This window comes from Bremerella alba (assembly GCF_013618625.1).
Lineage (GTDB): Bacteria > Planctomycetota > Planctomycetia > Pirellulales > Pirellulaceae > Bremerella > Bremerella alba.
The window spans coordinates 115,344-173,014 of sequence record NZ_JABRWO010000008.1 but is presented as its reverse complement, the minus strand read 5'-3'; the positions used below and the strand labels follow the sequence as shown (position 1 = coordinate 173,014).

Annotated in this window: 50 protein-coding genes and 1 tRNA gene (1 of these 51 only partly in view); 37 read left to right on the top strand and 14 right to left on the bottom strand. The window is 55.0% G+C overall.

Translation table 11 applies throughout. The features are described 5' to 3' along the window. Nucleotides 1–1,014, top strand: the 3' portion of a protein-coding gene (ruvB, locus tag HOV93_RS14950) for a Holliday junction branch migration DNA helicase RuvB (protein ID WP_449243567.1). The gene continues 33 nt to the left of window position 1, outside the view; only the last 1,014 of its 1,047 coding nucleotides appear in the window; its start codon lies beyond the left edge, outside the window; its stop codon occupies nt 1,012–1,014. Between the two features lie 10 nt (nt 1,015–1,024). Here ruvB and HOV93_RS14945 read toward each other — a convergent pair whose 3' ends face one another. Beyond that, the gene (locus tag HOV93_RS14945; protein WP_207397317.1) at nt 1,025–2,191 is read right to left on the bottom strand and encodes a baeRF7 domain-containing protein; all 1,167 of its coding nucleotides are present in this window, start codon (nt 2,189–2,191) and stop codon (nt 1,025–1,027) included. A gap of 207 nt (nt 2,192–2,398) precedes the next feature. On the opposite strand from HOV93_RS14945, the gene HOV93_RS14940 reads away from it, so the two are divergent. The 4 genes from HOV93_RS14940 to HOV93_RS14925 all read left to right on the top strand — a co-directional run bounded on the left by HOV93_RS14940 (nt 2,399) and on the right by HOV93_RS14925 (nt 7,654). Continuing rightward, nucleotides 2,399–3,112: a ZIP family metal transporter gene (locus HOV93_RS14940; RefSeq protein ID WP_207397316.1), complete on the top strand. Its 714-nt coding sequence runs from the start codon at nt 2,399–2,401 to the stop codon at nt 3,110–3,112. A gap of 289 nt (nt 3,113–3,401) precedes the next feature. Continuing rightward, nucleotides 3,402–3,477 (top strand) — tRNA-Gln (locus HOV93_RS14935). A 348-nt stretch (nt 3,478–3,825) separates the two neighbouring features. Beyond that, nucleotides 3,826–5,487, top strand: a complete 1,662-nt coding sequence (locus tag HOV93_RS14930; protein WP_207397315.1) for a TROVE domain-containing protein — start codon at nt 3,826–3,828, stop codon at nt 5,485–5,487. Between the two features lie 226 nt (nt 5,488–5,713). Then, on the top strand, nt 5,714–7,654 hold the full coding sequence (locus tag HOV93_RS14925) for a hypothetical protein (RefSeq protein ID WP_207397314.1): 1,941 nt from the start codon (nt 5,714–5,716) through the stop codon (nt 7,652–7,654). Nucleotides 7,655–7,708: 54 nt separating this feature from the next. Here the strand turns inward: HOV93_RS14925 and HOV93_RS14920 are convergent, their stop codons facing one another. The 6 genes from HOV93_RS14920 to HOV93_RS14895 all read right to left on the bottom strand — a co-directional run bounded on the left by HOV93_RS14920 (nt 7,709) and on the right by HOV93_RS14895 (nt 12,393). Then, nucleotides 7,709–9,046 (bottom strand): sulfatase-like hydrolase/transferase, encoded by a 1,338-nt coding sequence (locus tag HOV93_RS14920; protein WP_207397313.1) that lies wholly within the window; start codon nt 9,044–9,046, stop codon nt 7,709–7,711. Between the two features lie 184 nt (nt 9,047–9,230). Then, the gene (locus tag HOV93_RS14915; protein ID WP_207397312.1) at nt 9,231–9,827 is read right to left on the bottom strand and encodes a hypothetical protein; all 597 of its coding nucleotides are present in this window, start codon (nt 9,825–9,827) and stop codon (nt 9,231–9,233) included. A 220-nt stretch (nt 9,828–10,047) separates the two neighbouring features. Next, on the bottom strand, nt 10,048–10,638 hold the full coding sequence (locus HOV93_RS14910; RefSeq protein ID WP_207397311.1) for an HdeD family acid-resistance protein: 591 nt from the start codon (nt 10,636–10,638) through the stop codon (nt 10,048–10,050). Nucleotides 10,639–10,873: 235 nt separating this feature from the next. After that, nucleotides 10,874–11,059 carry a hypothetical protein gene (locus tag HOV93_RS14905; RefSeq protein ID WP_207397310.1) on the bottom strand — a complete coding sequence of 62 codons (186 nt, stop codon included), beginning with the start codon at nt 11,057–11,059 and terminating at the stop codon, nt 10,874–10,876. A gap of 19 nt (nt 11,060–11,078) precedes the next feature. Next, nucleotides 11,079–12,038 carry a hypothetical protein gene (locus HOV93_RS14900; protein ID WP_207397309.1) on the bottom strand — a complete coding sequence of 320 codons (960 nt, stop codon included), beginning with the start codon at nt 12,036–12,038 and terminating at the stop codon, nt 11,079–11,081. A 133-nt stretch (nt 12,039–12,171) separates the two neighbouring features. Beyond that, a complete protein-coding gene (locus tag HOV93_RS14895) occupies nt 12,172–12,393 on the bottom strand; it encodes a hypothetical protein (protein ID WP_207397308.1) in 222 nt (73 codons plus the stop codon). A gap of 863 nt (nt 12,394–13,256) precedes the next feature. On the opposite strand from HOV93_RS14895, the gene HOV93_RS14890 reads away from it, so the two are divergent. Continuing rightward, complete coding sequence (locus HOV93_RS14890; protein WP_207397307.1) at nt 13,257–13,715, top strand: ferritin-like domain-containing protein; 459 nt, start codon at nt 13,257–13,259, stop codon at nt 13,713–13,715. 151 nt (nt 13,716–13,866) lie between these two features. Here HOV93_RS14890 and HOV93_RS14885 read toward each other — a convergent pair whose 3' ends face one another. After that, nucleotides 13,867–14,223, bottom strand: coding sequence for a hypothetical protein (locus HOV93_RS14885; protein ID WP_207397306.1), 357 nt, complete (start codon nt 14,221–14,223; stop codon nt 13,867–13,869). Nucleotides 14,224–14,541: 318 nt separating this feature from the next. Here HOV93_RS14885 and rpmF point away from each other — a divergent pair, with 318 nt between their 5' ends. The 17 genes from rpmF (at nt 14,542) to HOV93_RS14800 (ending at nt 35,096) form a co-directional block, all read left to right on the top strand. Beyond that, a complete protein-coding gene (gene rpmF / locus HOV93_RS14880) occupies nt 14,542–14,748 on the top strand; it encodes a 50S ribosomal protein L32 (RefSeq protein ID WP_207397305.1) in 207 nt (68 codons plus the stop codon). A 131-nt stretch (nt 14,749–14,879) separates the two neighbouring features. Further along, a complete protein-coding gene (fabD, locus tag HOV93_RS14875) occupies nt 14,880–15,788 on the top strand; it encodes an ACP S-malonyltransferase (RefSeq protein ID WP_207397304.1) in 909 nt (302 codons plus the stop codon). Nucleotides 15,789–15,841: 53 nt separating this feature from the next. Continuing rightward, nucleotides 15,842–16,612 (top strand): 3-oxoacyl-[acyl-carrier-protein] reductase, encoded by a 771-nt coding sequence (fabG, locus tag HOV93_RS14870; protein ID WP_207397303.1) that lies wholly within the window; start codon nt 15,842–15,844, stop codon nt 16,610–16,612. A 214-nt stretch (nt 16,613–16,826) separates the two neighbouring features. Next, nucleotides 16,827–17,063: an acyl carrier protein gene (gene acpP, locus HOV93_RS14865; RefSeq protein ID WP_105350808.1), complete on the top strand. Its 237-nt coding sequence runs from the start codon at nt 16,827–16,829 to the stop codon at nt 17,061–17,063. 48 nt (nt 17,064–17,111) lie between these two features. Continuing rightward, nucleotides 17,112–18,353, top strand: a complete 1,242-nt coding sequence (gene fabF / locus HOV93_RS14860) for a beta-ketoacyl-ACP synthase II (RefSeq protein ID WP_207397302.1) — start codon at nt 17,112–17,114, stop codon at nt 18,351–18,353. A gap of 140 nt (nt 18,354–18,493) precedes the next feature. Continuing rightward, nucleotides 18,494–19,363, top strand: coding sequence for a hypothetical protein (locus HOV93_RS14855; RefSeq protein WP_207397301.1), 870 nt, complete (start codon nt 18,494–18,496; stop codon nt 19,361–19,363). A gap of 153 nt (nt 19,364–19,516) precedes the next feature. Further along, entirely contained in the window at nt 19,517–20,773 is a 1,257-nt protein-coding gene (locus HOV93_RS14850; RefSeq protein ID WP_207397300.1) for a hypothetical protein, read from the top strand. Nucleotides 20,774–21,093: 320 nt separating this feature from the next. Continuing rightward, entirely contained in the window at nt 21,094–22,068 is a 975-nt protein-coding gene (locus HOV93_RS14845; RefSeq protein ID WP_207397299.1) for a DUF1559 domain-containing protein, read from the top strand. Then, the gene (locus HOV93_RS14840) at nt 22,065–22,496 is read left to right on the top strand and encodes a hypothetical protein (RefSeq protein ID WP_207397298.1); all 432 of its coding nucleotides are present in this window, start codon (nt 22,065–22,067) and stop codon (nt 22,494–22,496) included. Before HOV93_RS14845 ends, HOV93_RS14840 begins: the two co-directional genes overlap by 4 nt. A 143-nt stretch (nt 22,497–22,639) precedes the next feature. Beyond that, nucleotides 22,640–23,692 (top strand): metallophosphoesterase, encoded by a 1,053-nt coding sequence (locus HOV93_RS14835; protein WP_390814343.1) that lies wholly within the window; start codon nt 22,640–22,642, stop codon nt 23,690–23,692. A gap of 263 nt (nt 23,693–23,955) precedes the next feature. Continuing rightward, a complete protein-coding gene (locus HOV93_RS14830) occupies nt 23,956–25,266 on the top strand; it encodes a beta-ketoacyl-[acyl-carrier-protein] synthase family protein (protein ID WP_207397296.1) in 1,311 nt (436 codons plus the stop codon). 183 nt (nt 25,267–25,449) lie between these two features. Next, entirely contained in the window at nt 25,450–26,661 is a 1,212-nt protein-coding gene (locus HOV93_RS14825; RefSeq protein WP_207397295.1) for an ABC transporter ATP-binding protein, read from the top strand. Between the two features lie 124 nt (nt 26,662–26,785). Continuing rightward, nucleotides 26,786–28,000, top strand: coding sequence for a transcription termination factor NusA (nusA, locus tag HOV93_RS14820; protein WP_207397294.1), 1,215 nt, complete (start codon nt 26,786–26,788; stop codon nt 27,998–28,000). Between the two features lie 260 nt (nt 28,001–28,260). Then, nucleotides 28,261–31,221: a translation initiation factor IF-2 gene (infB, locus tag HOV93_RS14815; protein ID WP_207397293.1), complete on the top strand. Its 2,961-nt coding sequence runs from the start codon at nt 28,261–28,263 to the stop codon at nt 31,219–31,221. A gap of 40 nt (nt 31,222–31,261) precedes the next feature. After that, the gene (rbfA, locus tag HOV93_RS14810) at nt 31,262–31,702 is read left to right on the top strand and encodes a 30S ribosome-binding factor RbfA (RefSeq protein ID WP_207397292.1); all 441 of its coding nucleotides are present in this window, start codon (nt 31,262–31,264) and stop codon (nt 31,700–31,702) included. A gap of 64 nt (nt 31,703–31,766) precedes the next feature. Next, the gene (locus tag HOV93_RS14805) at nt 31,767–32,708 is read left to right on the top strand and encodes a hypothetical protein (RefSeq protein WP_207397291.1); all 942 of its coding nucleotides are present in this window, start codon (nt 31,767–31,769) and stop codon (nt 32,706–32,708) included. A 225-nt stretch (nt 32,709–32,933) separates the two neighbouring features. Then, complete coding sequence (locus tag HOV93_RS14800) at nt 32,934–35,096, top strand: tetratricopeptide repeat protein (RefSeq protein ID WP_207397290.1); 2,163 nt, start codon at nt 32,934–32,936, stop codon at nt 35,094–35,096. 14 nt (nt 35,097–35,110) lie between these two features. Here HOV93_RS14800 and HOV93_RS14795 read toward each other — a convergent pair whose 3' ends face one another. Further along, nucleotides 35,111–35,431, bottom strand: coding sequence for a Rieske (2Fe-2S) protein (locus HOV93_RS14795; RefSeq protein WP_207397289.1), 321 nt, complete (start codon nt 35,429–35,431; stop codon nt 35,111–35,113). A gap of 132 nt (nt 35,432–35,563) precedes the next feature. Here HOV93_RS14795 and HOV93_RS14790 point away from each other — a divergent pair, with 132 nt between their 5' ends. The 4 genes from HOV93_RS14790 to HOV93_RS14775 all read left to right on the top strand — a co-directional run bounded on the left by HOV93_RS14790 (nt 35,564) and on the right by HOV93_RS14775 (nt 42,227). After that, nucleotides 35,564–38,392: a tetratricopeptide repeat protein gene (locus HOV93_RS14790; RefSeq protein ID WP_207397288.1), complete on the top strand. Its 2,829-nt coding sequence runs from the start codon at nt 35,564–35,566 to the stop codon at nt 38,390–38,392. Nucleotides 38,393–38,404: 12 nt separating this feature from the next. Beyond that, complete coding sequence (locus tag HOV93_RS14785; RefSeq protein WP_207397287.1) at nt 38,405–38,749, top strand: MazG nucleotide pyrophosphohydrolase domain-containing protein; 345 nt, start codon at nt 38,405–38,407, stop codon at nt 38,747–38,749. Nucleotides 38,750–38,979: 230 nt separating this feature from the next. Beyond that, nucleotides 38,980–41,256, top strand: a complete 2,277-nt coding sequence (locus HOV93_RS14780; RefSeq protein WP_207397286.1) for a hypothetical protein — start codon at nt 38,980–38,982, stop codon at nt 41,254–41,256. Next, a complete protein-coding gene (locus tag HOV93_RS14775) occupies nt 41,253–42,227 on the top strand; it encodes an ABC transporter ATP-binding protein (protein ID WP_207397285.1) in 975 nt (324 codons plus the stop codon). Before HOV93_RS14780 ends, HOV93_RS14775 begins: the two co-directional genes overlap by 4 nt. A gap of 4 nt (nt 42,228–42,231) precedes the next feature. Here HOV93_RS14775 and HOV93_RS14770 read toward each other — a convergent pair whose 3' ends face one another. Beyond that, nucleotides 42,232–43,029, bottom strand: a complete 798-nt coding sequence (locus tag HOV93_RS14770) for an HpcH/HpaI aldolase family protein (RefSeq protein ID WP_207397284.1) — start codon at nt 43,027–43,029, stop codon at nt 42,232–42,234. 201 nt (nt 43,030–43,230) lie between these two features. Here HOV93_RS14770 and HOV93_RS14765 point away from each other — a divergent pair, with 201 nt between their 5' ends. The 9 genes from HOV93_RS14765 to HOV93_RS14725 all read left to right on the top strand — a co-directional run bounded on the left by HOV93_RS14765 (nt 43,231) and on the right by HOV93_RS14725 (nt 53,011). After that, nucleotides 43,231–44,454 (top strand): protein-L-isoaspartate(D-aspartate) O-methyltransferase, encoded by a 1,224-nt coding sequence (locus tag HOV93_RS14765; protein WP_207397283.1) that lies wholly within the window; start codon nt 43,231–43,233, stop codon nt 44,452–44,454. Nucleotides 44,455–44,696: 242 nt separating this feature from the next. Continuing rightward, nucleotides 44,697–45,806 (top strand): TIGR03000 domain-containing protein, encoded by a 1,110-nt coding sequence (locus HOV93_RS14760; protein WP_207397282.1) that lies wholly within the window; start codon nt 44,697–44,699, stop codon nt 45,804–45,806. A 151-nt stretch (nt 45,807–45,957) separates the two neighbouring features. After that, nucleotides 45,958–46,623 carry a hypothetical protein gene (locus HOV93_RS14755; RefSeq protein WP_207397281.1) on the top strand — a complete coding sequence of 222 codons (666 nt, stop codon included), beginning with the start codon at nt 45,958–45,960 and terminating at the stop codon, nt 46,621–46,623. Continuing rightward, nucleotides 46,620–47,585: an HTTM domain-containing protein gene (locus HOV93_RS14750; RefSeq protein ID WP_207397280.1), complete on the top strand. Its 966-nt coding sequence runs from the start codon at nt 46,620–46,622 to the stop codon at nt 47,583–47,585. The genes HOV93_RS14755 and HOV93_RS14750 overlap by 4 nt, the downstream gene beginning before the upstream one ends. Before the next feature lie 274 nt (nt 47,586–47,859). After that, the gene (locus HOV93_RS14745) at nt 47,860–48,873 is read left to right on the top strand and encodes an aspartate-semialdehyde dehydrogenase (RefSeq protein WP_207397279.1); all 1,014 of its coding nucleotides are present in this window, start codon (nt 47,860–47,862) and stop codon (nt 48,871–48,873) included. A gap of 16 nt (nt 48,874–48,889) precedes the next feature. Beyond that, nucleotides 48,890–49,684, top strand: a complete 795-nt coding sequence (gene truA / locus HOV93_RS14740; RefSeq protein WP_207397278.1) for a tRNA pseudouridine(38-40) synthase TruA — start codon at nt 48,890–48,892, stop codon at nt 49,682–49,684. A gap of 7 nt (nt 49,685–49,691) precedes the next feature. Continuing rightward, a complete protein-coding gene (locus tag HOV93_RS14735) occupies nt 49,692–50,885 on the top strand; it encodes a glycosyltransferase family 4 protein (RefSeq protein ID WP_315853418.1) in 1,194 nt (397 codons plus the stop codon). Nucleotides 50,886–51,032: 147 nt separating this feature from the next. Beyond that, a complete protein-coding gene (locus HOV93_RS14730; protein WP_207397277.1) occupies nt 51,033–51,968 on the top strand; it encodes a serine/threonine protein kinase in 936 nt (311 codons plus the stop codon). Between the two features lie 50 nt (nt 51,969–52,018). After that, a complete protein-coding gene (locus HOV93_RS14725) occupies nt 52,019–53,011 on the top strand; it encodes an acetyl-CoA carboxylase carboxyltransferase subunit alpha (protein WP_207397276.1) in 993 nt (330 codons plus the stop codon). Nucleotides 53,012–53,108: 97 nt separating this feature from the next. On the opposite strand, the gene HOV93_RS14720 is transcribed toward HOV93_RS14725, so the two are convergent. Beyond that, complete coding sequence (locus tag HOV93_RS14720) at nt 53,109–53,813, bottom strand: phospholipase D family protein (RefSeq protein ID WP_207397275.1); 705 nt, start codon at nt 53,811–53,813, stop codon at nt 53,109–53,111. A gap of 467 nt (nt 53,814–54,280) precedes the next feature. Further along, nucleotides 54,281–55,204: a CvpA family protein gene (locus HOV93_RS14715; RefSeq protein WP_207397274.1), complete on the bottom strand. Its 924-nt coding sequence runs from the start codon at nt 55,202–55,204 to the stop codon at nt 54,281–54,283. Nucleotides 55,205–55,429: 225 nt separating this feature from the next. On the opposite strand from HOV93_RS14715, the gene HOV93_RS14710 reads away from it, so the two are divergent. Next, nucleotides 55,430–56,170 carry a metal-dependent hydrolase gene (locus HOV93_RS14710; RefSeq protein WP_207397273.1) on the top strand — a complete coding sequence of 247 codons (741 nt, stop codon included), beginning with the start codon at nt 55,430–55,432 and terminating at the stop codon, nt 56,168–56,170. A 30-nt stretch (nt 56,171–56,200) separates the two neighbouring features. On the opposite strand, the gene dtd is transcribed toward HOV93_RS14710, so the two are convergent. Both dtd and HOV93_RS14700 read right to left on the bottom strand, forming a co-directional pair. Beyond that, the gene (gene dtd, locus HOV93_RS14705) at nt 56,201–56,650 is read right to left on the bottom strand and encodes a D-aminoacyl-tRNA deacylase (protein ID WP_207397272.1); all 450 of its coding nucleotides are present in this window, start codon (nt 56,648–56,650) and stop codon (nt 56,201–56,203) included. Further along, nucleotides 56,650–57,510, bottom strand: a complete 861-nt coding sequence (locus HOV93_RS14700; RefSeq protein ID WP_207397271.1) for a hypothetical protein — start codon at nt 57,508–57,510, stop codon at nt 56,650–56,652. Before HOV93_RS14700 ends, dtd begins: the two co-directional genes overlap by 1 nt. Nucleotides 57,511–57,671: the final 161 nt, after the last annotated feature.

Here is a 57,671-nt window from a genome sequence, read left to right as displayed (position 1 = left end):
CGGGAAAAGGTTTTTCCAATGGGCCGGGAAGCGATACTGCAAGGCGAAGATAGCCCAAACGAAGAAGACAAGAGCCTCCGCCCGCAATCCATTTCCGAGATGGTTGGCCAACTTGAGGTACGCGAACGCCTGAAAGTGGTCGTCGATGCGGCTGTCAAACGGGATGAACCGCTAGGACATATCCTCTTCGATGGCCCGCCTGGGCTTGGTAAGACAACCTTTGCGACCTGTATCCCAAAAGATCTCGGTGTCAATTTTCAACTCACCTCGGGACCAGCATTGCAGGCTCCCAAAGATTTGATTCCCTACCTGACCAATGCGGACGAAAAGTCGATTCTCTTCATCGACGAAATCCATCGCCTCCCCAAATCGGTCGAGGAATACCTTTACACGGCGATGGAAGATTTCCGAATCGATATCGTCCTGGGCGAAGGAACCAATGCGCGTACGATCAATCTCCAAGTTAAACCGTTCACCTTGATCGGGGCGACGACCCGCAGCGGGATGCTGACTGCACCTCTGCGCGATCGCTTTCCGCTTCGCGAACATCTCGACTTTTACACGCACGAAGAACTCGCGGAAATTATTCGGCGAAACTCTCGCAAACTTGACGTCACCATCGAGGATGACGCTTCGCTCGAAATCTCAGAGCGTAGCCGAGGAACACCGCGCGTCGCGAATAACCGTTTGCGTTGGATCCGCGACTACGTCACCAGCAAGGCCGACGGACATATCAGCCTGCAATTGGCCCGAGACGCGATGGCCATGCAGGAAATCGATGCGCTCGGTCTCGACAACCAAGATCGCAAATACTTGACGACCATCATCCGTGTCTTTGGTGGTGGTCCGGCAGGCGTCGAGGCGATCGCCCATACCATGAACGCCGCCCCAGAAACCTTAGCAGACGAAGTCGAGCCCTTTTTGCTGCGGACTGAACTTCTCGTGCGAACCCCTCGTGGTCGTATGGTGACGACCAAAGCGGTCGAGCACATCCAAACGCATATCGGCCGTTAAAAGTTAGTCACTACTTGATGGAGGCCGCGATTTCAAATCGCAAGCGAGCCACTGCCGAGCAGTCTTGCTCAGGGAAATCGGCTTCACGAACGACGAAGACGTCGCCTCCATTCTTGAGTGTTTCGACCGCTGCGTCGTCTAACAGGTCGTGGCTCATCTCATTGGGGCCGCCGTCGCTTTGAACGTGACCTTCGCGATCGACGTGTCCCCAAATGGCCGTGTCCTCACGAATGAGCAGGGCCTCGATCGCTCCCATCTCCGAGGCCCGGAGAATCGTTTCAAGATCGTTGGTTGCCCGGTTTTGTCCATGGGCATCATGATAATTGGATATCGCTTGGTCACATTCCTGTTGGAAGTGCGGCTGAACGACTTGCCATGCTTTCTCATGAAGTTGTTCGGCCGAAGCGTCATCGAAGTTGCCATGCACGCTGTCCGGCAGCAGATGCGGGTAGCTAACCGCTTCCTTGAAGATCGGATAGAGATACTCGACCCCCGCAAACACGAGTGGATCGTTGCGTCCCTCCAGGAAGTTGTTAAGCGGATCCTCCATGCGATGGAAGAACTGCAGGATGTTCGCCTTGTGGTCGTCTTCCCCGGCACCTTGGCCGTGATACATCGTGTCGACGCCTCCTCCTTGCGAATAGCTGAAGTGCTGGATCGACGTGATGTAATCGTCGATATTCAGGGCATCCTTCAAATTCTCAGGTAGTTCGGCCGGTACGCGTTCTTCCAAGCCATCTGCATTGCCATCAAACAAGCGGACATGGTTCTGGCTAACGGCGATCAGCACAAAACGACCATCGCCATGCAAGGCCGGCAACAGAGGTCTTAGATAGAATCGTTCACCTACATGCACTTGCTCGGTGATCGTGCATCCCAGTTGATGCACTTCCAACGATTCGGGCGTGACAAAAATTGCCATTCCGGCAGAAGGATGACGCCAAGCATCATGCGTCTCATCCAATCGGAAGTCATCCAATTTCTGGAGAATCGCATCACGATGGTCCGATGTACAAACTTCATCGCTGTTGAGCAATGAAGCGGCGTCTTTCATTAGGTTCTTGTAGCGAATTTCGTTCTGCTGAACTTCTCGCCCCCAGCGAAATACAGGCATGTAAATCGAAACACAGATTTCGCTTGGATCTTCCAACAACGTTTGAATCAATTGCGGTTCCATGTCAAAGTATCTCCTATTCCAAGTCGAAGCGCCTCGGTGGTTCAGAAAACACCATGCTGGTTACAGAGCTCCCCACTCTGGCAGCTTACAGCACCTCAAGCCGGTTGTCAGTGGTTAATTGGATTGAACTTATGTACCATGCAAAGTCTGCGCCGCAGCTGCCAAATTGTTGCTCTCGATCATGCTCTGTAGAACTTAAAAATCCTTATGCCCACTTGGTTAACTGTCACATTACTCACTTTGATGGCTGGCATGTCGATGCCGCTAGGGGCTCTTATCGCTCGGTGGGAACGCATCCATCCTGACTGGCTCGAGCAAGAGTTCCGGCATGCCGTTATGGCCTTTGGTGGTGGTGCTTTGTTTTCCGCTGTAGCGTTGGTTTTAGTGCCGGAGGGAATAGAAGAACTCCCTGCTCACTTTTCGGTCATGTGGTTTGTCTTAGGTGGGATCATCTTTTGCGGGCTCGATATCCTCTTGGCTCGCTACCACAGTCCGACTACGCAACTCGTGGCTATGCTGTCCGACTTCATCCCCGAAGCGATGGCACTGGGGGCCGCTTTCAGTGCTGGTGGAAAGTCTGGTCCGCTGCTTGCCATATTGATTGCATTGCAAAATCTTCCCGAAGGATTCAATGCCTATCGCGAAATGAATCAGGGCTCCGGTATCTCTGGCTTCAAGATCGTTATGGTATTTGGCGTACTGGCGCTACTCGGACCAGTCGCGGGACTTGGCGGCTTTCTTCTTCTGGCTCAGTACCCCGCCGTTGTCGCCGCAATCAAGCTACTTGCTGGCGGTGGCATTCTGTTTTTGGTCTTTCAAGACATCGCCCCTCAGGCCAGGCTCGAAAAGGCTTGGGCACCGGCGTTGGGCGCTGTGCTCGGGTTTGCTTTAGGTTTGTTAGGTCACGAACTGCTTCCCTAACTTTCAACTTTTTCAGTACGCCGGCGTGAACCCCAACGCGCCCGGTACGTCTATCTCTTCAGAAGATTTAATCAGCCGCCTGAGCAACTGCCAGGCAAATCCAGGAGAGATCACGTGTCACCCCAGTTCAATCAAGAGCAACGACAATATCCCACCGGGTTCGGTCTCAGGTCAGAGCAACCATCGCTCAGACCTGATCGAAGTCGGCTACGCATCTGACGCGTTGACCTCTCTGTCTCTCCGATAGAAGGCTCCTCGTCCGATGCGACGAGGAGCCTTTTTTTGTTCATGCGGGATATTCGATGCTGGTACGCGATCCTCGATTTTGAATCGAGTCGTCGTTGGTTCAATTCCAACTCTCGCAGCCTCGTGCGATCGCTTTCGTGATCGCACGAATGAAATGATCGACTGCCGATTGGAGTACATGCCTTAAGAGCCGCGTGTCGCAGGTTCGAATCCTGCCATCCCTACTTTCAAACTTGGGGGTGTAGCTCAGTGGATAGAGCAGCGTAATTACCTCTGGTCAATTCCTCGTCGATCATTTCTTTTTTTGATCACTCAATTCGCACACTCTCGACTGCCGGTTGGTAGTCCATGGTTTAACAAGTTCGATTCTTGACGGCCCGCCTTATTCAGTATGCGGGCCGAGCTCTCGACACAAATTCGTCGAGTGTGCTTTATCCTTTTTATCCTCCGCCAAGGAGAACGTTTCCATGGCTAACAAGCAGTTATTCGGTTCTTCCAAGTCTCATCGTCCCCCCGCCAATGTGCGAAATGCTGCCGGTGGCATCGCCTACACGCTGTCTCCCAAGCATGCCTTAGCGCAGCTCGCGACCACGGGATGCCTAAGCAGAACGTTCTACGCAACCGGCCGGCAGCAGTTGGACCAGGTGGTGAAATTGGTGGATCAAGTCAACGACGATCAATTCTTGGCCAAGCTGGCTATCTACGCGCGGCAGCGGGGGATGATGAAGGATATGCCGGCCGCATTGCTGGTAATGTTGTCCGTTCGTGATACCGAACTGACGCATCAAGTGTTCGACCGGGTTGTCGACAACGGACGCATGCTGCGCAACGTGTTTCAGATGGTTCGTAGCCAGCGTTTCGGACGCAGTGGATTGTCGTCCAGCTTGAAGCGGGCCTTCCAGCGTTGGCTGAACGAAGCTTCTACGCTGAAGCTATTGTCTGCTTCGATCGGCAACGATCCCTCGCTGCGCGATGTGCTGCGGATGGCCCGGCCTAAGCCAGGCAACAACGAGCGTCGTGCGCTGTTTGGTTGGTTGACCGGAAAGCCAGTGGTGCAGTGGGCTCCGGCTACGCTGAATGACTTGCCGGACGAAGTGCGTAAGCTACAAGCGTTCCGTGAAGCAAAGAAGGGATCTGAGCAGGCCCGGATCGTACGCGACTTGTCGCTACGGTGGGATTTGCTGGCCGATACGGCGAAGGATGCCAATGCGTGGAAGGCCATCGCCAAGCAAATGGGTCCTCAGGCACTGCGTATGAACTTGAATACGCTGCTGCGTCAGGGCGTACTGCGTAGCGAATCAGGTAAGCTCGATAACGAAATGGTTACCCTGATCGTCAAGCGGTTGTCCGACGAGCGCGAGATCCAACGTTCGAAGCAGTTCCCGTACCAGTTCCTGGCTGCCTACAAGCATGCCTCGGAAGCCGTTCCCCAGGCAATCAAGTCGGCGCTGCACCGAGCAGCCGAGATTGCGTGTGGAAACATTCCGCAGCTGCCGGGTCCGGTACTGATCGGCTTGGACGTGTCAGGCTCGATGCATTTCCCGGTTACCGGCTATCGTGGATCAGGTGCCACTTCCGCGATGCGGTGTGTCGACGTGGCAGCATTGTTCGCGGCGGCGATCCTGCGTCGCAACCCGGAAAGCGTGGTCGTGCCGTTCGATACCGTCGCATACCAAGCGAAGTTCGATCCAAACGATTCGATCCTGAGCTTGTCCGATCGGCTGTCACGATATGGTGGCGGTGGAACCGATTGTTCCGTTCCACTGCAAACCGCCAACGGACGCTACGCCAAGCGATCCTTTGCCGGTATCGTGCTGCTGAGCGATAACGAAAGCTGGATCACCAAGAATCGTCCCTATGGATACGGGCGTTATGGCCAAACTGGCATGATGGATGAGTGGAAGAAGTTTATTGCTAACCAGATGAAGCGACGCGGTCACCAGATCGTATCGCCCAAGTTGGTATGCATTGACTTGCAGCCCAATACCACATCCCAGGCTCCGGAGCGGGCCGACATCCTGAATGTGGGTGGATTCAGCGACTCGGTCTTCCAAGTCGTGGCATCTTTCCTAGAGGATGACGGAAACCGTTTCGTGGCGGAAATTGACGCCATTAAATTGGCCGAATAATTGAATTTGATTGAGATAACGCCTCGGCTGCACACAGCTCTGGCGTTTTTTTATGCTAGCCACGTGATTCCACGTCAGATTCATCCATCAACCGGCTTAATATGGTTGTGATACTCGGCCTTTGGACCACAATAGAAGCGTTCTATCCGTTTTCATGATTTCTGGAAATTATGAGTGCGACCCATAAAACAATCCTGCCCGTTTCCTTTTCACCCCCCACATCATCATGAAGCTTTCTCGACGTATCTGGTTAAAGCTATCCTCAGCATTTGCTTGGAGCGGGCCGGCCGCAATTGCCTCGGCCGAAGAAACCGCGGCGGCTGCGAAGGAAATCAATCCGGCCATGCCGTTTGGTACCGACCACAAGCGGCTCGACTCGCTGGCCGTCGGTAACTGGTGGGACAAGAAAGCCAACGGCCGCAACGCGCCCCCCTCAATGATTGTCCCGCGCGATGAAGTGGTTGCGTTTGCTGTCTACACGCAAGCCAACGGCGTGCTGAAATTGACGGCGCAGCTCTTCCCGCTTAAGCCTGACGAGCAACGTGAGGCCCGACTGGAACTTCAAAAAGATGGCCAATGGGTTGAGATCGCCAAGGAAGAAGTCCTCTTCCCAGGCTGGAGTGCTCACTTCCGCGTGGAAGATTGGGACGGCTCGAAGACGGTGCCATATCGGGTGCGTCACGGCAACGAGGCCATGTTCGAGGGCACCATCCGCAAAGACCCGATCGACCAAGAAACGATCGTCGTCGCGAACATGTCCTGCAATTCGAGTCGTACCACCGGAGAGCGACACGAGATCGTTGAGAACCTCTTGCACCAAGATCCTGATCTGCTGTTCTTCGCAGGCGATCAAACCTATCGCCATACCGAACATACAGCTGGTTGGATCGAGTTCGGTCTGCAGTTTCGTGATGTCATCAAAGATCGACCCACGATCTGTACACCAGACGATCACGATGTCGGCCAGCCCAACCTATGGGGCGAGAACGGTAGGCTATCGACCTTGCCAGGCAATGCGGACGGCGGATTCATGTTTCCTGCCGAGTACGTCAACATGGTGCAGCGGCAACAGTCCTGGCACCTGCCAGACCCGCCGGATGCAGAACCTATCGAGCGCGGCATCACCGTCTACTTTACCACCATGAAAGTGGGTGGCATCGACTTCGTGATTCTTGAAGATCGAAAGTTCAAGAGTGGTCCCGCTGGCAAAATCCCAAAAATGGGTCCACGCCCCGACCATATCAACGATCCATCCTACGACCCGGCCACGATCGATTTGCCAGGGCTTGTCCTTTTGGGCGAGCGTCAGCTCAATCTCCTCAAAACCTGGGGGCAAGACTGGGAAGACGTGCAAATGAAATGCGTCCTCTCGCAAACCGCTTTCTGTGGTGCCGTTCATATGCACGGCAGCGAAACGGGCCGACTTCTCGCCGATCTCGACTGCAATGGGTGGCCTCAAACTGGTCGCCGCAAGGCATTGGAAGAAATTCGCCGAGCCAAAGCGATCCATCTGTGTGGCGACCAGCACCTCGGGGTCGTGGTAAAACATGGCATCGATCAGTATGGGGACGGACCTTACGGATTCACGAGCCCTGCGCTGGTGAACACGATTTATGGTCGTTGGTGGCATCCCGAAGATGAAAAGCCAGGCCCCAACCCAGTGCCGAACAGTCCGCTGCCGTGGACAGGCGACTTCAAGGATGGCCTGGGCAACAAGATCTCGATGATGGCCTACGCCAACCCACCCAACGTCAAAGACGAGAAGCAGCGAGCCGATGGCTATGGTGTGGTGCGTTTCAACAAGAAAACCCAAGAGGTCACCCTCGAATGCTGGCCCCGATTTTCGGATGCGAAAAAAGGGGATTCCGAGCAATTCCCGGGCTGGCCAATTCAAGTGGCCGTCGCCGATTACGACGGACGCAAACCGGTTGGCTTCTTGCCGGAACTGAAGTTCGACGCCGAGGCTAACCCGGTCGTTCAAGTCGTTAGCGACGATACCGGTGAAATCATTTACACGCAGCGTGTCGCCGGAGCCACGTTCCGCCCGCCGGTTTTCGCGGAAGGAACTTACACCGTTCACGTCGGCAAAAAGAAAGCAGGCGAAGCAAGTTTCGCTTCCCTGTCAATTGCCGATGCCGAAGCTGCAATCGACGTGGTGCTCGCTTAGCGTTGCTACGGTCTACCAACCCAAGGCCTGGCGATTTACTTCGTCGGGCCTTTTTTACTTCTTGCCGTACTTACCTTGCAACGTTTTCTGCCTCGCATCGGCATTCTTGGTGACTTGCATGTGCTTTTCTAAAGCTTGGCGGAGCATCGTGACACGTTCCGGGTCGTAGCTAGGCTGCATGGCCTGAGCAAGGTTGTTCTTTTCGAGTGGATCTTGAATCACGTCATAGACCTCGCCGCCTGCGTACACTTTGTACTGCGAATCGCGAGTGTGCTGCGAGGCCTTTCCCCGTCGTCCATCACGTTCGTACCAACAATAGATATACGGCTTGTCGCGTTGGTCGCCATGAAAGGCCGGTTCCAGGCTAACCCCGTCGACTTCTAGCTTCTTAGGAACTTCGACCCCAGCTACATCGAGAACCGTTGGCAGCACGTCGCTGAAGTCGACCAAGCCCGCAGCGACCTTTCCTTGCTCGATGGTACTTGGCCAACTCGCCAAGAAACCGACATGCGTTCCGCTGTCCTTCGTCTTTCCTTTTCCGCCGCGATAATCTCTTCCTTGAAATGGGGTGACCACCGACTGGTACGTCCCGTTATCGCCGGTCCAAAGAATCAACGTCTTCTCGCGCAGCTTCAGTTCGTCCAGTTTATCGACAACCTTACCTACCATTTTGTCCGTATATCGCACCATGGCGTCCCAATATTTCGGCCCCTTGTATCCGCCTGGTTCGTTTTCGGCGTCCCGCCACATGGTCGGGTCCCAGTCGGCATGATCGGGCGTCGGCAGAAACGGCCAGTGCGGAGCGATCATTGGGTAGTAAACCAGAAAAGGCTTATCTTGGTGAGTTTCCATGAAGTCGCAGATGTAATCACTGACGACATCGGGGCCGAACTCGCCGTTCTTAAAGTCGACCTCTTTGCCGTCGATCTCTAAGCCTGGGTTCGGGTACCGACTAGGACGCCGTGTCAATTGCCACAAGCAGTAGTGGTCGAAACCAAAACTGCCGGGTCTCTCGAACCCGCCGTCGAGTTGCCACTTTCCCGCAATGCACGTTTGGTAACCGGCATCGCGAAGGAGATTAGCAAAGGTGACTGCCTGGGGGTCGAGTAATCCAAAGCGAATGTAGTTCCGATTGTTGTAAATACCGGTCATGATCTGCACGCGCGACGGAGTACAGATCGGCTGCGAGTGGGCATTCTCGAAACGCATCCCTTCCGCAGCCAGGCGATCAATATTCGGCGTGGGATAGGCCTTGCTTCCATAGCATCCCAAGCACTCGTAACCAATATCGTCGGCCATGATCACGACAATATTCGGCCTCTGCGTTTTTGCTGCCAAGAGCGGAGACGAGAAAACCAAAAGAAGGGCGGTACCAACAGCGAATCTCAACATAGATAACTCTTGGGGGGAAGACGGCAGGGCGAGCTAGATCACCCATTGTACCGATTCCGAGCGACTACGCGAATTCTCGATGAAGATTCGACCAGGGCACTTTCCCTCGGTCTTACGCCCTAATTATGACCTAGCGACGACCTTGATCGCGGAAGTCAACGTTCCGTTTTAGCTCGCTATAGACTCAGTCGATACGAACCCCGTCGCCAACCATTTTGGCGACCTCTTCTTCGCCTCGATAAACCCATGCCTCGAGATTGTCTCCGTGCTGAGTTTCAATCTGTTCGCCGATTTCGTTGACCAGGGAGAGAGCCGCCTCGAAGGTCGCTTCCGTCTTCGCATCGGCCTGGGTAAACCCCTTTGCGTTACGATCGTCTTCATCGAACTGGGCCGTCCACGGCTCGAAGACCAAGTTCACCTGATGGTTGGGGGCATCGGCATCGTAGGCATCTTTATCCTCTTTCGTAGCGGTTCGGCCGCCAAAGTCTGGAACCGGACTACGCAGGGCCGTCCAGCTCATCTGGCCGCCTCGCGAGAAGCGAATCATGATCATGCCTGGCAACCACTCGACGCACCAATAGACGTCGTTGCCGTCCAGGACGTAACTGTAGCGTGCCAGCATATGCAAAATGGACGCCGGCCCATTCATGTACTCTTCCGCCGAGAGAGGTTTCAGCGTTTCCGCCGCACGGCGTAGGTAGTCGGCATCGTCCTGATCGACCGGTGCCGTATACATCGCTGGGGCCTGACGTTTTTGCTCGACAAGAATGACATACCGCATGACAACTAACTCTACAGACGCTTGAAACGAACGGGGGAATCCTGCATTTTACCGGGCGAAGTAAATCTTCGCGAGATCCCGCAGCAGGCCGACACGTGAGAGCGAAGAATTCGCCATCTGAGACGAAAGGGGAGTTGAATTTCAGATACTCCCTCCCCATCGCAACATCGCGGATAGCTACGCATTGAGGCTATCCGCGATAACAAACGACGTTACGCAATTAAGCGTGGGCCGTGTCGTCCGCCGGAGACTCGGAAGTCGTCGCGGTTTCTTCAATCTTGTCTACCAACTGACCGATGGTCATTGCCACGCAAATTAAAGCGATACCGGTAATCAACAGGTCGACACCCACCAGAATACCAATCGCCCACATGCCGGAAGCAGGCCATTGCGTCCAGATCATCGCACCCAACATCCAGGTAATTACACCACTGAAGAGCATCGCCAGCCAACCTTGGGCAGGACGATAGCTGAACGAAGAGATCACCTTCCAGACACCTTCGGCGACAAAGTAAGCGGCCAAGATCAGCGTCAAAACTTCCATCCCCAAAATCGGATGCGCCAGAACCGAAAGCCCCCCCAGGGTCGTCACGACACCGAGAATCAGCGGAAGCAATTTGTGCGACCAGCCGTCGGCTTGAAACCCGATGGCAATCTGCGTAATCCCTGCGATCAGCATGATCGCACCAACAATATAAACGACTGCAGCACCTGCCACGGCCGGCGCCCCCATCGCCACCACGCCCAACAGCGACGTCAAAATGCCTACGATTAAAAGCATTGTGACGCTTGGTTTCTTTACTTGAGCCATGATATTATCTCCCCGAAGATGATTTGCCCGCATTTTGACTTGTAATGCCGCAACTAAGGACATTCTATCAACATCTTATCTCAGAGAAATCAGCATGCGGTGCAATTCTCGGTGGCAATCGCACTGCGTCTCATAGCCGAATCTTCAAACCCCTCTTGGGTTTCATCGTCAACTGTGCTTCGGCATTTCCTTGGGCGTCATCTATTGGGTGATGGGTGTGCGAAGCCTCATCGAATTATCGTCGCGCGAAAAACAAACACGCTAAAGCATCGAGAATCCATTTCTCAGAAATCGGTGTCGGCTTGCCATAGAAGCTACAGAAAAAGCCCCCAATTTCAACCAGCAAGGCCGCAAAGCACATCATCGAGTAATCACCAGAAATCGGGCCATCCGCTTCGATATCGACCATGCCGTAACTCATTGTTTTCCTCTTTATCGAATTACAGACCAATTCGTCGATCAATAACAACACGGTCTTTTCTTCGCGCATTGATAACGGATGTTCCTAGTGGGGCATCTAAATCTTCTAAGGTAAACCTTTTTTTATTGATCGATCTATTTACTGTGCGCCAATGAAATTGAAGATCGTGCACGATTTCAAGTGATGCAAGCGTGGCCTTCCAATGAACGGGTACCCATGTGTCATTCACAGAAATCCAATCGGCAGTATTGGTTGAGATTGACTCGAAATCTCCGCTTGCGTTTTTAACAAACAATACATTTATTACAGGTACGAAATCCCGAGTTCGATCCAGTCGCAATAGAATTTTTGTTAGTCGCCCCTGACTCACTGGACCAATCCAAACTAGGTCTGTGAATATCGGATCCGGATCGGTCTCATCTATGTAGCTGAGCGTTGCCGGAAAGAGACTACTTTCTGCATCTCGATGTTCGCTAAATTCCTCTAAGGTCCAATGGTTCCTAAGATGTGCAAAGTTGCCCAATCCGGCAATTCGAACATCAATGGGAATAGTGCCGGGAACATCCACTTCGTCCTTTCTCACATCGACCGTAATGTATCCTGGCGATTTGTGTGTCCTACCTGCCGGTGTAAATGTGTTTCGCGGTAAATGAAAGATGACCTCGTCGGACACTCGAATACGCTGAGCCAATCGACCTGTTTGCTGATCGAACCGTTCAACGCGGCGGTCATAGTCAAACCAAAGCCGATTCTTTCGAGCGTAGCTATCGGTTCGCGGTGTAACTTCCTGAATGATCTGAACGTCACCGGAATGAATTTCCCCTAGTGTTGTCATCATGGCGTCAATGACAATATCCGCCCGCACCTGATCTTCGGTCTTGAGCGGTTGAGCTGAATGTGGCCACGTGTCTGAATGCTTGAAATTTAGATTCTCGCCAGAGACCGCTGCCGCAATACAGATCCATATCCAGACTTGCATCGTCGCTCCCCCACAAATAACGTAAATCGCCCTGAAATATACCTTGCCGCGGAACCTATCAAATTGAGTCGAGTGACAAATTTCAACGAATGCTAGATTTCAATCCTAAATCCCGGTCATCCGGCTCTTGATGCTACGAATAGGCGTCATCATAGACGCCCACCTTCGTCGCCGCGTCTTCGAAGTCCCGTAGACCTTCGGCGGTGAGTTGCATCGTAGTTGCCGCCAAGTTTTCTTCCGCCAACCGAAATGTGTTGTACCTGGTATCGGTGTGATCCGTAGCTTTTAAGCCAACATCCAGGCCAAACCAATCTGGACAAGCGTGGCGACCGACTGCTCGCTGTGGGCTGGTCAAATCGTTTCGACGCCGGCTTCCGACAGGCTGAAATGCTTGACCCTACCTTACTAGCTCAAGTCTGTGACCGCGCCGGCAACGTCTTCGATTGGTACACCTGAGGCTACACCGTGCTGGTAAAATAAATCGATCCGGTCGGTTCGCACACATGTTTAATAAGCTTTAGCTGGATGTTCCGATCGGCGGCCGATACTGGATGCATACCAAGCTGGTTTCCAGGTCGGCTAAGAAGAAGCTTTCCACTTCGACCAACCACCGATGCGTGATGTGAAACAGCTGCGAGCGACGACTGTGGCGGAATGAAGTGAAACTGCTTCTGCATCAATGTCGATGCGGCAGGTTTGACAGGTCGCGTCTACCTGAGGGTAGGGCAGGGGGGGAAAGAAGATCTCATCACAGAGGCGGCGGAAGCTTCCACAACTTGCAGGGAGAGCCCTTGCGTGCTGCATAGGCATTTCTCTGTCCTTCGTGGCCGATACCCTTCACACGCTGTCGCTTCACACGCTGTCCCTTCAAACTTGGGCATGCCAACTTCTTTCGCGGCAATCGACTGTCTTATTGAGACCGATTCACCACAAGGTCCGTCTCAACAAGGGCTCTTGTTGAGAGCGACTATCTTTTGGCTAAAAATGCAAGTTGAGACCACACAAAGGGTTACTTCCCTCTAGTTTTTGCCGATACGAGTGATACGATTCGGAGAGAAGTTGAGACTGCACACGATGAAATAGCCACCGCCAAACAATCGTTCAGGCTCGCGATTTGCACCGTATATGCTCAGCGAACCCGCTGCTTACCGCACGGTGATACCGCAACACCCACGAGCGAACTTGCTCGCTCTTTAGCCAGAATGAAAGGACACCACCATGGACCAGGCCGTAATTGACAAGTTGAATGAGATTCTGAAGCACGAATGGACCGGAGTCGCTCAGTACTCGCAAGCCGGTTTCGTTGTCAGCGGACTATGGCGCGAGGTTTACAGCGACATGTTCCTGGATGCCGCGAAGGAATCGTTCGGCCACGCGAAGATCGTCGGTCAGAAGATTTCTGCCCTGGGCGGAGTTCCCACCATCGAACGCAACCAGGTCAAGCAGACCGACGACCTATACGAAATGCTGACCAACGGCTTGGAATTTGAATCGAAGGCCGTTCAGCTGTACCAAGAAGTGCTGTCGATGGTCGACGGAAAGAATCGCCCTCTGGTCGTCCTCCTTGAAGAAATTCTGCTGGAAGAACAGGAAGGCGTCGATGAATTCACAATGATCCTGAAAGATCCAAGTGTCGCCGCACAAGCCAAAGGTGGCAGTGCGTCGAAGGCTGGCTAAGCTTTCAAGAAAATAAACTACCCTTTAAACCAAGGTTCAAAGGGTAGCTGATTACAAGAGTGTTGTTGTGGTAATACCCAGGAAGTACCCCAGGTAACACCCAGGCGAAACCAAGGCACTTACCCAACAATGCTTTTTTTAAACCGGGCTTCTAAGCCGATTCCGCGTGCCAGACTCGCAGCGACGGGGCCGACGACGAAGCGATTCGTCCTGAGACGATGGCTTCGTTATCAGAGCGATCAGCCTTCAAGGTGACACGCTCTCGCTTGGCCGAAACTATTTCAGGCAAAGCACTTGCGATCCCCAGGGCCGTTCTTAACGCCGCCACGGATTCAGGCGAAACCTGAACGCTGGACTGCGTGAACCAACCCACACGCTGACCGCCGAAGCTTTGCTGGCGGATTTCGACAAGGACGCAACCATCGCGATCGGTGCAATTGACGACGAGCGTGCGGTCACGGTCTCCGGTCGAAATCGTTTCGACCACGTTTTCTTTGAGGTAGGACATATAAGGTGAGAGTGCTATCGGCTTGGACAAAGTTGATATCAAGTCTCAGTTCGCTCTTATTCTGTGAAGATAACGTGGGTGCGTCAATAACAAAAATCCCAAACCCAGTAATTAGCTGGGCTTATTGACGATTCTGCGGAATACCAGTATCATTTCGCGTTTCCACCTACATATTGTGCCTCATCTTGTTTTGAGGCTTTCATCGGACGTTAGCCCCACCGGCCCCTGGATCGGCGTAATCCACAATGGCTCAAAGGGCACTAAATTGAGGCTGGCAAGCGACTTACGCATTGTCAAGCCCTCGCTGGAAACACGGTCATGGCAGTACCTAAGAGAAAACAGTCGAATTCCCGCACCGGCATGCGTCGAGCTCACGATGGCCTGAAGGCCCGTCAGTTGACCTTCTGCCCTAATTGCTTGCACCAACGTCGCGTTCGCGTGGCCGTTCCGACCCACGTAGTGTGCCCCGAATGTGGTTACTACCAGGGCCGCAACGTTATGCCGTCTAACGAAGTCGCCGAATAAGCACCCCCTGGGCTTCCAAGAGCACAAGACCGCTGGGACAATGCCCATTCGGATAATTTCATCCGCATGCGTAGACCTCTGCCAGCGGTCTGTTGACTTCGAAGCTTGATGGAGAGAAGGGACCCCCTGCGATGAGCAAGATCGCATTTCTATTCCCGGGACAAGGCGCGCAAACCGTCGGAATGGGGAAATCCCTTTACGATTCGCTGCCGGCCGCGAAAGCGTACTTCGACCAAGCCAACGAGATTCTGGGCTACGACCTGGCTTCGATTTGCTTCGAAGGCCCCAGCGAAAAGCTCGACTCGACGGTTCATAGCCAGCCGGCACTCTTTGTCACCAGCATTGCGGCATTGGCGCAACTACGCGATCAATCCCCGGACGTACTGCTTTCCGCAGAGGCCACCGCAGGGTTGAGCCTGGGCGAATACACGGCCATGGTCTTCGCTGGAGTCATGGAGTTTGAAGACGCCCTGAAGGTCGTCCAGATACGCGGAGAAGCGATGCAAGCTGCCTCCGACGCCACCCCCAGCGGCATGGTCAGCATTCTAGGTCTCGAGCAAGACGCCATCGAGAAAATCTGCGACGAGGCCCGCGGGGACGGAATTCTACAGATCGCCAATCTGCTTTGCCCCGGCAATATAGTCGTTTCTGGCACCAACGATGCCTGCGAACGAGCCGCCGAAGTGGCCGAGAAGAGCGGGGCGATGAAGGTTATTCCTTTGCCAGTGGCCGGTGCATTCCACACGGAAATCATGCGACCAGCGGTCGACAAGCTGACCGCCGCGCTGACAAATGTCACACTCAAAAGCCCAAAACTCCCGGTTATTTCCAACGTCGACGCTCAGCCGCACGACAACGTGGAAGAAATTCGCTCGCTTCTACAACAACAGGTCTGCTCCCAAGTTCGCTGGGAACAGTCGATGCGACACCTACTCGATCAAGGCTTCGACGAGTTTTACGAAATCGGTGCTGGCAAAGTGCTTCGCGGCCTGATGAAGCGGATCAATCGCAAAATTGCATTCACCAGCGTAGAAGCCTGAGCCTCTTAGCGACCACTAACTCTTTTGAATCAAACAGATTAGGCAATTCCCCCATGAGCGACGCTGATCGAAACGCACTTCCCGTTGACCTAACTGGCAAGATCGCCATCGTGACTGGCGCCTCGCAAGGGATTGGTCAGCAAATCGCCATTGGCCTGGGCAAACGCGGCGCTAAGGTCGCCTGTGTTGCCCGCAGTGCCGACAAGCTGGCCGAGACGGTCACAGCGATCAAGGAAGCCGGCGGCGAGGCCGAAGCGTTCCCGTGCGACGTGACGTCGCGAGAGAGCGTCGAGCAGATGATCGACAAGGTCGCCGAAGACTGGGAAAAGATTGATATTCTGGTAAATAACGCCGGCGTTACCCGCGACAACTTGCTTCCTCGCATGACCGACGAAGAATGGGATACCGTCATCAACACAAACCTGCGAGGCATGTTCCTATTTAGCCGAGCTGCGTCGAAGTTCATGATGCGAGCACGTTTCGGTCGCATTATCAACATCAGTAGCGTCTCCGGCATCATGGGTAACCCTGGCCAGACGAACTACTCGGCATCAAAAGCGGGTATGATTGGCTTTACTCGCAGCTTGAGCCGCGAATTGGCTGGTCGCAAGGTCACCATCAACGCCATCTGCCCAGGCTTTATCGAATCGGACATGACCAAAGCGTTAGGCCCTGCGGTCGAAGACGAAGTCAAAAAACGCATACCAGCCAAGCGGATGGGCAAGCCAGAAGAGATCGCCGATGCGGTTCTTTTCCTGGCCAGCGATCACGCAGCCTACGTTACCGGTCAGGTTCTGACGGTCGACGGCGGCATGACTGGCTAGCATGAATTGGAAACGCCTTAGTGACATTGACTTAGACCCTCGATTTTTTCTAAGAGCGTGTTTCCTGAAAATTAAGATGGATAAGGTGGTCTCCACCTTGACCCGTTTTACTTGGGTCATCTATCTTGTTGAGCTTGAAACTTCATAAAAAACCAACTTAAGTCACCATAGAAGACCGAGCTTTCGGTCTCTTGCCCAAAACGGAGGACACGTCGTGTCGGTAGAAGAGCGTGTAATAGAGATTGTTGCTAGCCAACTAGGTGTTGATAAAGAAAAAGTTTCCCGCGACAGTTCATTCGTGAACGATCTGGGAGCCGACTCGCTGGACATGGTCGAGTTGGTCATGGAACTGGAAGAAGAATTTGATATCGACATTCCAGAAGATTCCGCCGATAAGATCGAGACCGTCGGTCAAGCGATCGATTATCTGGAAGAAGCCAAGAACTCCTAGTCGGCCGAATTCTTCCTTCCTGCTTGTACTCCTAGCGTTCATAAAATCATGAAGCGTCGCGTTGTCGTTACCGGAATGGGGATTGTCTCCTCCCTTAGCTGCCAACTAGATCAGTTTTGGTCCAAGTTGATTGCAGGGGAGAGCGGCGTCCACGAAATTAAGATCCTGGATCATTCCCGATTCAAGGTAAAGTTTGCCGCCGACGTGCATGACTGGGCACCGGACGAGTACATCGACTCGAAGGAACAAAAACGTCTAGACCGTTTCTCTCAGTTTGGAATGGTCGCGGGAATCGACGCCGTCAATCAATCAGGCCTCGATTTCTCACAAGAGGATTCTTACCGCTGCGGCGTGATCCTCGGTTCTGGCGTGGGCGGCATTGCCACCATTGAAGAGCAAACCGAGAAGCTCCTGACCAAGGGCGCCGATCGCGTCTCGCCGATGACCATTCCGCGCCTGATGCTTAACGCTGCCGGCGGGAACATCTCGATCCGCTATGGAATGCGAGGCCCCAACTACACCGTCGCAACAGCATGTGCCAGTGCCACCAATGCCCTGGGCGATGCCCTCAAAGCGATTCAATACGATGAAGCGGACGTCATGATTTCTGGTGGTACCGAAGCTGGTATCACGCCTATGGGGATCAGCGCCTTCTCCAACATGAAGGCCCTTTCCTTCCGCAACGACGATCCCCAAAAGGCGAGCCGCCCGTTCGATCTCGATCGTGACGGTTTCGTCATGGCCGAAGGTGCCGGCGTTCTCGTCTTGGAAGAACTCGAGCACGCCAAGGCCCGCGGCGCGAACATCCTGGGCGAAATCGTTGGCTTTGGGTGCAGCGGCGACGGAGGCCATATCACCTCGCCTGACCCAGAAGGTCGCGGGGCGGCCCGAGCAATGCAAAACGCACTGAACGACGCCCAACTGTCGCCTGAGAAAATTGATTACATAAATGCTCACGGCACCAGCACGCCTCCAGGCGACAAAGCCGAGACGACTGCCATCAAGACCGTCTACGGCGACCATGCCTACAAACTGGCCGTCTCCAGCACCAAGAGTTCGCTGGGGCATTCGCTAGGTGCCAGTGGCGGCATCGAGGCGATTACTTGCTTGAAGGTCATCCAGGAAGGTATTATCCCGCCGACCATCAACCTGGAAAAGCCAGACCCGGCCTGCGATCTCGACTACACGCCTAACGAAGCTAAAAACCGCAAGGTTAGCTACGCGATGAGCAATAGCTTTGGCTTCGGCGGCCACAATGCCTGCGTCATTGTGAAAGAATACGCCGAGTAGTCTTCACTGCCTGTACCACAAACTCAGCCGATGGAAATCCTTGCGTTTTTCCTCTGCTTGGGGAATGATCGGTAATAGGAAACCTTGCTTCTGGCCAATCGCAGGGTTTGTTTCTTTCCATTACCGAGAAATTCGCGAGTATGATTCGCATTACCTGTCCTTGCTGCGGTGTCGGTATCAATGCCGAAGAGCGTCTGATCGGCCAGACGCTCCGCTGCCCGAAATGCTTGAGCACAACCCAAGTCGTTCGCCCCAAGAGCGACGACGACGATCTCGCTCCGGTGATTGAGCCCAACTATGAAACCAGGGCCTACGACGAAGATAAACCGCAGCCGACCGACTGCCCCAAGTGCGGCAAGGTAATTCCCGCTCAGCAATATCTGTGCAAGGGATGCGGCTGGCACGTCAAGCTGGAAGCCTACTTCGAGGACCTGACCGAAGAAGCCCTCGCGAAAGATGACGAGCCTAAAACCAAAATGGAAAAGTGGCTCGAAGAGCAACTTCACGACCTAGTCACCCCTAGAGACTTCTTAATCGCATCGGGACTGTGTGCGGTCTTTGTGGGTTTCATTTTCGTCGTGGCAGGAAGAATATTCTTAGGCGCTCTAGGTGGAACCATTGTGGGCCTTATCCTGGCAGCTGGCCTCGCGTTTGGTTGGATCATTCTGATGCGGCGGTTTGGTGCTTTGGCCGACCCTAAACGGGAAGAACGACTGCAGCGAGAACGCATGGACCAGCGTGCCAAGGTTGCCCGCAATCCAGGGCGGGGCAGGGGAGTCAGCGAGACGATCGCCACGCCTGTCGTTACGCCGCCCCGAGCGGCTTCCGCATCCTCCGAGCGTATCGCGTTTCCCGACGACGAGTACGATGACGACGATATTGACCTGTTCGCTAACGAGACCGACCAGCCGCCCAAGTCCGATTCGCCAGACTCACCGGACAGCTCCTCTCAGCCAGCTAGCAAGCCGTCCTCGAAAAGCAACGATGACTGGCTCAACGATCTCCTTTAGCGAGACGTTTCTTCTAGCTTTTACTTGGATTGATCGATTCGCCTTGCCGCAGGGCTACGCGGTTTCTATACTCCGGCAACTTTCGACCAGGCGTCTCGGCCACCAGTGGAATTGGCGAGACCAAATTGGCGTCGGATCATGGAGGATCGAATCATGTTGCGTGGCTCATTACTTAGCATTTTATTGGTTGCATTGACCACCCACGTGGCAACGGCTCAGTCGGAACCCCGCCCCATGCCCGTAAGCGGTTCGACAACGACTGGCTCCGATACCTCGCTGCAGTGGCGGAACCCGGGGGCCGCTGTTCCCAGCAGTACGGTTCGACCGGCAGCTTATGCCAGCGATCCACCGACCAGCCCACCAGCCGAAAACGTCTCGAAGTCAGGCAGCCTGTTGAAGGTAACCTCAGGCCTGAAAGAGCTACCCAACGGGGCCGGCCAGGTGTGGCGAGATTATGACCTCACACCGTACACCAGTCGCGTTACCACCACAGCGAAGCCCGAACAAGCAATCATCGACTGGATCCTTCGCGAAACGGGAACCGATGTTTGGTTCGGCGATCCCCTGGGCATGCTCTCCGCGAATAAAAGCACACTTCGTGTCTATCACACGCCTGAAATGCAGGAAGTGGTTACGGATGTCGTCACCAAGTTCGTCGATAGTCAGGCCGAAGTCAAAAAGCTGGGCGTTCGCCTAGTCACTGTCAAAAGCCCCAACTGGCGCCGCTTGGCTTATCGCATGATGCAGCCTGTCTCTGTTAAAACACCAGGTATCGAAGCCTGGCTGATGAGCAAGGAAAACGCAGCTGTCCTGTTGAGTGAACTACGCCAACGAAGCGATTTCCAAGAACACCATGCGGCCGATCTCCTGATTCACAATGGCCAGTCGAGCACGATCTCGATGCTTCAGCCCCGTTCGTTCGTCCGTGGTGTTCGCGCAACGCAAACTTCCCCCGGCTACGAACTACAGACCGACCAGATCGAGGAAGGCTTCTCCATGGAAGTCAGCCCACTTCTGACGCCGGACGATCGCATGATCGATTCCGTCTTGAAGTGCAGTGTCGACCAGATCGAGAAGTTCGTCACCGTCGACGTCGATGTTCCCACGGCAGGGACCCAGCGACAGGCCGTCGATATCCAGATTCCGCAAATGGTTAGCTGGCGGTTACACGAACGATTCCGCTGGCCCTCCGACCAAGTCTTGCTCATTAGCTGCGGTGTCGTGGCCCGGCCTCAATCCGGCATCTCTTCAGCTGCCCAAATCCCAAGTCTTTCCAGCTTTATCCCAACAGGGCCTCCTCGGGCAGACGGCCTGATGTTTGTAGAATTCAAGGGAGCCGCCAAGACCGGTGCCGGTGCCCCAGTACCAACGGCTCAACCGAATGCCGTCGATAGTCGCGGCCGGTACTAACTAGCAATCTCTCACATCGAACAACAGCCAGCCCAAGAGCGATAATTGAAGGCCGCACTGCCAAGCAGTGCGGCCTTCTTTATTCTTACTTCTTGAAAAGCGCAAGAACGAAATATATCTAAGTGGTTCTTTTATATATTGCGCTAATTGTTACAACGCACACTTTATCTTAATCGCGCCTTCATCGTTCCCAGCAATTCTTACTTACTGTCAATTTACACGCCATTGACAGCATAAAAACCCCCATCAAGGGTACCTATTACGGGGGTATCGGTTTTGGAAATTGGGCGTAGTTGAGGCATCAAACATTGTTTATGAAAATGAATCGAAGAACAAAGGGTTTTACCCTGGTTGAGCTACTAGTCGTAATTGCGATTATCGGCGTCCTGATTGCCCTATTGCTGCCCGCTGTACAGCAAGCCCGCGAGGCTGCTCGCCGCATGTCGTGCACCAACAAGATGAAGCAAATTGGCTTGGCAATCCACAACTACCACGACACCTTCCTGCGTTTCCCCGCCGGCGGTATCGTCGACGAGAAGGTGACCAAAGGCTACGGTGACACATGGTGTAACACTGGGGATTCCACCCAGCGAACTCCTTGGACCGTCATGATCCTTCCGTTCATGGAAGACAGGGCTCTCTCAGATCAGTTCGACATTACACGAAGGTTCTCGGCCTCTTTCACCAGCCAGGTTGACAGTGGTAACCCCAATTACAACCTTTGGTACCTGCCCAACCCTAACTACCAATGTCCTTCCGATCCTGCCGCAGGTTCCGATGTGAACAACCTGAACTACTTTGGCGTTCAAGGGGGCGGCTCGGCCAGCGAAGTGAACTGCAGCGGCGGTAACTCGAACGTCTTCTTTACCAATGGGATCATCTACGCCAATTCCGATACCCGGATGCGTGACGTGACCGACGGTACCACAAAGACCTTCCTGGTAGGTGAAAGCAAGTACCACTTGACCGAAGCAGGCACGACCTCGACCTTCTACCTGAGTTGGTCTTCCTCGATTCGTCTCGGCTCAGGCTCTACGATGCCACACCCTGTTACGATGGCCGGCGCTTACGAGCCGATCAACTCGCGAGAGACAACCGGCGGCATGCAACCCCAAAGTGGCAGTGACTCACGCACCGGCTACTCTCGCCTATTCGGCAGTTTTCACCCCGGCGGATGTAACATGCTTATGGCGGATGCCTCGGTTCACTTCCTGCCAGAGACAATCGACCTAGACATCTACCGCCAGCTAGGCATCCGAAACGATAGTGCACCTGTCGGAGGGCTGCCTCAATGATCGCCAACAAAGCACCCTACACCTTGGTCATCCTGTGCATGACCATCCTCGCTGGTGTCGCCTCGGCCATAGGCTGCGGAAGCAGCCAATCCGGTCCACCGCGATTCCAAGTCTCCGGCAAGGCCAACTTCGATGGGAACCCGATCCCAGGTGGAGAAATCTTGTTTGTTCCCGATGCCTCGGAAGGCAATCGCGGTACAGCAACCCTCCTTGAAATCAAAGATGGCCAATACACGACCGAAGATGGAAATGGATTGATCGGCGGAGCCTACAAGATTGAAATCAGTGGATTCTCCCAAGATGCTGGTACGGATGTTGATGGAGAAGTGATCGTGAAACCCCTTTTCCGCACTTACTCTATGCAAAACCTCTTCCCCATCGAAGACACGCAGTTTGATATCGAAGTCCCTAAGAATCGACGTCGATAGTCCACTTGCAGTAAACTTGCAGCGGTCGGGAGCATCTAGAAATGCTTCCACCGCTTTTTTATTAGACGCAACTCTCACCTTTTTGCCTGGAACCTCTTTCACTCGCGATGATCAATTCACTTTCCCGCCTTCCGTTCATGTCGATGCCCTTGGCTTCTCTTCTGATCTTCAGCATTGTCTTTGTCCAACAGGTCAGAGCCCAAGACACACTTCCTGCCACCCCGGACGGCACCTTTAGCATCGTCGTAATTCCTGACACCCAGTCTTATCAGCGAGACGCTTCTCGTCCTGGCGAGAATGCACGGGTCAATCCGATTTTCTCTCGTCACATCGACTGGATCACGCAGAACCTAGAGCAGCACAACATCTCATTCGTTAGCCACGTCGGCGACATCGTCGATCGCAATACTCCCCAGCAATGGGAATGCGCTCAAAAATGCATGGATCGCTTACACGGTCGTGTTCCGTATGGAATCTCCGTTGGCAATCATGATATGACCCGGGCAGGCGATTCATCCCTTTTTCAACAGACGTTTCCCGCAAGTCGATTCGATTCGATGCCGTGGTATGGCGGAAGTTATGAGCCTGTCGATTCCTTACCCGGCCATTGCACCAACAATGCGAATAGCTTTCAGCTCTTTTCTGCCGAAGGGATTGATTTCCTCTTCCTGCATCTTGAATGCAACGCTCCCGATCATGTCCTTGCATGGGCAGATGGAGTATTGGAGCAGCATGCCGATCGCAAAGCGATTGTGACCACGCACATGGGACTGGGCCCGCTAGAATTACCCACCAACGGCGAAGACTACATCCATGCTACCAAAGGTCGAATGAAGTGGAAAAAAACGCATGGCGACAACGGAAACACTCCAGAACAAATGTGGCAGAAATGCTTTCGTAAGCACTCTAACCTCATTCTCATCTGTTGCGGCGATCAAAGCCGTACACAGTCCATGCATCTCGAATCGGTTGGAATCCATGGAAATACCGTTCATCAAGCCCTGAGCGACTACAGCACTGGCTGGCTCCGCCTATATCGCTTTCATCCGAAAGACAATCTCATCACCGCCTGGTCATTTGACCCTCAAAGTGAAAAGCTCTGCGAAGAGGGACGCTACGCCAAAAGTCGCAGTCTGAATCAATTCTCGATGAAGGTCCCGCTTTTGGACGCAACTTTGACCAATAGCAAGAACTAGCTGTCGTAGACCGACCCAATATGACGATTTCGCCCATAAGGACTCATCTTCCCCGCAAAGGGTCCGGATACGAGTCTTTATTAAAGCCATTCTGGTAGCGAGCTAACTGGTCTTACAGACAAAAAGCTACCATTGCTGGCTTGGCAAGGCAGTGAAGCTCCCATCGACAGTCCTGCCTCGGTGGCCTAAAATTTTGGGTCATCATAAAGAATTCCCAACACCCTAGGCACAACCTAGTTTGCCCGGTGTCGATAGGCGTACGAATGCAATCGAGACGAGTCGTCATAACTGGTATGGGTCAGATCAGCCCCCTTGGGATGGATCTCGACAGCTTCTCTGCAGCTTTGGAAGCGGGCACCTCGGGGATCCGCAAAATCGAGAGCCTGCCGGCCGATGCGCTTCCTTCGTCGTACGCCGGCGAAGCCCTCGATTTCACCGGCAACATCGCCGACTTTGGTGAAGTCGATAAAAACCAGACCCGGTCGATCCGTAAAAACCTGAAGGTGATGTGCCGCGAAATCCAAATGGGGGTCGCCGTCGCACAGCGTGCTTTGCAGCACAGCAGCCTGGCATTGGGCTCGTACGATCCAGAAAGATCAGGCGTCATCTTCGGTTCCGACTACATGATGACCACCCCGGAAGAATTCGATAAAGCGACTGCGGCTTGTGTCGATGAAGCGAACGAATTCCAATTCGAGCAATGGGCAGAAAAAGGCCTACCAGAGGTCACCCCCCTGTGGCTGCTCAAATATCTGCCCAACATGCCGGCTAGTCATGTCGCCATTTTCAACGACATGCGTGGCCCCAATAACTCGATCACGCTGCGGGAAGCCTCGGCTGGGGCAGCCCTGGGCGAAGCGATGATGACGATCGCTCGCGGACATGCCGATGTAATCGTCGCCGGGTCCACAGGCACCCGCGTGCACGAAACCCGTACCTGCCACGCGTATCTTCAAGACCCGATTGCCCAAGGAACGGACGAACTCAGCGGAAAATGCCTGCCGTTCGATCTCAACCGCAAAGGGATGATCATCGGCGAAGGGGCAGGGGCGCTCGTTCTCGAATCACTGGAGCACGCCGAGGCACGCGGGGCCAAGATTTTGGGAGAAATCATCGGTCAATCGATTTGCACCGGCTGGAATCCCGATCGCACGCCTGATCGAGCGACCTCTATTAGCAATGCCATGGCAGTTGCCTGCCGCGATGCTGGCATAAAACTAAGCGAAATACAGCATATCAACGCCCACGGACTCGGTAGCCAGCAATCGGACTGGGACGAAGCGGCAGGGCTCACACGGTTCCTGGGAGACAAAACCCAAGATATCCCTGTGGTGGCCATGAAAAGCTACTTCGGTAACCTTGGGGCCGGTTGTGGCGTCATAGAAGTGATTGGGAGCCTGTTAGCCCAGCAGAAAAAGTCGCTGCCGGGCACCCTGGGATATTCAACCCCAGACCCCCAATGCCAACTCAACGTATCGGCCGAACCGCAAGCAATCACCTCGGATGGGGTATTTGTTAGTCTGAATTTCAGTCCTCAAGGGCAGGCTTCGGCGATCGCGATTCGCGGCGTGTAATCGATCCCGGTGGATCCGCAGAAACGGCCTTTCCGGCATTAGAGTTGGTTGACACTCAGCGGGGTAGCCGATATCTTAACGGGATTGTGACTGCCACTAAGTTCAGCATGTAGGACGGCTTTCATTTTGAGAGCCGTTTTCCGTTTGATAATCGAACGAAACCTATAGCGGCAGCAGGCAACCATGGCGAAAGTCGTTCTAAATCAAGTTAGTAAACGATTTTCCGACACGGTCGCCGCTGTTAGTGAGCTGGATTTAGAGGTCGCCGACCGAGAATTCTTGGTACTGGTAGGTCCTAGTGGTTGTGGAAAAACGACCACATTACGGATGATTGCCGGTCTCGAGGATGTTTCTGGGGGTGATATCACAATAGGAGACCGAAACGTCACCCACGTCTCGCCGAAAGATCGGGACATCGCCATGGTTTTTCAAAACTATGCGTTGTACCCCCACATGACGGTGCAGCGTAACATGTCGTTCGGTTTGCGGCTTCGCTACGGAGGGAATTTTATTTCTCGTCTGTGGCGACGTTTGAGAGATGCCCAAAGCGCCGCAGAGCGTGAAAAGCAGTTTCAGCAAATCCCGCAGAAGGTCGACCAAGTGGCCGGCACTTTGGGAATTGGAAAGCTGCTTGATCGCTACCCGCGAGAACTTTCGGGTGGGGAGCGTCAACGGGTAGCCCTAGGACGTGCAATTGTGCGACAACCGGCTGCCTTTTTGTTTGATGAACCCCTGTCAAATCTCGATGCGAAGCTTCGTGTCGAGATGCGACGAGAATTAAAAGAACTTCACCGTCGCCTAGGTGCGACGATGATATACGTCACCCACGATCAGGTCGAAGCGATGACGCTCGGAGACCGGATCGCAGTGATGGACCAAGGAGTGCTCCAGCAGGTCGGTTCGCCGAGTGAGGTTTATCACAAACCTCTTAATCGGTTTGTGGCCAGCTTCCTGGGAACCCCTGGGATGAACTTGCTCGAGGGCGAGCTGGTCGGTGAGAATGGCCAATTTGAATTCCGCGCTTCCGGCGTGCAATTGAAAGTCGGTCCCAACCAGTGTCCTGAGATCAAGCCAAGCAGTTCGAGGAAAATTGTCCTCGGTGTTCGCCCGGAAGACATCCTTTTAACCGAGGAGTCTTCAGCCGCCTGCCCCCAGGCAGGTCGCGGACAGGTTGAACTGGTCGAATCGCTAGGAGATACGGGCTATGTCCATATTCGTCTTCCTGGTGGTGCACCTGGCAGTGTCGAGATGCCCCGCATCACGGCGAAAGCCAATGGTGCCGTGTTAAGCGGCGACCTGGAAGCTCGACCCGTCGCCATGGCATTTCGGGTCGATTCGCTGCATTGGTTTGACATAGCAACAGGTCTTCGTCTTTCGCCTGCCGGGCAAGACTGAGATCGACTTACAATTTGGATATCCGCGGTGAATTGCCGCAAGTAAGCCTGCCCAGGTTGCTTCCCCATGGCTGATAAAGTCAGGCGCACCCCAGGCAGCACCTATCGTTGAAAGTGAAGGACTCATGAATCCATCTGAAGTCTTGCGAATCGTGGACGCGATTCACCGGGACAAAAAGATCGACAAGGAAATCGTCTTCCAGGCGATCGAATCGGCGTTGGTATCTGCCTCGCGCAAATACCATCCCGAAGAGGCCGAGGTCGTGATCAATATCGATCGGAAAGATGGGTCAATCAGCGGACACATCGATGGATTACCGATGGACCCGGAAGAAACCGTGGGTCGCATTGGTGCGCAAACTGCCAAGCAAGTCATCATCCAGAAGATCCGTGAAGCCGAACGCGACTCGCTGCATGACGAGTACGACGAACTGATCGGCCAAATGGTCAACGGCATCGTCCACCGCAGTGAAGGGGGCGCAACGATCGTCACCCTGGATAACGTCGAGGCCATTTTGCCTCGCAGTGAACAAATTCCCGGTGAATCGTTCCATGCCAACGATCGCGTTCGCGCGGTTGTGTTCGAGGTACGCAAGCAGGGGAGCCGCGTGAAAGTGGTCCTCAGCCGTACGAACAAGAAGTTCGTGGAACGCCTGTTCGATCAGGAAATCCCGGAAATCACCGAAGACGTAATCGAAATCCGCAACATCAGTCGCGAGCCCGGCTACCGCAGCAAGGTAGCCGTCGATAGCTCCGACCAACGTGTCGACTGTGTCGGCGCATGCGTTGGTGTTCGTGGTAACCGTATCAAAAACATCGTGGATGAGCTCTCAGGCGAACGTATTGATATCGTTCGCTGGAGTGAAAATCCGCAAGAACTGATCACGAATGCCCTTCAGCCCGCCGAGGTCGAGGAAGTGATTCTGTGCCAGATGATGGGTCGTGCCATCGTTTTGGTTCGCGAGGATCAACTTTCCCTGGCAATCGGTCGCCGAGGGCAAAACGTCCGCCTGGCTAGCAAGCTGTGTGGATGGGATATCGAGATCATGCTCCGCGAAGAACTCGAAGAGCAGATCGAACGCGCTGTGACCGGATTCACGTCCATCGCCGGAGTCACCGAAGAAGTGGCCGAGCAACTCGTGGGGGAAGGCTTCCTTTCCTACGACGATCTCTCGGTCATTGAGACTGACGCCATGATGGAAATGGGCGAGTTCACCGAAGAGCAGGTTGAGCAGATTCGTGATGCCGCCGAACTCAAGGCAGACGAGGCCGAAAAGGCCATGGAAACCGAACGTCGGCGTATTCGCGACGAGAAACTTAAAGATGGCTCCGCGCAATGATTAAGCGGAGCCCCCAGATCGTATCCCCTCGGCAGCGAGGCCTTTCCCGATGAGTTCCAACTAACGAAACGAATCGGGCAAACGGTCGCACTCGTGTGCGAGCTGTCGGATTCGCCAAGTTGCGATTGTAACGATTAGCAAGTTGGCTCGTGGTTGGCAAAATAATTGGCGGGACGTAGGATATTAGGTCCCGGTAAAAGGTGAGTTGTGAGGTAATCATCCTCCGAGTCACCTCCAGTAAACTCAGCAGGAAGGCCAAAGTGCCCATACGAATTTACGCGTTAGCTAAAGAACTTCAGGTAGATAGCAAGCAACTCGTCGACATCTGCAACCGTGCAGGCGTTACTGGGAAGGGGTCTGCACTTGCCAGCCTGGACGATGACGAACTCGTCAAAGTCAAGGCATTTCTGAATAAAGACTCCGGTAGCGACGGAGGTAGCCGCGGCTCGCAAAGCCGCCAGGCAGTCGACGAACCGATGCGTCCTGAACGCCCGGTGCAACCAGCCAAACCCTCGCGAATTCGCACCCTCGGCGGCCCTCTGGGCAGCAAGGCGCAGCCTAACGAGGACGGTTCAGACGCTTCTCAGGAAGAAGAAGTAGCGGAAAATGACGCTACTGTCGTCAACGAGGAGCCAGCCCAACCAGCAGAAACGACGGCGGAAGAATCGACGCCGGCACCTGCTCCTCCAGAAGAAACAGAAACTTCTGAGCCGGAAACTTCACCTGAGCCAGAACAGGTAGAAGAGGTCATCGCCAAAGAACCAGCTGACGATGCCGAACCGAACAAGGCCGACGACCAAGAAGTAGCCAAACCAAAAGCCAAAGTGGATCCGGACGCTCCGGTTCGCAGTATTCGCCGCGGCGACTACATCGCGATTGGTTCGCAGCGTAAAGTTCGCACCCTGGGTGGCGGTAGCGGCGGTGGTGCTCAGAAGAAAGATGACGACCGCGATAAGCCAAAGCCCAAGCCGAAGAAGGTAACGCCGGTCGTTAAGATCGCCAAGATGCCGACGGCACAGGCCCCCAAGCAGCCGACCGTCTCGAAAGAGCCAGCCGCTCAAAAGCCGATCATGCAACTGCCCAAGGAAGCCATCAAAGGCGCCAAGAAGGGGCAGAAAGCACCGCTCGAAGAATTCACCAAGCTGCACGAAAAGAAGCGGAAGTCTAAAGATCGCAAGTCCGCGACGGGTGTATCTGAAACGCCAGACGTTCGCGAAGAAAGCGAAACACCTTCCAAGACTGCCCGCAAGAAGGGCAAGTCGACCGGTATGGCCGGCATGGCCGGTAGCCGTGACGCCCGAACCCAAGGCCGGAAGCGTTCTAGATCAGGCTTCGGTGGAGACGGGGACGATTCGCGAGGTCGCCGTTATCGGCCCCGTCGCGAGAAGTCTGGCCCCAAGGTTTCGACCGCTGCTCCTCGGAAATCCGACGTCGCATTGGAAATGCCATGCTCGCTGCGTGAGTTCTCTGAAGTGACCGGGCTGCCTGCCCAGGTTGTCCAGCGAACACTCATGTCGTTTGGCCAGATGGTCACCATCAATGCGATGCTCGATACCGAAACGGCCGAGCTGATTGCAGCCGAACACGGCGTCGATCTCAAGATCAAAGAACCAGAGACGATCGAAGATACCCTCATCTCGCAGATCGAGGATCAGATCGACGAAGACAGCGACCTGGCAGAACGTCCCCCAGTGGTTACGTTCCTGGGTCACGTCGACCACGGTAAAACGTCTCTCTTGGACAAAATCATCGGTCTCGACGTCGTCAGTGGCGAAGCAGGCGGGATCACCCAGCACATTCGGGCCTACATTGTCGATAAGGGTGAGAAAAAAATCTCCTTCGTCGATACGCCAGGTCACGAAGCGTTTACCGAAATGCGTGCCCGTGGTGCCAACGTCACCGATATTGCCGTGCTGATTGTGGCCGCCGACGACGGTGTGATGCCGCAAACGGAAGAAGCGATCAGCCACGCCAAAGCGGCCGAAGTTCCGATTATCGTCGCTTTGAACAAGATGGACGTGCCTGGGGCCAACCCAGAGAAAGCACTCCAGCAGTTGTCGCAGCATGGCCTGTTACCTGCCGAATGGGGCGGTGATGTGGAAGTGGTGAAGACAAGTGCGATCACCGGCGAAGGGATCGACACGCTGTTGGAAACCATCTTGCTGACGTCCGAAATCCACGAATACAAAGCCAACCCCAACCGCGATGCCGTGGGTGTTTGCTTGGAAGCCGAACAAGAGTCCGACCGCGGTGTGCTTGCCAAGCTGATCGTGAAAAACGGTACGCTCAAGGTCGGCGACATCGTCGTGTGCGGCAGCACTTATGGCCGCGTCAAAGCGATGTACGACACGCTTGACTCACGAAAGCGTCTGGAAGAAGCACCGACTTCGACCCCTGTGAACGTCACCGGTTTCGACGAGGCTCCGGGCGCTGGCGAGAAGTTCTACGTTCTCAACGATATCGCCGACGCTCGCGAAATCGCCGAAATGCGATCCGATCGTACCCGTGCAGACAAACTTGGCGGACACACCGTCAAAGTTTCGTTCGAGGACTTCCAAGAACGTCTGCAATCAGGCAACCTGGCCGGCGACGGTGCAGGCATTGTGTACCTGAACATCATCGTACGAGCCGACACTCGAGGTACGATCGAAGCACTGCAGAAAGAACTCGACAAGCTCGACCACCCGGAAGTCAAGGTCCGCGTGATGCAAGCCACCGTGGGTGGAGTGACCGTCGCCGACGTGACGCTCGCTTCCGCTTCGGATGCGGTCATCGTGGCCTTCAACGTCATTCCGGATGAAGCGGCCCGCAGCATGGCGGATGATCGCGGCGTTCAAATTCGCCGTTACAACATCATCTACAAGGTGACCGAAGACATCAAACTGCTGCTCGAAGGCCAGCTACGACCAGAGTCCCGCGTGACGGAACTGGGGCGTGCTTTGGTTCAGCGGACCTTCACCATCAGCCGTATCGGTACCATTGCTGGTTGTCGTGTCCTGGGTGGTATCATCGAACGTGGTTGTCGCATCCGAGTCAACCGCGACGGACGCGGTATCGGCGACTATCCATTGGATTCGCTCAAACGCGAAAAGGACGATGCCAAGGAAGTTCGCGAAGGCTACGAGTGCGGTATCAAGCTCTCTGGCTTCAACGACATCAAGGATGGGGACATTCTCGAGGCTTTCAAGGTCGAGGAATTCGCTCGAACCCTGGACAGCTAAACACCCCACTTGATGCCCCAAACAACGGGGGAAAGGACTTATGTCGTCTCGTCGAACATTGAAAGCCGCATCTGCGATTCGGGAAGTTGTCAGCATGGCAATCCTGACGCAGTTGCGCGACCCGCGCGTGAAAGACGTAACGGTGACCCACGTGGAAGTGGCGGGCGATATGCGCAGCGCCAAGGTCCACGTTTCCATCATGGGAGACGAAAAGAAGCAGCAACTCTGCCTCAATGGTCTCCGTCGCTCGGCCGGTTTCCTGCAGTCATGCATCAAGGACCGTATCGACACACGCTACATCCCCAAACTCGAATTCGATATCGACAAGGGAGTGAAGCAGTCGCTGGAAGTCAGCCGAATCCTGAAGGAAGTTCTGCCGCCGTCGGAAGACGAGGATGTCTCGGATGAAAAAATGGCAGACGAAGACAGCGAACCGGAACAAAGCGAACCGGAAGACGACGGCTCGAAAGAGTCTTCGTAGTTGTCCCGCGAATCCGCTTGCCTTTCATCCTGTTCATCACATCTAAGAGACTTCACACAACGCCATGGCCGCTGCAAACCGAGCAAACGTCTTCACCGCTTGCCACAAGATCGTCAAAAAGCATTACACGACCGCTGGTCCTGATAAACGGACGATCTTCGAGCAACTGGTGTTTTCCGCTATCCTGGAAAACGCTCCGCATAAAGTTGCCGAGCAGTGCTACGGCACGCTGCAAAGCGAATACTTCGACTGGAACGAAGTTCGTGTAACCAGCGTTCCGGAATTGGCCGAGATGTTTTCCAAGCATCCCACCGCTAACGCTGCCGCGACGCGTGTAAAGACTCTGCTGCAGAACGTCTTCGAGGCCATCTACACTTACGACCTCGAAGGACTGAAAAAAGGCAACCAAGGCAAGGCCGTCGACAGCATCGAAAAGTATGGTGCTACGCCGTTTGTCGTCGGATACGTCACCCAGCACGGGCTCGGCGGCCATTCGATTCCCGTCGACCGAGCGCTGTTGAACCTGATGTTTGTCCTGGGTGCGATCACCGACAAAGAACTGGAAAAGCAAGCCGTCCCCGGCATGGAACGGGCCATTCCCAAAACCAAGGGGGTCGAGTTCTCGGACATGGTTCACGAACTGGCCGTCGATTTCCAGATGGCACCTTTCTCGAAGAAAATTCGTGATCTACTCGTTGAAATCGCTCCCGACGCGAAGTCGCGATTCCCCAAACGCGTAAGCGAAGAACCGGCGGCAGCGAAGGAAGAACCCAAAAAGCAAGCGGCGGCGGCTGATTCCTCTTCCAAGAAGAAGACGCCAACCAAGAAGGCCGCCCCTCAGAAAGCGGCACCAACCAAAGCCGCCAAGTCGACCAGCAGCACGGCCGCCCAAAAGAAAACGGCCAAAGCCGAGCCCGCTAAAGCAGAACCGGCTAAGAAGAAGGCCACCAAAAAGGCCGCCCCCAAGAAAACTTCGACCCGAATCACCAAAAAGAAGCCTAAGTAGAACTGCTCCTCCGCCCAACGAGGTAGCGGGTTTCCTCTTGGACCATTTTTCCCGTCCAGGATAGAATTCAAGGCAAGCCGATCCAGCGCAGATTTTATTCGCTGCGAAGGAATCGATTCATCCACTCCTCGCCCGGTTGAGGGTCTTATGATCTACCGTCCCTGTTCATGGATGCTTCCCGTCCTTGCGGCTATCGTTCTAGGGAATGTCAACTACGCGTCCGTAATGGCTGCCGAAAGTTCCTCGGCCGAAGAAGCTATTGTTACGAACGCTGGCAAAGACGAGCTTCCCTTTTCCCAGCTCCCAGAGCCATTTGTCGAGCAAACCCCTCGTAACGAATCGGCCAAGAATCGTTTACGCCTGACAACGCTACTAACCAAAGCTCGCCTTCAAGATCATCGCGGCGACGTGGCCGGTGCCCTGGAAACCTATCAGCGTGCTTACCGCTTGAGCCCTGGTTCGGCGACTATTCTGCAAGAGATCGTGCGTCTGGGTTTTCTTTTGCAGCGAAACGAAATCGCTTCGCGATACGCCATTTTACTGGCCGAGAATCAAAACACGATGACGGCCGATGCCGTGCAGCGCGTCGCCCAGTACTGCCTGGAAGATGGCCAAACCGAGCGGGCAATTCAACTCTACGAACGAGCCCTGGCTCTCTTAAAGAAAGAAGGAGCCCACACCCAGGCCCTCGGCATCCATTTTCGTTTGCTCAGCATCTACCAATCGCACGACGAACCCAAGATGGCCGCGCGTCACGCCGGCGAGGTCGCGAAGATGATTGGCGACCCTGATAAGTTCGACCTCGATGCGGTCGTCGAGCAGTTTTCCAACGGCGGGCTTCGATCGACCTATGAAAAGCTGGGGGATGTTTACTTACAAGCCGATCAGCCTGACAAGGCAGCCGAGATGTTCGCCAAGGGTGAAGAGATCGACTCCAGCCCTGAAAACCACCTGATTCACTCGGCCAAAGTTCTCGTCGCTCGTAAAGATTGGGCCGGTGCCCAAAGCAAGCTCGAGGAATACCTTAACGCCGATCATCGCGTAGCCGGCCAAGAGCCCTATTCATTGCTCTTGCAAGTCCGCCAACAGATGGCCGACAGTCCTGCGAAAGCGCAAGTGGAAGTCATCGATCGACTACAAAAGATACACGATGACTCGCCCGACTTCGCACCGCTGGCCTACTTTCTGACCAGCCTTTACGCCCAGCAGGAAGCCTGGGACAACGTGATCGCCGTCTCGGCACCCCTGATCGAGCAAGAGTCCGACGCCGACGCGCTAAACCATCTCTGCCGGGCCTACATCGCCAAGTCCGATTGGTCCTCGCTGGTCTCGTTGTTAGCAACATCGCTCGATGGAAATTACAACCTCGATACGATCGCCGAGCCACTCCAAAAACTGATCGATGATCAAAAGAAGTGGAACCAACTGGCCACCTATTTGAAGTCGCTCACGCCTGCCGATCGTTCGTTGAACGAGCGAATTGGTGTTTCCCGACTCTATCAATTGGCCGAGCAAAGCGACCCTGCCTGGTCGTGGGCCGAGGCCGCTTTCCCGGACCTCGACAACCAGGAAGAGGCCCGGTTTCTAATGCAGTTCGGTCTGCAAGCGTTCCGCGGTGACCAGGAAGCGATCGCGGAAAAAGCCTTTCGAGCGGCCATTCGATTGGGCCTACCCAAATCCCAAACATCCCTGTTCTATTTCTACCTGGCAACAACGCTAGAGATGCAGGACAAAACGTCGGACGCGCTGCGAACGGCCAAGCGTGCCGCGCTGCTGGATGAAGAATCGGCCCTTTTGCGGAGCCGCATTCCCTGGACCCTGTACCACGCCGGCCGAAGCGAAGAAGCGCTGAAAGAATATCGCACGTTGCTTGAGAAGTTCGCCGACGATTTCGAGAACCAGCAGACCCGTCAGGTACTCCGCGACGCCAAGCGATTGCTCTCCGTCATTGCCGGACAGCAGGACAATTTGCCCCAAGCAACCGAATGGCTCGAACAGATTCTCGACGAATTCCCCGATGACACCGGAGCCATGAACGACCTCGGCTATCTCTGGATCGATCACGAAACGAACCTCGGACGAGGTTTCGCTATGATTCAGAAAGCGGTCGCGGCCGAGCCTGAGAACTACGCTTACCTCGATAGTCTCGGCTGGGCCTATTTTCGATTGGGGCAGTACCAGGAAGCGGTTTCTACCCTGGAGCACGCCGCCAAACTCGCCGATGGCAAAGATGGTACCGTCTTCGATCACTTGGGAGATGCCTACCTAGCGCTCGGAAAGAAAGAGAAAGCCATTGCCAGTTGGCAGCAAGCCACCGGCGTCCTTCAAGATGAAGCCGACGCAGCGATACTCACGCAGGTCGAAGCCAAGCTGAAAACGCACACCTAATCAGCAGGACGGTACTAGTTCGTCTTCTCATTCACCCGAACCTGGATCTCGTCGTCGACCACACGTACCTCGAAGCAATCGACCTTGATCTTGGGATTATCCAGCCAGGCACCATCGCACAGCTGAAACCCCCACGCATGCCACGGACAGACAACCACACCGTCTTCCAGCGGGCCGGAAGCAAGCGACGCCCCCATGTGCGGGCAAAAATCGTCGATCGCCTGATAGCCTTCTTTGGTGTTAAACACGGCGACGGTACGTCCCCCAATATTGAAGGCCTGACCTTGCCCCTCGGGGATATCTCCAACTTTGGCAACGGTATGAAAATCAGACATGGGGTCAAACTCGTGATCTGGGCAAAAACCTTCGCCCTGGAAGACGCGTACAGCTAGAATAAAGGCGACACTGTATTCTAAAATTTTCCCTCTTCGCCGGACAGGGCAGGGGAGGGGGAGGAGCCTGTTAGCTTGACCATCCATAACGCCGCCATTGCACTGCTGGCCGTAGCGTTTACGTTCTCGAACTGCGACTTCGCGATCTCTGACGACGTGAAGACACTTCGCACCAATCTTCAGCAAGGACGTTACGCGGAAGTCGTCGAGAAGATCGGCGACGCACCGACGGACGCACCCACCGTAATCTTGCTGGCGCGTAGTCTCGACTCGCAAGGCAAACGGGATGAAGCCCTCGCTGCCGTCAACACCTTCGTGCAGGATTCTCAACCTACGGCCGCGCTGCTGGCCGAAGCAGGGCGTCTGCATTTTGAACGGGGCGAGTGGGAACTGTCCAGTACAAACGTGAAGCGTGCGTTAGCGCTCGACAATTCGCAAACACTCGCCCGTTGGCTGCATGCCGAACTCGCTCGCGTGCAGGGGGATATTGAAGCAGCGCAGCAAGGGTACGAGTGGTTCGTCGACTTCTACAATCAGCACGACAACTTCGACTCGGTCGAAGATCTGTACTACACAGGCCTAGCCGCATCGCAATACGCTCGTTGGACACGCAACAGCGGCCAGTTTAAATTCCTGGTGAACGACCTCTACCCGGACGTCCTGCGACGCGATCCCCATTTCTGGCAAGCGGAACTTGCCATGGCGCAGCTCTTCGCCGAGAAGTACAACATGGCCGAGGCGGCCAAGCACTTGAACAACGCATTGGCCATCAATGCCAACAGCGCAGACATCTACGCCCAGAAAGGGGCGATCGAACTGAGCAACTACAACGTCGACGCCGCGCTGCGGACGGCGGAATTAGCGCTCGGTATCAATCCGCAGCATGTCAAAGCCAAGCAGGTTCAAGGGAAGGCCAAGCTGACCGACTTTCGGCCAGAGCAAGCGATTGCAATCTTGAAAGAAGTTGTCCAACTCAACCCGAACAATCAAACGTCGCAAGGATATCTCGCTTCAGCGATGCTGGCCGACGACGGTAGTGAACTGATAAACGAGGACTCCGGCGAGGCTACCCGCTTCGGTGAACTTCTAACCCAAGTCGAACAGACGCATCCCAACCTGGGCGAGTTTTACGCGGCGTTGGGCGATGGATGCGATATCGTGCGGAAATATCCCGACGCGGTGAAGTACTTGCAAGAAGCCCGGCAGCGGATGCCGCAGCTGATCGGCGTACACGGCGACCTGGGCATGGTCCTCATGCGTATGGGAGAGGAGGGGACCGCCAAGGAGGTGCTTGATGAAGCGTTCGAGGCCGATCCGTTCAACGTTCGCGTGAAGAACTCGCTGGAAGTGCTAGACGTATTGGCGACGTACGAAACCATAGAAACCGATCACTTTATCATCCGCTTCGATCCCTCGAAGGATCGTCTGCTGGCCGTTTACATGTCGCGATTCCTGGAAGAGAACGTCTATCCCAAGGTATGCGAAGGCTTAGGCTATACCCCCAAAGACAAGTCGCTGATCGAAATTTTCAACCAGGCCAAAAACACCAGCGGGCACGGCTGGTTCAGCGCTCGCATGGTAGGGCTGCCTTATATCGGAACGGTCGGCGCATGTGCCGGCAAAATGATTGCCCTGGCTTCCCCCGATTCCGTATCCGAGGCTTACAACTGGGCGCACGTAATTCGTCATGAATTTGTGCATGTGGTGAACCTGCAGCAAACCGACTTCAACATTCCGCATTGGTTCACCGAGGCCTTGGCGGTCTCGTACGAAAGTGAACAGCGTCCACCGGAATGGAAGCCGCTGCTCGCGCGTCGTCTAGCCGAAGACCGTGTCTTCAATCTCGATACGATCAACTATGGTTTCATTCGCCCCAGCGATCAGGACGACTGGACCATGGCCTATTGTCAGGCCTATTACTACTCGCAGTTCATCCAACAGAAGTTCGGCCCCGACGCGCTCGACAAAATGCTGGCCGCCTACCGCAACTACCAGACGACCGATGAAATCCTGCAAGACGAGTTTCAAATCGACAAAGCCGATTTCGAGAAGCAGTATGTCGCGTTCTTGAAGAAAGAAGTGCAAGGGGTCAAGCTCAGCACCCAGGCCGAACAGTCCTTTGCCGAGCTCTATCAAACAGTCGACGAGAACCCCCAGGATGCCGACGCTCAGGCTCAACTGGCATACATTTACTTGAAACGCAAGGCACTGCCCGATGCCCGCAAACATGCCAAGAACGCGCTGGCCGCCGACAAGGACCAGCCTTTGGCCCACTACATTCAAGGGCGGCTCTACCTAATCATCGGCGACACCCAAGAGGCGATTGAAGAGTTCGAGACGGCGGCCGGCAGTCCTCGCTTTGAACGCAACGCGGTCGCGCTGCTGGCCGGACTGCGTATCAAACAAAAACGCTTTGACGAAGCGTTAGAGCTATACCAGCGTGGGGCCGAAGAAGAACCAGGCCAACTCGATTGGCAGGAATCGATCCTTCGTATCCATCTGCTCAAAAAGGACAACGAAGCGTTGTTGCAGCTCATACCCAAGATTGCGGTCCAGAAACATCACGATGTGCTGCTACGGAAAAAGATGGCCGAGATCCTCCTCCTACAAGAGTCGTGGGAAGAAGCGGCCAAGTGGGCGTACGAAGTGATCGGTATCCAAGTGACCGATGCCGATGCCCATGCGTTACTTGCCCAGGCCTATCGCGGTCAGAAGAAGTGGGATTTGGCAGCGCGCGAATTTGAGGTTGCTGGTCAGTTGCGGCCAAAAACGGTATCGTGGTCGGTCGAAGCCGCGGAGCTTTACCACCAGGCCGGACGCCTGGACAAGGCCCAAAAGGTAGCCCAGCGCGTTCTCGACCTTGATCCCGACAACGCAGCCGCGAAAGCCATCCTCGACGACTAATTGAGAGACCTCATGAGCTCGCCTGAAAATCCCCCCGAACAGACTAACTCCGACGACGTTGGATTCCGTCAGTTGCAAAAGCTGATTCGCGAGATGTATTACGAAAAAGATGAAACGCGCGGAATCGAAGGGACGTTCATGTGGCTGATGGAAGAAGTGGGGGAGCTTTCCTCCGCACTTCGAGGGGGCACGCACCAAGAGCGGAAAGAGGAGTTCGCCGATGTGATCGCCTGGCTGGCCACCATCGCGAATGTCGCCGGAATTGATTTAGCGGAAGCGTTGAACGAAAAATATGGCAGCGGCTGCCCAGGGTGCGGAAAGTTCGCTTGTACCTGTGATGACGCCGAAAAACCGTAATATGCGGTGTTAACTTCCGGCAAAATTCGGTCGACCGCAGTGTGCGTTGACTCGCCCAAATAGCAGGGGCCGATTATCCTAAATAGTTTGCTGCACGGCTTTTGCTCGATCCTAACGATGTTTAACCCAAGCAAGCCGCCGCAAGAGCACCTAAAATTGGCCTGACAAGCCCGACCATCCGAAATTTGAAAACACAAAGAGAACAAGCTGCGGCTTGTTTTGGTATCACGATGCGGAGTTGCACTCCAACCTATTATTCTTTCTGTCTGGTCACGGCGTTGAGCCTGACCTGCCTGTTCGCTTCTTGGGAATCGGTCTATGCAGAATCAGACGAATCGTCCTCACCCAAGTCCTCTGCGCCAGGCTCGTGGGTGGCCAACGAACATGGCCTCCAAGATCTGACCGCCCAGTTGGGCATCGCCGGTCACTTCAAGCTCGGCAGTTGGACTGAGGTTCGCCTGGAGGTTCCATCCGCTGCGTTCGCTTCGCCGCCCAAAGTCTCGATCATTGCGCTAGACAGCGACGGAGTGCCGACCGAAATCATGGCGACCGCGCCAGAGAAAACAGACGACACCCTTTTGTATCGGGTCCCTCTGAAAATCGGCCGACGAAACTCCGCGCTCAAATTCCAGTTCCTTACCGGCCAAGGCAGTAGCACCAAGACCACGATCCGCGAGGTCGCCGTTTCGCAATTGGCCGAGCCAGTGGCCGCCTCGAATCGTCTGTTTCTGCAGATCGGCCCCGATGTCGGACTAGGCGAAGCCCTGCAGCGTTATGCCTCGGATCTCAGCGATACAACAACGTTCGTTTCCCTAACGGACACGGCCCAACTGCCACATGCGTGGTACATGCTCGAGGGAGTCGACCATATCGTCTGGATGGCCAACGATCCGGCCCAGGCAAACGCCATGCAGCCGCAGCAACTCGCGGCCATCGAGAAATGGCTCAAGCTAGGCGGCAAGATGACCCTTTCGGTAGGCGACCGGGCCACCGACTTGATCGGCCCAGGCAAGCCTTTGGCTCCTTTTTGCCCGGGAACCTTTGACCAAGTGCAGCAGATACGCAACACGACCGAATTGGAAGCGCGGATCAACACGGTTGCGCACGTCGATCGCCCCGTGCAAAAGCCGCTGCCGATCGCCGTGCTACAAGATCCCACCGGCATCATTGTCGTTCAGGAAGGATCGCGTCAGGCATCGACTCCCCTGTGGATTCGTAGTGCGAAAGGGTTTGGTATCGTCGAGTTCTTCGCGTTCGACCTCTCTGCTCCACCCATTGCCGATTGGCCAGGCCGCGATCCGCTGCTGAAGCTTCTTTTGGAAAGTATCAGCGACCATCTGGACACGTCGAAGGCCTCGATGCAGTCCGGCAGCAGCGTGGCTCACTTCGGCTACACCGACATCGCCGGACAGTTGCGAATGGCGCTCGACCAATTCCCAGGCGTTCGTAGCGTTTCATTCTTTTTGATTGGGGCCATCATCATCGCCTACCTGGCCTTGATCGGCCCTGGCGACTACTTCTTTCTCCGTAAGTTCGGGCTGCGGATGGAATGGACCTGGGTAACCTTTCCTGCACTGATTTTGCTGGCCAGTGCCGGCATCTGGTCGCTGGCGACCTGGTGGAAGGGGACCTCCCTGAAGATGAATCACGTCGAGGTCGTCGACATCGACCTGGAAAGCCAGCTCGTGCGATCTACCACCTGGTTCCATCTGTTTAGCCCCGATTCCTTGCGATACGAAGTCGACATCCAGCCAACCTCGCTTCCCTCTCGTCGTTGGAACCAACTGGTCAGCTGGCAAGGGCTCGCTGGCTCAGGTCTGGGTGGCATGAGTGCTCGTCAATCAATTTCCACGGTACCTACTCCTTACGACTTCGATTTCACGCGAGCCGACGACACGACTCAGGTATCGCTGCAAGAGCTGCCCATTCAGATCTGGTCGTCCAAAACGCTGATGGGTCGGGGGTGGGGTGATTTAAACGAGACCCAGTACGAACCTCTCAACGAACGCGAAAGCCAACTGATTGAAGGACTGCTGACCAATCCCACGAACATGGAACTGACCGACTGCTATGTCTTGCATGGCCGCTGGGCGTACTTTGTTGCCAAGCTGCCGGCAAACGGAACAGCCCGCATCGTGCCAGGCCAGTCCGCCCAGAACACAGAAAAAGTCCTCAAGCGACGTCGTGTTCAAGAATCGACCGATGGGGGCGAACTGTGGGACCGGCAAAGCACCGACATCGAGCGAATCATGGAGGTCACCATGTTTCATAACGCCGCCGGCGGTCGCAGCTATACCAGTCTATCCAATCGCTTTCAAAGTTACGTGGATCTCTCTTCGCACGTCGAAGGAGACCGAGCCGTCTTGGTGGGTAAAGTCAAAAACCCACCGAGCAAGATTCAAGTCAATGGCCAGTCGGTCGACGACGCCCATGCTCAATCGTGGTCGTACGTGCGAATCATTTATCCCGTCCAGAAGCGCAGCCCGAGTGAGATAGCCCAGAGATGATCAAGACTGTCGACCTGACCAAAAAGTACGGCGATTTTTTCGCGATCAAAGGTATTGAACTCGATCTCGACCAAGGAGACGTGTTTGGTTTTATTGGTCCCAATGGTGCCGGCAAAACGACCACCATGCGGATCATCGCGACGCTACTCAACCCCACCTGGGGCGAGGCCTACGTTTGCGGCAATTCGATTTACACCAAGCCGAAGGAAATTCGCCGACTGGTCGGCTACATGCCTGACTTCTTTGGTGTGTACGACGACATGAAGGTGATCGAGTATCTCGAATTCTTTGCTGCCGCCTACCGTATCAACGGAAAAGAACGTGCCAGGGTATGCAACGAGATGCTCGAACTGGTCGACCTCGAATTCAAGCGCAACGCATTCGCCAACACGCTTTCCCGTGGTCAAACGCAGCGTCTGGGCCTGGCCCGCGTGATGCTTCATAACCCTCAGGTTTTGCTGCTGGACGAACCGGCCAGTGGTTTAGATCCCCGTGCTCGTATTCAGATGCGAAACCTACTGAAGCGTCTGCGCGACATGGGGAAGACGATCGTCGTTTCCAGCCACATTCTGCCGGAACTGGCCGACGTTTGTAACAAGATCGGCATCATCGATCGCGGCGTGCTGGAAGTGAACGCTTCGGTCGCCGAGGTGATGAAGCAGGTCAAACAGAAGACCACGCTCCTGGTTTCTGTCTCCGGCGATAACGACGCCGCCGGCAAAGTGCTGGAAGAAGCCGACATCGTCGAAAGCATCGAGTCGCGTGTCGATCACCTGTTGGTGACGCTCAAGAAGGAAGCGGAAGATTACAGCGACCTGCCCACAATGCTCGTACAGGCAGAGCACAAGATTACCATGTTCCGCGAAGAGGAAATCAACCTCGAATCGGCGTTCATGGCCCTCACCAAAGGCATGGGGCAGCAGGCCGCTACCAAGCCTCCGACGACTGAACCCTCGAAGGAAGAGGGCTAGGGCATTAATACCGAGCCAGGTCGCGTTGATCGCCATCGGGGCGCAATGTCTTGAGCGACGCCTGGGCTTGGACCGACATCATTCTCAGATCGCTTCCCACGGCCAGAAATTGCATGCCTTGGGCGGCTCGCTGCAACGCTTCTTCTGGCTCCATCGTATGCATGCCGGTCGGTGTACCGACCTTCTTACCGGCGGCGATCACGCGCTGGATCATTGCTTCGTGGGCTTCCGGCGTTGGGTCGGTGCCGTCCGGGGTGCGCATTTGGGCCCGCAGGTCGTTAGGGCCGATGAAGATGCCGTCGCAGCCAGGCAGGGCATAAATGGCCTCGGCATTTTCGACCCCAGTTGGGCTCTCTGTTTGTAAGATCACCAAAATCTCGTCGTTCGCCTGACGGAAATAGTCGCTGGCGGTCGCGCCAAAGTTCATCGCGTGCGTGCCTCCGCCGACGCTGCGACTGCCTTGCGGAGGATACTTGGCCGCAGCGATCACGCGCTGGGCCTGCTCGACGGTATCGACCATCGGGGCAATGATCCCCCAGGCACCTGCGTCGAGTGTTCGCTTGATGGTCGTGTGGTCATGATCAGGGATCCGAGCCAGCGGCACGTTGCCGGCATCGGCCACCGCACCAAAAATCATCGCCGCCTGAGACCAGTCGATTGCGGAGTGTTCGATATCGAGCGCCAGCCAATCCCAACTCATGCGAGCCAGAACCCGCGAGGCGTACAGGTCCCCCAGCGACAGCCATGTTCCGAAAGTCGGCTGGCCTGATTTCAATTTCGCTTTGACAGGGTTATGACGCATGGGACGGTCTTTCCATCGAACGGGGGCACAGAAAAGACACATTCTCAGTTTCCAGCCTGCCGGCTGCAAGTCAGAGCGAGCACTTCAAAGCAAGACGGACCTGTAAAAAAGTCGGTAAAAAGGCGTGTTTCGAGCATAAACAACCTATAATGAGAGGTCGTAGGCCTACTAGAGTTTCCCTCTTTTTACCCTGCCAAGCTCATGACTCGATTGAATCGTTTGACCATCTGTTGTGCTGTTGTTGCACTCGTCTCGCTCACGTTTGTCCCTGCGTCCCAGGCCCGCGATCCTTACGAGGCGGCTCGCGACCGGTTGGTAGAAACGGCGGTCGTCGCCAACGGCGTCAAAGATCCGCGCGTCATCGCTTCAATCCGCAATACGCACCGGCACGAGTTTGTCGCGGCGAATCAACGTCAACAAGCCTATTACGATATGGCGCTGCCCATTGGCGAAGATCAAACGATTTCGTCACCGTTTATCGTGGCCTACATGACCGAATCGCTCGATCCACGCCCCACCGACAAGGTGCTGGAAATCGGAACCGGCAGTGGGTACCAGGCGGCAGTCCTGAGTCCGCTGGTGAAACAGGTCTTCAGCATCGAAATCAAAGAACCGCTCGGACGCAAAGCGGCCCGCACTCTGAAGCGACTCAACTACGACAACGTTTACACCAAAGTAGGCGATGGTTTCCTGGGTTGGCCGCAGTATGCTCCGTTCGACAAGATCATTGTCACGTGTTCGCCCGAAAACGTGCCCAAGCCCCTGGTCGATCAGCTCAAAGAAGGGGGTCGCATGATCATTCCGGTCGGCGAGCGATACCAACAAACGCTCGTTCTGTTCACTAAGAAGGATGGCAAGCTTGAAGCCGAACCTCTGCGTCCAACGCTATTTGTGCCAATGACCGGAGAAGCAGAAGCGCGACGCCAGGTGAAGCCAGACCCGGCCAATCCACGTTTAACAAACGGAGACTTTGAAGAAAAGCTCTCAGAAAATGGCACCGTCCCCGGCTGGTACTATCAACGCCAACTGGAACTCGTGGAAGATTCGAGTTCCCCAGGCGGAACGCAATGCTTGAAGCTTTCCAACGCCGATCCCGGGCGTGTTGCGCTTGTGCTGCAAGGGCTGGCACTCGACGGCCGACAGGTGCAACGGCTGAAGATCAATGGCTGGGCGAAGGTCGATGGGATGGGACTTGGCCCTGATCGAACCTTGGCGCCGATGATGGTGATCACATTTTACGACGAACAACGCCGCGAACTGGGAAAAGCGGCATTGGGCCCGTTTATTGGTTCGCTCGACTGGCACGAAGTGAGTAAGATTGTCAACGTTCCGCCTGCAACGCGTGAAGCGTTGTTTCGGGTTACGAACTTTGGCGCGGTTGGCACGATGTACGTCGATAACCTCTCGATCGAAGCCGCTCGTTAAAAAAGGGGGTGTCCACCCAGACCCCCATCGAGCTTTCAAAATATTGCGTAACTCTTTACGCTGCAGGGACTTCATGGCCCTTGAACCACCCGCCAACGAATTCTATCTATTCAGCAAATTTTGCCCATTCTGCTTGAATTGAAACCTACACTTGCTAAGTTCTAGAAAGGCAGCGTGTTGCTAGCCTAGCAACGAATGCAAAATCACATGTTTGACAAACGGTAGTTGGAGTGAATCCGGGTATGAAAAGCAGCATTGGGCGTAAATTTGCGTGGGCCGGCGCTCTGGCATGTGCCGCCATGGTTATGGGCACGAGCCAGGCAGAGGCCGGCTGGGGTTCCTGGGGATCGAGCGGCGGCAGCAGCGGCGGTTCGAGCAGTTCCTCTTGGAGCGCCAGCAGTGGTGGCTCGAGCGGATCGAGCGGTGCCAGCAGTGGCAACTGGCGTGGCGGGATCTTCCAGCGCTGGTGGGATAACCACCGTGCCGACAAGGTTTACGGCAGCAGCGGCGGAAGCAGCAGCTCCAGCTATGGTAGCAGCGGTGGATCGAGCAGCAGCAGCTGGGGTTCCAGCGGCGGCAGCAGTGGTGGCGGTTTGTTCGGTCACCATCGCGTGAAGCGAAGCTGGGGTTCCAGTGGCGGTTCGAGCGGTGGCAGCAGCAGCTCCAGCTACGGTAGCAGCGGCGCATCGAGCGGCGGCAGCAGCGGTGGTTCGAGTGCGACTTACCAGTACTACACGCCATCTGAATCGGCTCCTGCAGTCGATGTCCCAGCGGACGTGCCACCAGCAATTCCTGCTGAATCGGCTTCCTACCACGGTAACGACGCTGTCATCAACGTCAATGTTCCCGCAGGTGCCACGATTTACGTCAACGACAAAGTCACTTCGAGCACCGGTACCATCCGTCGCTTCGTTTCGCGTGACCTGGAACCAGGCTACAAGTTCGAGTACGAAGTCCGCGCTGAAATGCGTGTCGATGGTCGTCTCGTTCGCGAAGTGAAGAAGCTTCAGATGACCGCTGGTGAAGCGAAGGAACTTGAGTTCCAACTCGATCCAGAAACTAAGCCAGAAACCCAAGTTGTGGGTGCTCCGGTTGAAACCAAGGTCACCTTGAACGTTCCTGCGAACGCCTCGGTTACCCTGGCTGGCAACGAAATGCGTACCCTGGGTGCCCAGCGTGTGTTCAGCACCGTTGCTCTGGCGACAGGCGAAACCTGGAAGGATTACGACATCGTCGTGACCGTCCTTCGCAACGGAACGCCAATCACCCAGCGTAAGGTCATCGACCTGACCGGTGGTGAAGAAATGCAGATCAACTTCGACTTCAACGCTGATTCGGTTGCTTCGCTCTAGTAGCGAACTTGCCAGAATAGTTTGACTAAACAATAAAACCCTCGCCTTGGATAAACTTCAGGCGAGGGTTTTTTCTTTGTAAATCGGCTGACCTGAACCCCTACGATTTCAGGCAGCCTTTCTGGTCGTTTTGGTCGATACGTTAAATACCATGAACGATCGACCCCAATCACCCGCCGAAGCGAAGGCTGCCACGCCAAGAATTGCCTGGAGCTCAGGCTTTCGTGGTTTTGTCAGTGTGTTACTGCTGATTCACCTGGTGGCACTCTTTGTCGGCCCGTGCGCTTCCCCTCCACCGTCAAGCTATTGGGCCCAAGGAACCGAGCAGTTCATAGCCCCTTACTTACATGCGACGTTTCTCCGCGGTCACGGCTATCGATTCTTTGCACCCAACCCAGGCCCAAGTCACCTGGTACGGTACGAGCTTCTCGACGAAGCGGATGAAGAGATCGGCGAGGGCACCTTTCCCAGCCTCGACCAACACTGGCCGCGGCTGTTGTACCACCGCCATTTCATGATCAGCGAGTCGATGTTCAACACGGCCAATGTGCCTATCGAGCCTCCGCCGTCGGAAGCACCGCCTAGTGTCCATGCCGAGTTCCAGGCAGTCGCCGGACTGCGAGATGCCTACCTCGATTCGATCTCGCGTTACCTCGCGCGCCAACACCCCGAAGCGACCAAGATTCGGATCGTGATGGTGCAGCACGCCATTCCGCTTCCGCAAGATGTCGCCAACGGTCGTCCCTTGAACGATTCAACGCTTTACGAAGAAGTGGTCCTCGGGGTGTACAACGTTCAGCCGGAGGATCGACTGTGATCAAGACCTACCTGCAAGAACTTTATACCGGCATACGCGATGGCTGGAATGGGTTCTGGTTCCGGCCGACCGATCCGGCGACCCTCGGACTGGTCCGCATCTTCGCCGGCAGCATGCTGTTCTATACGCATCTGGTTTGGTCGATCGACCTGACCGGCTTCATAGGAGAGCAGGGGAGGTTCTCGGCGGATCTCGTCGATCGGATGCACCAGGGAAGCACGTTCGCGTTCAGCTACCTGTGGCTGTTCGACGGCAACCCGGCCATGCTGTGGATGGTCCACATCGCGGCACTGGTCATCCTGCTGATGTTTACCCTCGGTTTTTATTCACGCGTCACAAGCATTCTCGCGTTCATCATTGCTGTCAGCTACGCGCATCGGGCACCGGGCGCATTGTTCGGTCTCGATCAAATCAACGTCATGCTGGCAATGTACTTAATGCTGGGCGGGGCAGGGGAGGCCTACAGCTTAGACCGCTTGATCGAAAAGTGGCGTTACCCCAAGCGAAAGCAGCCCACGACCAGCACCGTCGCGAATGTTTCGATACGCTTGATCCAGCTACACATGTGTGTCATTTACCTGTTCGCCGGCACGGGAAAACTGCTCGGCGATTCGTGGTGGGAAGGCACCGCCATGTGGGGCGCGGTCGCTAACAGCGAATACCAATCGATGGACATGACCTGGCTGGCCAGTTATCCGCTACTGATCGCGCTGATGACCCAAGTTTCGTTGGCGTGGGAACTCAGCTACTGCGTCCTGATTTGGCCGCGACTAACGCGACCGCTGGTACTCTTCATGGCGATCCCGTTACACCTGGGAATTGCCATTTGCATGGGCATGATTACCTTCGGCCTTGTAATGCTGATCGGCAATCTAGCTTTCGTTAGCCCCTGGATCATAAGAGAACTTGAAGCCACGATCCGCAGCAAACTCGAGAAAGATCCCATCCCAGAAGCTGCCTAAAGGGAAGGGCAGGGGGGCAAACGATCGTTTTTCTCGCAAAAACCGCATTAATTCTGAAAGAATTTCATGCCCCCGGCAGAATCTCGGTAACGCACCATGAAGCCAAGGGTTACCCGGAAATTCGAGACGCTTCTACTTCCTGTTTGGCGTGCCTTACCGCCCGAATGAACCTCATTACGCGTTGATGTGTCCCGGGGCGAGAATCTATAATGCAGGTTTTGGATATCCGCTAAGATCCATACAGGTAATTTGTTTAACCCCACAGGAAACGCCCGTGTACGAGAATCTGGCCATTGTTGGAGCCACTGGAGCCGTAGGACGACTGATTCGTCAGTTACTAGAGGAGCGCAAGTTCCCCTACAAAACCATCAAATTCCTCGCTTCGAAACGTTCCGCCGGCACAGAGCTCACATTCAACGGTGCCACGCACACGGTGGAAGAACTGACGCCTGATTCGTTCGAAGGGATCGACATCGCCATCGGCAGTACGCCTGACGAAGCCGCCGCCGAGTTCGCTCCATGGGCCGTCAAAGCTGGCTGCATCGTCATCGACGAAAGTGGCTACTGGCGCATGAAAGAAGACGTGCCGTTGGTCGTGCCGGAAGTGAATCCGGAAGCCATCGAGAATCACAAAGGCATCATCAGCAGTCCGAACTGTTCGACCACGCAAATGGTCGTCGCGATGAAGCCGCTGCACGACGCTGGCAAGATCAAACGCGTTATTGTCTCCACCTACCAGGCCACCAGCGGCGCGGGTGTTGTGGGCGAAGAAGACCTGATCGAAGGCGCCAAGGCAGTTCTCAAAGGCGAGGCCTACGAGAACAAAGCCTTCTCCCATCAGATCGCTTTCAACTTGATCCCCCAAATTGGTAGCGAGAAGTACGAAGGCTACACCTCTGAAGAAATGAAGATGGTGCACGAAACGCAGAAGATCTTCGGCGATGATTCGATCAAGGTCTGTCCGACCTGCGTTCGCGTGCCGGTGACCAACTGCCACAGCGAAACGATCATGGTCGAAACCGAACGTCCGATCTCGCCCGCCGAAGCGCGAGAATTGTTCGAGAAGACCGACGGCATCACCGTTATCGATAATCTCGGGGCAGGGGAGTACCCCATGCCGAAGGACTGCACCAACAAGAACGATGTCTTCATCGGTCGTATCCGTAAGGACCTTTCCTGCGAAAACGGTCTGACGTTCTGGTGTGTGAGCGATAACCTGCGAAAGGGTGCCGCGACCAACGCCGTGCAGATTGCCGAACTACTCGTTCGCAGTCAGGCCGCCGTCTAAGCTAGGCGCGCGTGCCATGAATTCTACCGAGCATGCAGCGGCCCGTTCTCCCGGCCGCTGCATTAAGTTGACCGTTGCCTACGACGGCACCAACTATCAAGGCTGGCAGCGTCAGGCCACCGGTCCCACGATTCAATCGGCGCTCGAAGCGGCCATCAACTGCATCGCGCAAGACGACGTCCACGTTTCCGGCAGCGGGCGAACCGATTCCGGCGTGCACGCCTGGGGACAGGTCGCCAGCTTTCATACGAAGTCGAAGATGCCAGCAGACGTCTTCCGCAAAGCACTCAATGCCACGCTCCCGCACGATATCGTTGTGCGGCACGCGTGCGATGTGCCGATCACCTTTCGACCGATCAACGATGCCATCTCGAAACGGTACCGCTACGTCCTGCAGCCAGGCCGCATCAACGATCCGTTCTCGCTCAAGCATGCCTGGTTTGTCAAACGTATCCTTGATGTCCCCTCGATGCAGGCCGCCGCCCAGGCATTGATCGGCGAGCACGACTTCGCCACGTTCCAATCCACCGGCTCGCCGCGTCAATCGACCGTACGCACGATGCTCGATGCCACCGTGACGGTGCACGACGCCGACGAACGCGCGAAGATCTTCATCGAAGTCGAAGCCACTGGATTCTTGTACAACATGGTCCGCATTATCGCCGGCACGCTGGTCGACATAGGGCAGGGGAGGCGCACCGCCGATTCCATGGCCGAAATCATCGCCTCGTGCGATCGGTCTCAAGCCGGCATGACGGCTCCGGCGCATGGACTATACTTGCTTCAGGTCCATTACCCTCCGCACCACTGAATCTTTCTTGAAAGCCAATCATCCCATGCGTGTTGCTCATGTGATTACCCGAATGATCATTGGCGGCGCGCAAGAGAACACGCTTTACAACTGCTTGGATCTGGTTCAAGAGTTTGGTGACGACGTTCTGCTGATTACCGGACCGAGCGAAGGCCCCGAAGGTAACCTGCTGCAGCAAGCCCACGCCCAAGGGGTGCCGGTGCAAACATTGCCTAACCTCGTGCGGAACATTCATCCGGTCACCGACTGCCGAGGCTATCAGGAAGTCAAAGCGGCCATCAAAAAGTTTCAGCCTGAAGTGGTGCACACGCATAGCGCGAAGGGGGGCATGCTCGGGCGCAGGGCCGCCACGGCGTTAAAGGTACCGGCCATCATTCACACCGTGCACGGCGCTCCGTTTCATCCCTATCAATCGACGCTCGCGCGGAAGTTCTTCATTGCCTGCGAGCGCTACGCATCTAGCCAGTGTCACCAACTGGTCAGCGTGGCCGATGCGATGACCGATCTCTTAGTCGAAGCCAAAGTCGCGCCGCGCGAAAAGTTCGTCACCGTCTACAGCGGCATGGAAGTCGAACCCTTTCTAGAGAGCAGGGGACTGCGCGAGCCAACTCGCCAGCAACTCGGCATTCAGCCCGGCGATGTGGTGATCGGCAAGATTGCTCGGCTGTTTCATCTGAAAGGGCACGAGTATGTAATTCAGGCGGCAAAAGAAGTCGTCGCTAAGTGCCCGCAGGCCAAGTTTCTTTTCGTAGGAGATGGAATTCTGCGCGAGAAGTTTGAGGGAATGATTGCCGAGGCAGGGCTGACCGATCACTTCATTCTCGTCGGCCTGGTACCCCCGAGTGACATCCCGAAGTATATCTCGGCGATGGATGTTCTCGTGCATACCAGCCTGCGCGAAGGGCTGGCCCGCGCACTTCCGCAAGCGCTTTTAAGTGGCAAGCCGGCCGTCAGTTTCGATATCGACGGGGCACGCGAGGTGGTGTCCACCATGGAGACCGGTTTCTTGCTTCCGCCAGGGGATACGGCCCAATTAACGTCCGCGCTAATCCAACTGTGCGACGATCCTGAACTCCGCGAAAAGCTGGGAGAAGAAGGGCGACAGCGGTGCAGTCAGGTCTTTCCGCACCAGGTAATGACCCGCAGACTGCGCGAAATCTATCAGGAAGTGCTTCGCCGAAATGGATGTGAAGTAGTCTAACCCTGGAAAACCATTGTGGTTACGGTAGATGTGCCGGTAGTTCGCTCTTTTGAAACTCCTTTGATTAGGGTAAGATTAAGACGTCTGTCGATCCGATAGACTTTCGGGACAAATAGGGGCAAATCCTCCTCACGGATAATCTCATCGGTGTCTACCGCAGGAAGAAACTATATCGGTCCGTACCGCTTGATACGCATGCTGCGCGCCAGTAAGACGTGCCAGGTATGGGAAGCGATCCATGACTTGGACAATCGCCGGGTCGTCATCAAAACACTTCGCGAGAACTACATTCGCGACAAGGACGAGATCAACTCGCTGAAGCACGAGTTCACCGTCGCCGGCAAGTTCGATCATCCTTTGGTCATTCATGTCTACGAGTTCGACAACTTCCGCGGTGTCGCCTATCTCGTCCTGGAATTCGCCATCTCGCGCAACATGAAGATGGCCATTCGCGAAGGCGTAGAAGAGCTCGCCTACTGGACACCCAAGATCATCGAAGAGGGAGCCAGAGGCCTCGGCTACATGCACGAGCAAGGCTGGGTTCACTGCGACGTGAAGCCAGACAATTATCTGCTCGACACCGAAGGCAACGTTAAGCTCATCGACTTTTCGATCGCGCAGAAAAAGAAGAGCGGCCTCGGCAAGCTCTTTGGCGGATCGAAAGTCAAAGGCAACGTCCAAGGTACCCGCAGTTATATGTCACCAGAACAGATACGTGGTGCAGCATTAGATGACCGCGCCGATATCTATAGTTTTGGCTGTACGATCTTTGAATTGATCAGTGGCAAGTTGCCCTATACGGCTACCAGTCCCGATCACCTACTCGATAAACATTTGCGTGCCGGTATTCCGTCGCTGCAAGCTGCCAGCGAGAACGTCACGTCAGATTTTTCTTCGCTGGTCGAACGCTTGATGGCGAAGGATCCCAAAAAGCGGCCCGACACGATGACCGATGTCGTGCGACTGTTGAAGAGCACCAAGATTTACAATATTCCACCCCGTAAGCCAGCCGCACTCGTTGAACGAGAAAAAGCGGCCGCGGCCAGCGGTGACGATTCCACCTCGGCGTCTGGCGATTCCTAGTTTCGCCAAGCGTTCTATCCCATTAATTGCCTGGAGCACTGAAAGCTTTCATGAGCACCTCGATCTATCTCGACTTCGAACAGCCGATTGAAACCCTCGAGAACAAACTGAAACAGCTTGAAGCCGAGAAAAGCGACACACCGGAACACCACGACGAGATCCGCCGCGTCCGCAAGCAACTCACCGATACGATGCGCGAGATCTACGCCGATCTCTCGCCATGGCAAACCGTGGAAGTTGCCCGTCACCAAAAGCGGCCTCAGTCGGCCGACTACCTGAACCTGGTCTTCGACGAGTTCGTCGAGCTGCACGGCGACCGCAAGTTTGGTGACGACCGCGCACTGCGAACCGGCTTCGCCAAACTCGACAAGCACAAGGTGATGTTCCTCGGGCACTTCAAAGGACGCGACCTGAAGGAACGCAGCGAGTGCTACTTCGGCTGTGCCAATCCTGAAGGCTACCGCAAGGCGATCGAAAAGATGGAGCTCGCCGAGAAGTACAACCTGCCGGTCATCGCGTTCATCGACACGCCGGGCGCCTACCCAGGCATCGGCGCCGAAGAACGCGGCCAGGCCATGGCGATCGCCGATTCGATGTTCGCCATGTCGCGTCTGAAGACGCCAATCATCTCGGTCGTCATCGGCGAAGGTGGCTCTGGCGGCGCACTAGGCATCGGCGTCGCCGATCGCACGGCCATGCTTCAGCATGCTTACTACTCGGTGATCAGCCCCGAAGGTTGTGCCGGCATCCTGTGGAAGAGCCACGAGTTCAAAGCCAAAGCTGCCGAGGCCCTGAAGTTCACCTCGAAGTATCTTCCCAAGTTCGGAATCGTCGACGACGTGATCGAAGAGCCACTCGGCGGAGCCCACCGAGACCATCATCAAATGGCAGCTCGCCTGAAGATGTATCTCGTCAAAACGGTCAACGAACTGATCGCCAAACCAACCGACCAACTGGTCGAAGATCGCTACGGCAAGTTCCGCCAAATGGGCATGTTCCTGGAACGCGAAACAGAAACCGCTCAAGCCGAACCGGCGAGCTAAATCGAAGCCAACTTGGCAACGAAATTCATCACCAAATCAAGCCGTCGCCAGTCAATCTCGCGGCGGCTTTTTCGTTTCGAAAGACTATGTTCATTTTTTAGTCGAGCGATACATTTTGAGGCCAAGTGATGTAGTCGCCAAAACGTTTGCTGTTCTTCACCTCGCCACCTTTTTGTTTGCCGAGATCAGTTAGCTCCCAATTGTTATCATTTCGTGCGATCCAACCTTTCTCTTGCAATTCGGAAAACAGAGCTTTGGAAGGTCGCTTTAATTGCTTAGCGAGTTGGCTTGTCGAGATCTGTTTCGCGAGAGAGTTCGCCTCGGCTATCGGATCGTCCTCGACAACTTCTGCTTCGATTAGCTCAACACTGATTTTGACTTGATCACTAATGCGGATCAGTCGCTGGGCCTCATCGTAAGTGTCTTTGAAAAGCTCTGGGTCGTCATCTCGATTGAACACGATTCCCATTTCATTGTTGTTGACTTGAGAGAACTCGTAGATGTTCATCGAAGTGATGATAGCTTCCGATTCGTTCAGGTAGCATTTTGCATGAAGGTTCTTACAAAAGCTGCAGCGAACAAAGGTCAACGACTCCAACCATGCAGACTCCCTGGGATGGAGATCGTTTTTCCCATACACGAGTCGAATATCGATTTTTAATCTGTCGAGATCTTCAATTAGCTCACGGATCTTATCGCTGAGCCGAAGGTACGGACTGATGATCACCAAGCGTTCTTTTGTCGACTTGATGAGCTGTTCTAAGTGGTACGTGATACCGGAAGTGTTTAAGAATTTAGCCATGGCATGAACTAAGGAAATGTTTCGTTAGTGGGAACAGAGCCCACGAGTTTACCAGAGTTGAACGGGCCAGTCTCGAAGTGGATTCTGTAGTTGTTATCGAAGCCAACTTGGCAACGAAATTCATCACCCAATCAAGCTGTCGTCAGGCAATCTCGCGGCGGCTTTTTCGTTTCGAAATGGAACGCGCCAAGAGACGCTTTCCGATGGCGTTTGGACCTGGGAGTCGGCCGTCGATCTTCGCGGCGACGAGAAGCGATCCTGAGAGACGATCTTCGCAGCGATGGCAACGAAGTTCATGAGAGAGTAGGGCCTGATCAGACGAAGGAGACGGATAACCCAGTCTCCATAGAACCCCCACTGCAACGTCCGATAATGTTTGTTATGTGCGGTTCGAGGCCTATTTTTACCGGGTTTTGTGTATTTCCCGGTTTTGGACCGCTTCTGCCCTGACGTTGCCAGTTCGGCTCTTAGTACCGTGGCTGCGTTGGGTAATATGGCTGGCCGTTCTGCATCGGAGCCGGTGCTTGTTGTGGCGGCTGCGAGTACTGCGGATAGTAGCTGCCGCCCTGCTGCTGCGGCGCCGGAATGTTCATCTGCGGTGGATAATATCCTGGCTGTTGCGGCGGCTGAGCCTGGCCGGAATACTGCTGCCAATTCGACTGAGCATTTTGTGGATTATCGATCGTCTGATTCACGAAATTCTGGAACTGCCCTGTTTGCTCTTGGACCTGATTCTGAATGTTATTTTGAATCCGATCCTGCACGTTATTCTGGAAGTTCTGGAACTCGCTCTGGAGGTTGAAATTGGCTGGGTCGATCGCCACGCCATCACCACCACTGGTACCGGCTCCGGTGTCGGCGAACCACTCGGGATTCTGTCCGTCGATGCGTTGGTTGTAGCGTTCAATGAATGGCCCCACGACCTCGTTCACTTCGGCCGGCATCACGCCTTGCAGATTGTCGATCACCTTGGTGATGTAGAAACCAGACTTCGACTGAACGATTTGCTGGCGGCTATCATCCTTGGTCAATGCCACGGCGAACATCGTCACGATGATGCACAGCAGCACTCCTTTGGCGAGCCCCAGTCCGGCACCGACCTGGCGATCCCAACTCTTGAGTTCAAAGCTCTTCAGCGTCTTGTTGACCATTGAGAAGATGACCCAGATGACCAACGAAGTCGTCATGTACAAACCCAGCATCGCGGCCTGGTTTCCCCATGGTGGCTGAAGCCCCAGCGCGTTGGCGACCGGCTCGCGAAGTTGCATCGAGATAAAGTAGCTGGCCACGAGCGAAGCAAACGAAGCAATTTGCCAGACCATGCCTTTGTACAGACCCCACAGGATTGCTCCTCCGAGGATTGCCAGCATGAGAAAATCGTATGCAACCATTGTTCGCTATCCATAGCTCCAAAAAAACTTCGCCCCAGAAGTCGCACGAGTATACGAACGTTACGTGGAAATCCGAAGGTCAGTTTCTCATGCTGCTAGCGGGCGTTGAAAAGATGCTCTGGAAACTAAACGTATCCTTCCGGTACAAGTGCCGAACTAACGACCTATCGCGCGCCGATGCACTGGCAGGGGGGCGCACTAAAAGTTTTTTGAGGCAGGGGATCCATGGCCGATTTCAATACGCACATTTCGACCAGCACGGCAGTCGGCGTTGGCGTTGGCTTCGCAGGCTACTTTCTACTCGATACGCCTGAGCCGAATCGGATCATCTCGTGCATGCTCGGTGCAGGCCTATGCAGCCTGGCTGGTATTTTGCCAGACTTAGACTCCGGCTCTGGTCGACCCCTTCGCGAAACAAGCAACGTCTTAGCAGCCGTCGTGCCCATGCTGATGGTCGATCGTTGGCAACACATGGGGCTCAGCGCCGAAGCGATCGCGTTGGCCGGTGCGTTGGTCTATATCACCATCCGTTTCGGCGTGGCCGAGATCTTCAAACGCTACACCGTGCATCGCGGCATGTGGCACAGTATTCCGGCGGCCATTTCGTGTGGTCTATTGGCATTCATCGTGGTCTCTGGCGAAAACCTCGACGTTCGCATCTTCAAGAGTGCGGCCGTCTTCATCGGCTTCATGGTCCACCTGATTCTCGACGAAATATGGTCGGTTCAATGGCAGGGGGCCCGGATACGATTTAAAAGCTCGTTCGGCACGGCTATCAAGTTCTGGTATGGCAAAAGCCTATGGTCGAATGTATCCACCTATAGCAAACTTATCGTATTAGTCGTTGTCGCTGTGGGTGATCCGATCATGATGGAACATTACCGGTTCCATCCACATCACCAAGAAACAGAAGCCGTACCCACACAGCAGATCGCAACCGAACAACCACCGCTCATTCAGCGGTAGTCTTGTTCCACAGCGTGATCTCAGCCAGCGTTAAAGAATCTTGCGGCTATCGAGCATCAACGTCACCGGTCCATCGTTCACCAGGTGGACCTTCATGTCGGCTTGAAAGATACCCGTCTCGACAGTCAGTCCCTGCTCGCGGATTTGCTGCACGTAGGCTTGGTACATCGCGTTGGCCTCTTCCGGTTTTGCCGCGCTGATGAAACTAGGTCGGCGGCCCTTGCGGCAATCGCCTAGCAGCGTGAACTGGCTGATCGCCAAGATGCTGCCGCCGACGTCGAGCACGCTACGGTTCATCTTGCCGTCGTCATCTTCAAAGATTCGCAGGTGAATTGTTTTCTCGACCAGGTACTTCAGGTCCGCGGCCTTATCCCCTTCCGCCACTCCCAGCAGCACCACCAGGCCTTGCTCGATTTGCCCGACGACCTGGCCATCGACTTTCACGTGAGCTTCCAGAACGCGTTGCACGACGCCGCGCATCAGTAGTGCCCCCCTGCCCCAGCCATCACGGCCATTCGATAGGCCTCGGTCTGATCGGTTGCATCCGGCACGATCGTCCGGGGTGATAGCAGTTCGCTGTTGGGCGAAACATTCCCTCGCACGCGCACCAATTCGACCGTCACCAATGGTTTCCGCTGCGTGGGCTCGATCGATTCCCATTGAATACGATGCGGAAACCCCGACCCTGCATCCAACAGCAAGCTGACACCATTGGGTTGCTGACGAAGAAAAGGAAACAACGCCGCTGCGTCCCCCTTTTTCGATCCTCGCACGAGAAGCAATTGCCGTTGCCCCTGGACCACGTTTTCGATCGAAGTGAATTGATAGCTTTTTTGCATGCGCCAGATTAAATGAGCGATCCCGGCTCGCGGCATCTTTTGGTGGGCAGGTGCCAGGTCGTCGAGCCGGACCATGGAAGCCGACTCTTCGACGTTCGTTTTCCACTGCGTCCACACAACCGCCTCGCTTGCCAGCACCGCTTGCTGAAAGAACATTGGCGCTACGGAACTCGTACTCTTCAAGATGACCCCGTGTCGCTGCGCTGGCCCGCGGCCCGACTGCGTGTACTCGCCTATTCCTTGCAGGGTGTGGCCGAACAGATGCACCTGCCAGTTCACATCGGCCGTCAAAGCGTCGACCTGCTGCCAGCGATCGACGACGTTCTTCAACAGCAAGTCGATATCGAGGCCCAGTTGGTTGCCGGAGGTGGCGTTATCCCCTGCCCCGACGCCACTAGCACTGCTGTCGCGTAAGCGCTGCGAGGCGTACCCCAAGCCGACGCCAACGGCTAGCAGTGCTACCGCGATCAGGGCTGTTAATTTGAAGCGATTATCTTTCATGGCTGGGATTTGCCGGTTTTCCCAAAGAATCCTGTCCTGCCACGCCGAACATTAATGGCAACGAGGATTAGTCTTGCGCTTGAGTCGTGTCTGGCATTGATGCCGGTTCGACGGCTGAGATTGTAAGGATTTCCTTGAGGCCGGGTCCACGTCAGTCGGTG

Bases quoted from the DNA above. Each gene is read 5' to 3' on its own strand.
- HOV93_RS14775 (WP_207397285.1), top strand. From the start codon at position 41,253: ATGATCAAGACTGTCGACCTGACCAAAAAGTACGGCGATTTTTTCGCG.
- HOV93_RS14850 (WP_207397300.1), top strand. From the start codon at position 19,517: ATGTTGCGTGGCTCATTACTTAGCATTTTATTGGTTGCATTGACCACC.
- HOV93_RS14890 (WP_207397307.1), top strand. From the start codon at position 13,257: ATGGACCAGGCCGTAATTGACAAGTTGAATGAGATTCTGAAGCACGAA.
- HOV93_RS14920 (WP_207397313.1), bottom strand. From the start codon at position 9,046: ATGTTGAGATTCGCTGTTGGTACCGCCCTTCTTTTGGTTTTCTCGTCT.
- HOV93_RS14835 (WP_390814343.1), top strand. From the start codon at position 22,640: ATGCCCTTGGCTTCTCTTCTGATCTTCAGCATTGTCTTTGTCCAACAG.
- HOV93_RS14840 (WP_207397298.1), top strand. From the start codon at position 22,065: ATGATCGCCAACAAAGCACCCTACACCTTGGTCATCCTGTGCATGACC.
- HOV93_RS14805 (WP_207397291.1), top strand. From the start codon at position 31,767: ATGGCCGCTGCAAACCGAGCAAACGTCTTCACCGCTTGCCACAAGATC.
- HOV93_RS14800 (WP_207397290.1), top strand. From the start codon at position 32,934: ATGGCTGCCGAAAGTTCCTCGGCCGAAGAAGCTATTGTTACGAACGCT.
- rpmF (WP_207397305.1), top strand. From the start codon at position 14,542: ATGGCAGTACCTAAGAGAAAACAGTCGAATTCCCGCACCGGCATGCGT.
- HOV93_RS14700 (WP_207397271.1), bottom strand. From the start codon at position 57,510: ATGAAAGATAATCGCTTCAAATTAACAGCCCTGATCGCGGTAGCACTG.
- HOV93_RS14755 (WP_207397281.1), top strand. From the start codon at position 45,958: ATGAACGATCGACCCCAATCACCCGCCGAAGCGAAGGCTGCCACGCCA.
- HOV93_RS14765 (WP_207397283.1), top strand. From the start codon at position 43,231: ATGACTCGATTGAATCGTTTGACCATCTGTTGTGCTGTTGTTGCACTC.
- HOV93_RS14780 (WP_207397286.1), top strand. From the start codon at position 38,980: ATGCGGAGTTGCACTCCAACCTATTATTCTTTCTGTCTGGTCACGGCG.
- nusA (WP_207397294.1), top strand. From the start codon at position 26,786: ATGAATCCATCTGAAGTCTTGCGAATCGTGGACGCGATTCACCGGGAC.
- truA (WP_207397278.1), top strand. From the start codon at position 48,890: ATGAATTCTACCGAGCATGCAGCGGCCCGTTCTCCCGGCCGCTGCATT.
- HOV93_RS14885 (WP_207397306.1), bottom strand. From the start codon at position 14,223: ATGTCCTACCTCAAAGAAAACGTGGTCGAAACGATTTCGACCGGAGAC.
- HOV93_RS14770 (WP_207397284.1), bottom strand. From the start codon at position 43,029: ATGCGTCATAACCCTGTCAAAGCGAAATTGAAATCAGGCCAGCCGACT.
- HOV93_RS14710 (WP_207397273.1), top strand. From the start codon at position 55,430: ATGGCCGATTTCAATACGCACATTTCGACCAGCACGGCAGTCGGCGTT.
- HOV93_RS14910 (WP_207397311.1), bottom strand. From the start codon at position 10,638: ATGGCTCAAGTAAAGAAACCAAGCGTCACAATGCTTTTAATCGTAGGC.
- HOV93_RS14940 (WP_207397316.1), top strand. From the start codon at position 2,399: ATGCCCACTTGGTTAACTGTCACATTACTCACTTTGATGGCTGGCATG.
- dtd (WP_207397272.1), bottom strand. From the start codon at position 56,650: ATGCGCGGCGTCGTGCAACGCGTTCTGGAAGCTCACGTGAAAGTCGAT.
- HOV93_RS14915 (WP_207397312.1), bottom strand. From the start codon at position 9,827: ATGCGGTATGTCATTCTTGTCGAGCAAAAACGTCAGGCCCCAGCGATG.
- HOV93_RS14760 (WP_207397282.1), top strand. From the start codon at position 44,697: ATGAAAAGCAGCATTGGGCGTAAATTTGCGTGGGCCGGCGCTCTGGCA.
- HOV93_RS14945 (WP_207397317.1), bottom strand. From the start codon at position 2,191: ATGGAACCGCAATTGATTCAAACGTTGTTGGAAGATCCAAGCGAAATC.
- HOV93_RS14715 (WP_207397274.1), bottom strand. From the start codon at position 55,204: ATGGTTGCATACGATTTTCTCATGCTGGCAATCCTCGGAGGAGCAATC.
- HOV93_RS14720 (WP_207397275.1), bottom strand. From the start codon at position 53,813: ATGGCTAAATTCTTAAACACTTCCGGTATCACGTACCACTTAGAACAG.
- HOV93_RS14905 (WP_207397310.1), bottom strand. From the start codon at position 11,059: ATGAGTTACGGCATGGTCGATATCGAAGCGGATGGCCCGATTTCTGGT.
- HOV93_RS14795 (WP_207397289.1), bottom strand. From the start codon at position 35,431: ATGTCTGATTTTCATACCGTTGCCAAAGTTGGAGATATCCCCGAGGGG.
- HOV93_RS14785 (WP_207397287.1), top strand. From the start codon at position 38,405: ATGAGCTCGCCTGAAAATCCCCCCGAACAGACTAACTCCGACGACGTT.
- HOV93_RS14725 (WP_207397276.1), top strand. From the start codon at position 52,019: ATGAGCACCTCGATCTATCTCGACTTCGAACAGCCGATTGAAACCCTC.
- HOV93_RS14855 (WP_207397301.1), top strand. From the start codon at position 18,494: ATGATTCGCATTACCTGTCCTTGCTGCGGTGTCGGTATCAATGCCGAA.
- HOV93_RS14930 (WP_207397315.1), top strand. From the start codon at position 3,826: ATGGCTAACAAGCAGTTATTCGGTTCTTCCAAGTCTCATCGTCCCCCC.
- HOV93_RS14830 (WP_207397296.1), top strand. From the start codon at position 23,956: ATGCAATCGAGACGAGTCGTCATAACTGGTATGGGTCAGATCAGCCCC.
- HOV93_RS14845 (WP_207397299.1), top strand. From the start codon at position 21,094: ATGAATCGAAGAACAAAGGGTTTTACCCTGGTTGAGCTACTAGTCGTA.
- HOV93_RS14900 (WP_207397309.1), bottom strand. From the start codon at position 12,038: ATGCAAGTCTGGATATGGATCTGTATTGCGGCAGCGGTCTCTGGCGAG.
- HOV93_RS14925 (WP_207397314.1), top strand. From the start codon at position 5,714: ATGAAGCTTTCTCGACGTATCTGGTTAAAGCTATCCTCAGCATTTGCT.
- fabF (WP_207397302.1), top strand. From the start codon at position 17,112: ATGAAGCGTCGCGTTGTCGTTACCGGAATGGGGATTGTCTCCTCCCTT.
- rbfA (WP_207397292.1), top strand. From the start codon at position 31,262: ATGTCGTCTCGTCGAACATTGAAAGCCGCATCTGCGATTCGGGAAGTT.
- HOV93_RS14825 (WP_207397295.1), top strand. From the start codon at position 25,450: ATGGCGAAAGTCGTTCTAAATCAAGTTAGTAAACGATTTTCCGACACG.
- fabD (WP_207397304.1), top strand. From the start codon at position 14,880: ATGAGCAAGATCGCATTTCTATTCCCGGGACAAGGCGCGCAAACCGTC.
- fabG (WP_207397303.1), top strand. From the start codon at position 15,842: ATGAGCGACGCTGATCGAAACGCACTTCCCGTTGACCTAACTGGCAAG.